Source organism: Pantoea sp., assembly GCF_032114055.1.
GTDB lineage: Bacteria > Pseudomonadota > Gammaproteobacteria > Enterobacterales > Enterobacteriaceae > Pantoea.
In genome coordinates this window covers 459,498-517,168 of record NZ_DAMCTB010000002.1, presented here as the reverse complement: position 1 = coordinate 517,168, position 57,671 = coordinate 459,498, and the positions used below count along the sequence as shown (strand labels likewise).

Below are 57,671 nucleotides of genomic sequence, written 5' to 3'. Positions count from 1 at the left end.
CGACGAGGTTTCCCACACCACGGACCACGCAACACGATAATAAATAACACAATGATTAAACTAGAAAATATCACCAAGGTCTTCCAGCAGGGCACGCGAACGATAGCGGCGTTAAATGACGTCAGCCTGCATGTGCCTGCAGGACAAATTTATGGCGTCATCGGGGCTTCCGGTGCCGGCAAAAGTACGCTGATTCGTTGCGTCAATCTGCTGGAGCGTCCGACCTCGGGCCGCGTACTGGTTGACGGTACCGATCTGACAGCGCTGAATGAGCGTCAGCTCACCCAGGCGCGTCGTCAGATTGGCATGATCTTCCAGCACTTCAACCTGATGAACTCCCGTACCGTTGCGGGTAACGTGTCTCTGCCCCTGGAACTCGGCAATCTCTCACGCGCGCAGATCAATGCCCGCGTCGCTGAGCTACTGGAACTGGTGGGATTATCAGATAAGCATGATGCCTGGCCCGCTAACCTGTCGGGCGGACAGAAGCAGCGTGTCGCCATTGCCCGTGCGCTGGCAAGCAACCCTAAAGTTCTGCTGTGTGATGAAGCCACCAGCGCACTGGACCCGGCAACCACCCGTTCTATCCTTGAGCTATTGAAAGACATTAACCGTCGTCTGGGGCTGACCATTCTGCTGATCACCCATGAGATGGATGTGGTGAAACGCATCTGCGATCAGGTTGCCGTCATCAGCCAGGGTGAGCTGATTGAGAAAGATAGCGTCAGCGAGGTCTTCTCTCATCCTAAAACGCCACTGGCACAGCAGTTTATTCAGTCCACACTGCATCTGGATATCCCGGACGATTATCAGCAGCGTTTATCGGCCACCGCTGCTGAGGGTACCGTACCGTTGCTGCGACTGGAGTTCACTGGCAAATCGGTTGATGCGCCCCTGCTTTCCGAAGCGGCGCGTCGTTACAATGTTAATAACAATATTATCAGTGCCCAGATGGATTATGCCGGTGGCGTGAAGTTCGGCATCATGCTGGCCGAAATGCACGGTACAGCAAGCGATATCAGCGTGGCCATCGCCTGGCTGCAGGAGAATCATGTGAAAGTAGAGGTGTTAGGTTATGTCTGAAGCGATGATCTGGTTGCTGGGACGGGGCGTGTGGGAAACGCTGATGATGACCTTCGTCTCAGGCTTTTTCGGTTTCGTGCTGGGTCTGCCGGTCGGGGTTCTGCTCTATGTCACCCGTCCGGGACAGATTCTGCAGAATCAGGGGCTTTACCGCGTGCTTTCCGCGCTGGTGAATATCTTCCGCTCCATTCCTTTCATTATCTTACTGGTCTGGATGATCCCCTTTACGCGCGTCATTGTGGGCACCTCAATCGGACTGCAGGCGGCCATCGTGCCATTAACCGTCGGTGCCGCGCCCTTTATCGCCCGTATGGTGGAGAATGCCCTGCTGGAACTGCCTACCGGCCTGATTGAAGCGTCACGTGCCATGGGTGCCACGCCGATTCAGATTATCCGTAAAGTCCTGCTGCCCGAAGCGATGCCGGGCCTGGTGAATGCGGCGACCATTACTCTGATTACTCTGGTCGGTTACTCAGCCATGGGTGGCGCAGTCGGTGCCGGTGGTCTGGGCCAGATTGGTTATCAGTATGGTTATATCGGATACAACGCGACCGTGATGAATACAGTATTGGTGTTGTTAGTGATTTTGGTGTATCTCATTCAATTCTGTGGCGACCGCATTGTGCGTGCTGTGTCCCATAAGTAAGCCAGCAATATCACATTATTAAGGAAAGGATATGTCTTTCAGATTCAAGAAAATTGCCGCTGTGGGTGCACTGATTGGCGCGATTGCGCTGGCAGGATGCGATCAAAAAGAGAAAGATCCTAATCATATTAAAGTCGGCGTGATTGTCGGCGCTGAGCAGCAGGTTGCTGAAGCCGCGCAGAAAGTCGCTAAAGATAAGTATGGTCTGGACGTTGAGCTGGTGACCTTCAACGACTATGTCCTGCCGAATGAAGCGCTGAGCAAAGGCGACATCGACGTCAACGCCTTCCAGCATAAGCCTTATCTGGATCAGCAGATCAAGGATCGTGGCTACAAGCTGGTGTCCGTGGGTAACTCCTTCGTTTACCCTATCGCGGGCTACTCGAAGAAGATCAAATCCCTGGACGAGCTGCAGGATGGCGCACAGATCGCCATTCCCAACGATCCGACCAACCTGGGCCGCACCCTGCTGCTGCTGCAGAAAGTGGGTCTGATCAAACTGAAAGAGGGTACTGGCCTGCTGCCGACCGTGCTCGACATCACCGAGAATCCAAAGCATCTGAAAATTGTTGAGCTGGAAGCGCCTCAGCTGCCACGCTCACTGGATGACCAGCAAATCGCGCTGGCGGTGATCAACACCACTTACGCCAGCCAGATCGGCCTGACGCCTGCCAAAGATGGTATCTTCGTTGAAGATAAAGATTCACCTTACGTGAACCTGATCGTGGCGCGCGAAGATAACAAAGATGCGGAAAACGTGAAGAAATTCGTTCAGGCTTATCAGTCTGACGAAGTCAACGAAGCCGCTAACAAAGTCTTCAACGGCGGCGCCGTGAAAGGCTGGTAATTCAGCGATTCATCTCCCTGAGGGCGGCACTGTGCCGCCCTTTCTGTTACTGGCGCCCCTGCCCGACTTGTTATTTATTCTTGTCCTTGTTTCAATAACGCCACTTTTTGAAACCTGAGGATGTTGCCATGCGTTTTTTACCGCTCTGCTTGTTAGCATTGATGCTGACAGGGTGCGTTCATGAGTATCACCCGATAAGCAGCGCACCGTCCCGGCCGCAGCAGTCCAGTGAACCGGCCCGCAAACCTGCGGCACGTCCGGCCCCGGTTAAGCTCTATACCGACGCCGCCGATCTGGTCAGCAAACCCTTCCGCGATCTCGGTGAAGTCTCCGCTGAAGATTGCCAGCTCAGCAACCAGAACTCGCCAGCTAATATCGCCACTGCCCGTAAACGCCTGCAGATCAAAGCATCACAGATGAAAGCGAATGCGGTGCTGCTCCATAAATGTGAAATCGTGACCGGCACGCCAGGCTGCTATCGTCAGGCGGTATGTCAGGGGTCTGCACTTAAAGTCAGCAATCAATGAGTGAATTTGCCTTCGCGCAAGTCGGGGTGATCCGTTCCCCCTGGAAGGAGAAGTTTGCCGTTCCGCGTCAGCCCGGCCTGGTGCAGGATGGCGTTGGCGAACTCCATCTGCAGGCGCCCTACAATCAGCCGGAGGCGGTGCGCGGACTGGAAGATTTCAGCCATCTCTGGCTGCTGTTTGTCTTCCATCAGACGATGGCGGGAGGCTGGCGCCCGACCGTTCGCCCTCCCCGGCTGGGCGGCAATGTGCGTATGGGGGTATTTGCCACCCGTTCAACGTTCCGTCCCAATCCCATTGGCATGTCGCTGGTCGAGCTGAGGGGCATCAGAACGGAAAAACAGCAGGTGATCCTGCAGCTGGGCAGTCTGGATCTGGTCGATGGCACGCCAGTGGTGGATATCAAGCCCTATCTGCCCTTTGCCGAAGCCGTGCCCGATGCTCGTTCAGGTTTTGCCCCGACTGCCCCGGCGGCGGATATGCCGGTTCGCTTTTCAGCACTGGCGCAGCAGCAGCTTCAGCAGCAGTCGCGCTATCCCCATCTGGCCCGTTTTATCCATGAGGTGCTGGCCCAGGATCCCCGTCCCGCTTATCGCAAGGGCGAAACACTGGATCGCGAATACGCAGCCTGGCTGATGGATTTCAATGTCCGCTGGCGTGTTGATGACGCCGGTACGGAAGTGATCGCTATCGACCCGCGTTAAAACCCGCTTTTGAGCCAGTGATCTCGCTGGTACACTAGCCGCCAGCAAAATTCGTCTGTGACTTTCCGATTAACTGGAACCGTAATCAATGCGCACTACTCAATATCTGCTCTCTACTCAGAAAGAGACGCCTTCCGACGCTGAAGTGATTAGCCACCAGCTGATGCTGCGCGCCGGTATGATCCGCAAACTGGCTTCCGGCCTCTACACCTGGTTACCGACCGGGGTTCGCGTGCTGAAAAAAGTTGAAAACATCGTTCGCGAAGAGATGAACAACGCGGGCGCGGTTGAGATTTTAATGCCGGTTGTACAGCCCGCCGACCTGTGGCAGGAAAGCGGTCGCTGGGAGGAGTATGGCCCGGAACTGCTGCGTATTGCGGATCGCCATGAGCGTCCGTTCGTGCTGGGCCCGACGCATGAAGAGGTGGTCACTGACCTGATCCGCAATGAGCTGAGCTCCTATAAGCAGTTGCCACTCAATCTGTATCAGATTCAGACTAAGTTCCGTGACGAAGTACGTCCGCGTTTCGGTGTAATGCGCTCACGCGAATTCACTATGAAAGACGCCTACTCCTTCCACGTTTCGCAGGAATCGCTGCAGGAAACTTACGATGCGATGTATCGCGCTTACAGCCAGATCTTCAGCCGTATGGGGCTGGATTTCCGCGCCGTCCAGGCCGACACCGGTTCAATCGGCGGCAGTGCTTCGCATGAGTTTCAGGTTCTGGCCCAGAGCGGTGAAGACGATGTCATCTTCTCTACCGAGTCGGATTACGCTGCCAATATTGAGCTGGCCGAGGCGGTTGAACCGGCCGGTGAACGTGCAGCGCCTTCGCAGACAATGCAGCTGATTGAGACACCAGACGCAAAAACCATTGCAGAACTGGTTGAGCAGTTCAGTGTGCCAGTGGAAAAAACCGTGAAGACGCTGATTGTGAAAGGCGCCGAAGAGAGCGGTCATGCGCTGGTTGCCCTGCTGGTCCGCGGCGATCATCAGCTTAACGAAATCAAAGCGGAGAAGTCGACTATCGTCGCGTCACCGCTGGTGTTCGCCACGGAAGAGGAGATCCGCGCCGCCGTAGGTGCCGGACCGGGTTCTATCGGCCCTGTAGGCCTGCAGATGCCGATCATCGCTGACCGTACCGTCGCGAAGATGAGTGACTTCAGCGCCGGTGCTAACGTCGATGGTAAGCACTACTTTGGCATTAACTGGGAGCGCGATCTGCCGCTGGCCAGCGTGGCCGATATCCGTAACGTGGTTGAAGGCGATTTGAGCCCGGATGGCAAAGGTACGCTGCAGATCAAACGCGGCATCGAAGTGGGTCACATTTTCCAGCTCGGTACCAAATATTCTGACGCGCTGAAAGCCTCTGTGCAGGGCGAAGATGGCCGTAACCAGGTAATGAGCATGGGCTGCTACGGTATCGGCATCACCCGCGTGGTGGCGGCTGCGATTGAGCAGAACCACGACGAGCGCGGCATCATCTGGCCAGATGCGCTGGCACCTTTCGAAGTCGCCATTCTGCCGATGAATATGCAGAAATCGTTCCGCGTGAAAGAGCTGGCGGAAGAGCTGTATGCCACTCTGCGCGCTAAAGGTGTTGAGGTGATTCTGGATGACCGTAAAGAGCGTCCGGGCGTGATGTTCGCAGATATGGAACTGATCGGTGTGCCGCACACCATCGTCATTGGCGATCGCAATCTCGACAACCAGGAGATTGAATATAAATCCCGGCGTGGCGGCGACAAGCAGATGATCAAGCAGGATGAAATCGTGGCGTTCCTGCTGAAAGCGCTGAATAAGTAAGACGCCAGTGTTACTCAGAGGCCCCGCTTGCGGGGCCTTTTACTATAGGGCACTGACCTGACCGCCATGAGTCATTCTGCGACGTGGCGATCTGCCTCCGTTCCCTCAGCCGTCGTGTGCGCTTCGCCACGACTGTTATCAGCATCGCCCCATCTGCGGACCGTTTTTTATTGTACTTTGCCGCGCATCGCTTTCGTTGTGCTGCGACGCGCTTTGCCTTCCAGACGCCGCTCTTTCGACGCGCGGGTTGGCCGCGTGGCGCGACGCGCTTTTTCGACCGTACTCAGTTCGCGGATCAGATTCACCAGGCGCTGCAGCGCCGCTTCGCGATTCATCTCCTGACTGCGATACTCCTGCGCCTTGATCACCACCACCCCCTCACCGGTAATCAGATGATGGCTGGCGGAGAGCAGCCGCTCTTTATAGAAGGCGGGCAGCGAAGAGGCAGCAATGTCAAAACGCAGATGGATAGCCGTGCTGGCTTTATTAACATGTTGTCCACCCGCGCCCTGAGCGCGTATCGCCGTCAGCTCAATCTCACTGTCCGGGATCTCAACCAGACGGGACAGCATTACCATCACTCCCCTCCCCACTGCTTCATAACATTGACCTCTGATAACCTGTTCATCAACTTAACCTTTTGTGCTTCCACGCTCTCCACATGAACCCGCGGAATCTGTCACTTTAGCAGTGATTCGCATACGCTTCCTGCTTTACACGGGCTGATTTCCTCCGAATGGCTATGGTATAGTCGCCAGTTAACCAGGGTATTAACACTCTGATGAGGAGGGCCATGTGCACAATTATTGTGAGTTAGTTCGCCGGAAATATGCCGAAATCGGCAGCGGGGATTTAGGTTACATACCGGATGCGATTGGCTGCGCATTGAAGGCGCTTAATGATATTGCCGCAAATAGTGAGCTAAACTCTTCTGTCAGGGAACAGGCGGCCTGGGCCGCTGCTAACTTATTGGTGAGCGACTATGTTGATAAATGAAGCGTACCAACCCATCAATTGCGATGATTACGATAACCTGGAACTCGCCTGTCAGAACCACTGGATGCTGTCGCTGGAAATGAAAGATGGTGAGCAGCTCAGGGCGAAGGCCAGAGAGATCTTTTCACGCAAAAACGTCGAATATCTCTCTATCGATCTGGCCAGTGAACATCGCGACTTACGTCTTGATCATATCGCCAGCTTCACCCACCCCGAGCTGGGAACGGTGGTTGTCAGCGCAGAGTAATTCACGTTATCCGGGCGGGACTTCCCCGCCCTGTCACACTCAGGGCTGCAACGAACTGTAATACGCCGCCAGATCTGCCATGTCGCTGTCGCTTAATCCCGCCACAAATGCTTTCATCACCTCGGCCTGACCGCCACTGCGTTCGCCCTTTTTGTAAGCCTGCAGAGCCAGTTCCAGATACGCAGCATTCTGCCCGGCCAGATTCGGATAGATCGGTGCCGCAGCTTTTCCTTGTGCGCCATGACAGGCCAGACAACTGCCTGCTTTCTCTGCGCCACGCTGAGCCTCACCCGTCGCCCACACCGGTAAAGCAGTCGCGACCAGGCAGACAACAAACCACTGTTTCATCATTACTCTCCTGAACCGGATGTCCGATCCCACACGACCTGCCAGCCCGGTGCATCGACGGCGGCGCCATCCCGGGTGATAAAGAGGTCTGGCGAGGAGACCAGCGTCTGGTTGTAAAAAATTAACGGCAGCCGTTCCCGCTGCCACGGCGGTATCTGTAACGCCTGCCACACCTTTTTGATCTCCCTGCCGCCATTGCGTCCTGCCAGATGGACGCGGCCCTGAGCATGAAACCGTACGCTGACCTGCTCATCCGGACGCGGATAGCGCAACTGGCACGCTGCCCGACTGGCGTGCAGCGTGCCGAGGTGCTGCGGTAACGTCAGCGGCTGGCTGAGATCGGCCCATGCCAGCACGCGGTCGCGCAGTGAATCCTGCAACGGCAGCCAGTAGAGTTGCTGTCGGTAACGCCGCACTTCAGCCTCACCCAGTCGCAACCGCGGCTGCGCATCTTCCCGGCTCGCCATCACTTCCTGCCGGAGACGTTTCAGCGCATCGCGGGACGGCATTACCCCACCCTGCCCGGCGATCCAGCGGCGTAATAACGCATTCGCCCGCGGCTCACTCATGCGCAGCAGCGGCGTAAAACAGAGGCTGCCGTCTGGCTGGATCAGCCCGGAAAGCGCGTCGGCCAGCAGCTCATCCAGTAACTGCTCCTGCTCGCTGCACAACGCCGCACTTCGGGCAGTCGCCTCAGCAAAATGCGGCCAGCGCTGATGGAGTTCAGGCAGCAGTTGCTGCCGCAGGAAGTTACGGTCGTAGCGGAGATCCTGATTGCTCTCATCCTCAATCCAGCGCAGCTGATGCCGGTCGGCGTAGGCTTCGAGCGCCTGTCGCGACTGATTGAGCAGCGGACGGACCAGCAGATGAGCACCCAGCGTGCGCACCGCGGGCATCGCCGCCAGTCCGGCAGGCCCGCTGCCACGCTTCAGCGCCAGCAGAAAAGTTTCGCACTGGTCATTAAGATGCTGCGCGGTGAGTAACATCTCGCCCGGCCGCAGGGCCGCACTCAGCGCCTCATAACGTGCTGTGCGGGCCGCCGCTTCAATGCCGCTGTCGCGTCCATCCACACTGACGCGCAGCACCTCACACGGCAGTTGCCACTCTGCACAGCGCGCCTGACAGTGTGCCGCCCAGCGATCGGCATTCGGGCTTAACCCATGATGCACATGCAGTGCCCGCAGAGATGACTGAGGATGCTGCTGCTGCCAGGCAAGAAGCTGGTGCAGCAGCACGGTGGAGTCGAGTCCACCGCTGAATGCCACCACCAGCGCGGCATCGGATGGCAACAGGACATCAAAAGCGGGAGCAGGCATGCGAGAATCCGGTCGATCGGGCCACCGGATGTGGCCCGCTGAGCGCGCTATTTTACGCCTGATAAAGCTCCAGCGGCAAACCGTCCGGATCGGCGAAGAAGGTGCACGCTTTACCCGTCAGTTCGTCGATGCGGACCGGCTCGCAGATCACCCCTTTGTCGGCCAGGGCCGCCACGGCAGCGGCAACATCCGGCACGGTAAAGGCCAGGTGCCGCAGCCCGCACGCCTCAGGATGCGAGACGCGGGCCGGTGGTTCGGGAAACGAGAACAGCTCAATGGTATAGCGACCCTGCAGGGCCAGATCGCCCTTCCAGGAGTCGCGCGCCTCGCGGTAATATTCGCCCATCAGACGAAAACCCAGCACGTCACAATAGAAGGCTTTGCTGCGTGCGTAGTCGGAGGCGATGATGGCGATATGGTGAATCGCGTTTAACTGCAACATGGTTACTGTCCTGATTCGGGCAGGCGATCCGCAGATCCCCTGCTACTGAGCGTCAGCTGACGGTTAGTCAGCGGTGTTTTTCAGCACACGGACGCGATACTCACCCTCTTCCGTCAGGGTCGCGCCGTGAATATCGGTTTCAAAGCCCGGATAGTGCCGGCCGATACTGCACAGCATCAGCAGGAAATCGAGCACTACCCGGCTTTTTTCGGTGATCATCTCTCCCGGCATCACCAGCGGCACGCCTGGCGGATAAGGCAGAATCATATTGGCCGACACCCGGCCCACCAGCTCGCTGAGATCCACCGTTTCGACATTGCCTCTGACCTGCTGCTGGAAGGCCTGGTGAGGCGTCATCTTCATCTCGGGCAGCACATCAAACGCCTGCAGCATCAGCCGTGGCAGATCGTGATGCCGGATCAGCTGATGGATCCCCTGCGCCAGCGTCTGAATCCGCATGTTGCGATAGAAGTCGGGATCTTCCGCGTAGAGATCCGGCAGCATGTTTTTGACCCGCAGATTGAGATCGTAGGCGCGCTTAAACTCAGTCAGGCCACGCAGCACGCTCATCGCTTTGGTTTTATCGATGCCGATGCTGAACAGGAACAGCAGGTTATAGGGGCCGGTTTTCTCTACCACGATACCGCGCTCGTCGAGGAACTTCGCTACCAGCGCCGCCGGAATCCCCTCTTCCGCCATCTCACCCAGTTCGCTCATGCCCGGCGTCAGGATCGTTACCTTAATGGGATCGAGGTACAGATGATCGCGATCGGCATGTGTGAAGCCGTGCCACGCCTCATCTCCCGGCTGGATCGGCCAGCACTGTGCTTCATCGATCTCTTCCGGCTGCCAGATATCGAAGAACCAGCTATCGGACTCTTCGCGCAGGCGCTGGATCTCTCGACGGAAGTGCAGCGCCCGCTCGACCGAACGATTGATCAGTCGCTTACCGGGATTACCCCGCAGCATTGCGGCGGCCGTTTCAATCGACGAGACAATCGCGTAATTCGGCGAGGTGGTGGTGTGCATCATATAGGCTTCGTTAAAGGTCTGTTCGTCGTAGTCGCCTTTAATATGAATCAGTGAAGCCTGCGAAAACGCAGCCAGCAGTTTATGGGTCGACTGCGTTTCATAGACCACCTTGCCCGGAATACGCTCGCCGCTCATACCGCTTTTACCGGCATAGATCGGGTGAAAATTGGTGTACGGCACCCAGGCCGAATCAAAATGAATCGACGGCACATCGAGCGTCTCTTTGATGTACTGCGTGTTATAGAGCAGCCCATCATAGGTCGAGTTGGTGATCACCGCATGCACCGGCCAGCTGGCGCGGTCAATAGCCGCCACTTTTTCTGCAATGCTGTCGCGGGTGAACTCCTGTTTCGGAATGCCACCCAGGATCCCCAGCGCATTGCGGGTCGGCTTCAGCCAGACAGGGATCAGATCGCTCATCATCAGCAGATGAGTCAGCGACTTATGGCAGTTACGGTCGATCAGCACCGTGCTGCCGGCAGAGGCGGCATACATCCCGACGATCTTATTCGACGTGGAGGTGCCGTTGGTCACCATATAGCTCTGCTCGGCGCCAAAGGTGCGAGCGATATACTCTTCGGCTTCCAGATGCGGGCCAGTGTGATCCAGCAGCGACCCCAGCTCGGTGACGGAAATGGAGATATCCGACTTCAGGGTATTCGCCCCGAAGAAATCGTAGAACAGACAGCCAACAGGGCTCTTCTGAAAGGCCGTGCCCGCCATGTGCCCCGGCGTGCAGAAGGTATACTTTCCCTCCTTCACATAGGTGAACAGCGCCCGGGTCAGCGGTGGCGTGATGTGCTCAATATAATCATCCGTATACTGCCGGATATGCAGCGCGATATCGTCGGCGGCATTCAGCGCATACTCGAAGAAGTGCAGTGGCATGCGGATCTCATTGATACTGATGTCCATCTGCGAGTGGGTGTTGATAAATGCATAGAGTGGCAGGTATTCGTTGAGCTGATTGATCTCGCCGCACAGTTCCGGACTGTTGTGCGCATCCCAGTCGAAGATGACGCCACTGATGCGCGGATTGTGCTCGATCAGTTTTAGCAGGTCATCACTGTTCCTGGGGTAAAGCAGCTGGAAGCCTTGCAGATTTAACGCCGCGTCGAGTTCGCGTAACGGTTCATCTTTATAAAACACGCCGTGCGCGCCCATGATCGCCAGAATATTCAAAGCCCTCTCCCTGATTGTGATGGAACCGATCAAGCATAACCGCTAACCCGCGGAAGGTGTAGCCACGGGGCGATCGGATGGCGCTGAAAAAGGCGGTTCGGGCGTGAAGGTAAACCGGGGGCATAAAAAAAGCGGACCGGAGTCCGCTTTTATAGAGAAGGATGAATCAGGCGTAGCCGTAGCTCATCAGGCGCTGATAACGACGATCCAGCAGCTCTTCTGTGCTGAGTTCGTCGAGCTCGGCCAGATCCGCCAGCAGCTGCTGTTTCAGCGACTGCGCCATATCAACCGGATGACGATGCGCACCACCCAGAGGCTCAGGGATCACTGCGTCAATCAGCTTCAACTCTTTCAGACGGTTAGCGGTGATACCCATCGCTTCTGCGGCCAGCGGGGCTTTATCCGCGCTTTTCCACAGAATGGAGGCACAGCCTTCCGGCGAGATAACGGAATAGGTGCTGTACTGCAGCATATTCACTTTATCGCCCACGCCGATTGCCAGCGCACCACCTGAACCGCCCTCACCGATGACCGTACAGATCACCGGCACTTTCAGGCCAGACATTTCACGCAGGTTGCGGGCAATCGCTTCAGACTGTCCGCGCTCTTCCGCACCCACACCCGGATAGGCGCCTGGGGTGTCGATGAAGGTGATGACCGGCATGTTAAAACGCTCAGCCATCTCCATCAGGCGCAGGGCTTTGCGATAGCCTTCCGGTGCAGGCATACCGAAGTTGCGGCGAATTTTCTCTTTGGTTTCGCGCCCTTTCTGGTGGCCGATGATCATCACCGGACGGCCATCAAGACGCGCAATGCCGCCCACAATCGCTTTGTCATCCGCATAAGCGCGGTCGCCCGCCAGCTCATCGAAATCGTCAAACGCATTGCGAACGTAGTCAAAGGTATAAGGACGCAGAGGATGGCGCGCCAGTTGCGCGATTTGCCATGCGCCTAAATCGGCGAAGATTTTACGGGTCAGCTCAACGCTTTTCTCGCGCAGACGCTGAACTTCTTCATCCAGATTAATGTGTTTATCATCCTGACGACCAATCGACGTCAGCGAATCGATCTTCGCTTCCAGTTCTGCAATTGGCTGTTCAAAATCCAGGTAATTAAGACTCATAATGTTCCTGTTCTAGTCAAACTCCAGTTCCACCTGCTCCGATCCAATCAGCGAGCGCAGATCGTTAAGTAAACGATCGCTGGGCGAAATTCGCCACGCTGCACCAAAGCGCAGCTTCGCTCGCGCGTCGGCTCTCTGATAATAGAGATGTACCGGAATAGTCCCTGATCGATGAGGTTCCAGGGACTGACGGAGTCGGTTTAATAGCTGGTCATCAATTTGCCTGTCCGTCAGCGAGATAGCAAGTCCGCGCGCGTATTTTTCGCGAGCTTCGTCAATGTCCATGACTTCACGGGCGGTCATTTTAAGGCCACCACTGAAGTCATCAAAGCTGACCTGTCCGCTGACGATCAGGATCCGGTCTTTCTCCAGCAGCTGCTGGTATTTATCTAACGCATCGGTAAATAACATCACCTCGAGACGACCGGAACGATCGTCGAGAGTACAGATACCAATTCGGTTGCCGCGTTTGGTCACCATTACCCGCGCCGCGATCACCAGACCGGCCGCCACGGTAATCTTACCCCGATCGGTAGGATGCATATCTTTCAGGCGCACCCCGCCAACGTAACGCTCAATTTCTTTCAGATACTGGTTGATTGGGTGACCGGTAAGATAGAGCCCCAGCGTTTCCCGTTCACCATCCAGCTGCACCTGCTCAGGCCACGGCGTCACGCTGGCGTAGGATTTCTCGATCTGCTCCGGCTCGTCGGCCAGCACGCCAAACATGTCGGCCTGACCGATCGCTTCCGCTTTCGCGTGCTGATCGGCCGCCTTCAATGCGTCGCCGAGTGAGCTCATCAGCGCCGCACGGTGCGGTCCAAGGCGGTCGAAGGCCCCGGACATAATCAGTTTTTCCATCACCCGGCGGTTAATCTTTTTGGTATCGGTGCGGGCGCAGAGATCAAACAGCTCCCGGAAGTAACCGCCTTCATTTCGTGCGTCGATGATCGCTTCGATCGGGCCTTCACCCACGCCTTTAATCGCGCCGATGCCGTAAACGATTTCGCCCGCGTCGTTGACATGGAAAGGATAAAGGCCGGAGTTGATATCGGGCGGCAGGACTTTCAGCCCCATACGCCAGCACTCATCCACCAGCCCCACCACTTTCTCGGTGTTATCCATATCCGCGGTCATCACGGCGGCCATAAATTCGGCCGGATAGTGCGCCTTCAGCCACAATGTCTGATAGGAGACCAGGGCGTAAGCCGCAGAGTGTGACTTGTTAAAGCCGTAGCCTGCAAATTTTTCTACCAGATCGAAGATCTTCATCGACAGCTCGCCGTCGATGCCCATGCTTTCGGCACCGTCGCGGAATACCGATCGCTGCTTGGCCATCTCCTCAGGTTTCTTTTTACCCATGGCGCGACGCAGCATATCCGCGCCACCCAGGGTATACCCGGAGAGCACCTGCGCAATCTGCATCACCTGTTCCTGATAGAGGATGATGCCATAGGTCGGTTCCAGAACCGGTTTCAGGCTTTCATGCTGCCACTGGATATCGGGATAAGAGATTGCTTCCCGGCCATGCTTACGGTCGATGAAGTTATCGACCATGCCGGACTGCAGCGGGCCCGGACGGAACAGCGCCACCAGTGCGATCATATCTTCGAAGCAGTCGGGCTTCAGACGTTTGATCAGATCTTTCATGCCGCGTGATTCAAGCTGGAATACCGCCGTGGTTTCCGAACGCTGCAGCATATCGAAGCTTTTCTTATCGTCCAGCGGGATAGAGGCGATGTCGATCGGCTCCAGCCCCTGCTTTTCCCGGCGCGGGTTAATCATCTTCAGCGCCCAGTCGATAATGGTCAGCGTACGCAGTCCCAGGAAGTCGAACTTCACCAGGCCAGCATATTCCACATCGTTTTTATCGAACTGCGTGACCGGGAACTGGCCGTGCTCATCGCAGTAGAGCGGCGCAAAATCAGTAATCTTTGTAGGTGCGATTACCACGCCGCCCGCATGTTTACCGGCGTTACGCGTCACCCCTTCAAGCTTACGCGCCATGTCAATCAGCGCCTTCACCTCTTCGTCTGCGTCATACATCGCAGGCAGTTGCGGTTCCGCAATAAAGGCTTTTTCCAGCGTCATGCCGGGATCCGGCGGGATCAGTTTTGAGATGCGATCCACAAAGCCGTAGGGGTGTCCCAGCACGCGGCCGACGTCGCGGATGACCGCTTTCGCCGCCATGGTGCCGAAGGTGATAATCTGAGAAACCGCTTCACGTCCGTACATATCGGCGACGTGCTCAATGACCTGGTCGCGCTTCTCCATACAGAAGTCGACGTCGAAATCGGGCATCGACACACGTTCCGGGTTCAGGAAACGTTCGAACAGCAGATCAAATTCCAGCGGATCGATATCGGTGATTTTCAGCGCATAGGCCACCAGTGAACCAGCACCGGAACCACGACCCGGCCCGACCGGAACACCGTTATCCTTCGACCACTGGATAAACTCCATCACGATCAGGAAGTAGCCGGGGAACCCCATCTGGTTGATAACGTTAAGCTCAACCTCCAGACGTTCGTCATATTCAGGCCGTTTTGCCGCTCGCACCTCTTCATCCGGGAACAGAAACACCAGACGCTCTTCCAGCCCCTCGCGGGATTTCACCACCAGATAATCTTCAGTCGTCATGTCGCCGGTCGGGAACTGTGGCAGGAAATACTCGCCCAGCCGGACCGTTACATTACAACGCTTAGCAATCTCTACGCTGTTTTCCAGCGCCTCCGGGATGTCCGAGAAAAGCTCGCACATCTCCGCTTCGCTGCGCATATATTGCTGAGGACTGTAGTTGCGCGGACGCTTGGGATCGTCCAGCGTATAGCCGTCATGGATGGCGACACGGATCTCATGCGCATCAAAATCTTCGGCGTTGATAAAGCAGACTTCGTTGGTGGCGACCACCGGGATGCCTTCGGCAATCGCCAGCTCCACCGCCGCGTGCAGATAGCTCTCTTCGTCTGGACGGCCAGTGCGGATCAGTTCCAGGTAGTAGCGATCGGGAAAGTGCTGCTGATAAAACGCCAGGCACTGAGAAACCAGCGCGCTGTTGCCCCGCAGCAGGCTGCGGCCCACATCGCCACGCCGGCCACCCGACAGCAGAATCAGCCCTTCCTGCAGCTCAATCAGCCAGTCGCGGTCAATGACCGGCCCGTCCACGCCGTAGCCGCGCTGATAGGCGCGGGAGATCAGCAGCGTCAGATTCTGATAGCCGGTATTGTTCGCTGCCAGTACGGTGAGCTGGGTAAGCTCATCCCCCATCAGCTCGCTGGCCACGTTGAAGTCGGCACCGATAACCGGTTTTATCCCTGCGCCGTGTGCGCCACCGTAAAATTTTACCAGGCCACACAGGTTGGTGAAGTCGGTAATGGCGATAGCGGGCATGCCGAGTGCAGCCGCCTTCTTGATCAGCGGCCCGGTTTTCGCCAGGCCATCAACCATCGAATAGTCACTGTGGACACGCAGATGTATAAAACGGGGTTCAGCCATATCAGTTTCCGGTTAAAACAGTGTCAGGCTATTACAGCGTCAGGGGCTGGCGCGCAGCCAGGACTTCAGCATCGAGCAGCGCATTGCGAACGGGCGCAAAACTGCGACGGTGATGCGGCGTGGCGCCATGTTGCGTCAGTTTTTCCATGTGCAGCGCGGTCGGATAACCTTTGTGCTGCGCAAAGCCATACTCCGGGAACAGCCGATCCAGATCGGCCATTTCGCGGTCACGCGACACTTTGGCGATGATCGACGCCGCACTGATTTCGGCAACCAGACTATCCCCTTTCACCACCGCCTGGGAAGGCATTGGCAGCGCGGGGCAGCGATTGCCATCTATCAGCACATAGTCGGGCTGGATGTGCAGACCCGCCACGGCGCGCTGCATCGCCAGCATGGTAGCATGCAGAATATTGAGCTGGTCGATCTCTTCAGGCTCTGCACGTCCCAGGCTCCAGGCCAGGGCCTTCTCTTTGATCTCGTCATACAGCGCCAGGCGGCGCTTTTCCGACAGTTTTTTCGAGTCGGCCAGGCCGGTAATCGGATTCGCCGGATCGAGGATGACCGCTGCGGTGACGACCGCACCGACCAGCGGCCCACGCCCCACTTCGTCCACACCCGCAATCAGGCTGGCGACAGGGTAGATAAAATCAGGCATTCACCAGCTCCAGTACCGCATCCGCTGCCTGCTCATCGGCGTTCCAGCGGATCTGTTGATGTAATTCATGAAACGTCTGCAGCAGCGTTTCGCGTTCAGGCCCGGCGTGCAGCAGCGGATCTAACGCCGCGGCCAGCGCTTCAGGCTGACACGCATCCTGCAGTAACTCTTTGACCAGCTCACGCCCGGCCAGCAGATTCGGCAGCGAGACGTAAGGGGTTTTGACCAGCCGTTTAGCCAGCCAGAATGTGGCAGGCTTCATGCGATATCCCACCACCATCGGACATTTTGCCAGCATGCACTCCAGCGCGGCAGTGCCGGATGCCAGCAGTGCGGCATCGCTCGCGATCATCGCCTCGCGGCCCTGCCCATCCAGCAGATGCATTGGCAGCTCCGGCGCCGTCTCGGCTTTAATCTTCTCAAACTGTTCGCGGCGACGGGCATTCACCAGCGGCACCACGATCTCCAGCGCCGGATAGTGACGACGCAGCAGGCGGGCCGTTTTCAGGAAGTCCGCGCTGAGCATCTCTACTTCCGCGCCGCGACTGCCCGGCAGCAGGGCCAGACAGAGCGCATCGTCGGCGATCCCCAGATGACGCCGGGCAGCCAGCTTATCGGGCTGCAGCGGCATCGCATCCGCCATCGTATGGCCAATAAAGCGGCAGGGAACGTTAAAACGATCGTAAAAGGCTTTTTCAAACGGCAGGAACGCCAGCACCAGATCGGTGTTACGGCCGATCTTGAAGACGCGCTTTTGCCGCCATGCCCAGACAGAAGGACTGACATAGTGGATAGTGCGGATGCCCGCGCGTTTGAGGTTGCCTTCCAGCGTGATATTAAAATCGGGCGCATCAATGCCGACAAAGACGTCGGGCCGCAGTGCGGTGAAACGCTGCGTCAGATCGCGGCGAATTTTCAGCAGGCGCCGCAGGCGGCCCAGCACCTCCACGATCCCCATTACCGCCAGCTCTTCCATCTCATACCAGGCTTCGCACCCTTCCGCCTGCATCAGCGGCCCCGCCACCCCCACAAAGCGTGCATCCGGATGACGGGCTTTCAGAGCACGGATCAGACCGGCACCAAGAATATCGCCGGAGGTTTCTCCGGCGACCAGGGCAATCGTTAAAGGACGCGCTGACATGGGTTAACGGATTAATCCACGGGTAGAGCGGCTGAAGAAGTCGTAGAAAGGCTGCACTTCGCTGTGCTGCTGCGCGATGGCTTCAATCTCTGGCTTCACTTCCTCCAGCGTTCTGCCGCTACGGTAGAGCAACTTGTAGGCGTTGCGGATAGCGTGCAGCGACTCTTTGCTGAAGCCACGGCGTTTGAGACCTTCGATATTGATCCCGAACGGCGTCGCGTGGTTGCCCTGCGCAATGACGTAAGGAGGGACATCCTGTGCCACGCCGGAACAGCCGCCAACCATCACATGCGCCCCGATGGTGCACCACTGATGGACCGCTGTCATGCCGCCAATAATGGCGAAATCATCGACCGTGACGTGACCACCCAGAGTGGCGTTGTTGGCGAAGATGCAGCGGTTGCCAATCACGCAGTCATGCGCGATATGAACGTTTACCATCAGCAGATTATCGCTGCCCACCGTGGTGACATGGCCACCCTGGGTGGTGCCACGATGAATCGTCACGCTTTCACGGATGCGGTTGCGATCGCCGATCTCAACCCGTGTTGGCTCACCGGCATATTTCAGATCCTGATTCACTTCTCCGATTGAGGCGAACTGATAGATCTGGTTATCTTTACCGATACGCGTGTGGCCGTTCACCACAACGTGTGACTTCAGTACCGTTCCTTCACCGATCTCAACATTCGCGCCAATAAAGCAAAACGGGCCAATGTGAACACGGGCGCCAATGACAGCGCCCTCTTCGATAACAGAACTGGGATGGATAGTGGCGGTTGGATCAATCACGAATTATGCCTCCCGGCTGCGGGCACACATCATGGTCGCTTCACAAACGATTTTACCGTCGACAGTCGCCACGCCTTTAAAGCGGGTCAGACCACGGCGGGTTTTCTCGAAAGTCACTTCCATGATCATTTGGTCGCCTGGTACGACAGGACGTTTGAAACGGGCACTGTCGATACCGGCAAAGTAATAGAGTTCGCCTGGCTCCAGTTTACCCACGCTTTTAAACGCCAGAATACCAGTAGCCTGCGCCATCGCTTCCAGGATCAGAACGCCAGGAAAAATCGGTTTACCAGGGAAGTGCCCCTGGAAAAACGGTTCATTAACAGAAACGTTCTTCACTGCACGCAGGTATTTGTGCTCTTCAAATTCAAGCACACGGTCTACCAGCAGAAACGGATAGCGGTGCGGCAGCAGCTCTAAAATCTCTTCAATTTTCAGAGTATGAGTTTCAGTAGTCAAAATACTCTTCCTGTCCTAAAAATCTGATGACATCAATAACACGGCCTGCACAGATCAAGTGATCTTCCGCAGGCCGCAAATAGGTTCTGTGGCGCCGGGCTTCCCTGCTTAACATTTTTGTTATGAAAGCCGGTCAGTTTGGGGATGGCGGTTAGTCGTCTTTGCCGACCTTGCGCTCGATGGCTTTTAAGCGTTTGCTCATGTCATCGATGTTCATCACCAGCGCTGCAGTTTTGCGCCAGGTTTTGTTGGGTTGCAGCGGAATGCCGGATGAGTAAACACCAGGCTCTGTGATAGGACGCATGACCATGCCCATACCGGTCACCGTTACTTTGTCACAGATTTCCATGTGGCCGTTAATGACGCTGGCACCGCCAATCATACAGTAACGCCCAATCTTCAGACTACCCGCCATGATCACACCGCCTGCAACCGCAGTATTGTCGCCAATAACTACGTTGTGGGCGATCTGGCACTGGTTGTCTATGATAACACCATTGCCGATCAGAGTGTTATCCAGCGCACCGCGATCAATGGTTGTACAGGCACCTATTTCCACGCGATCGCCGATAATCACCGCGCCTAACTGCGGGATTTTCACCCAGTTACCGCGATCGTTGGCATAACCAAAACCATCCGAACCGATGACCGTGCCTGACTGAATCAGACAATCCTGGCCGATAACGATCTCGTGATACACAGAAACGTTGGCCCAGAGTCGGGTTCCGCTGCCAATACGGGTTTTTTTGCCGATAAAGCAGCCTGCACCAATCACCACGTTATCACCCAGCTCCACGTCCGCTTCAATCACGGCGTTTGCGCCAATCGCGACATGGCTGCCGAGACGAGCTGAAGGGTCAATCACCGCGCTGGGCGCAATGTTCTGCGCAGGCTGAGGGGTGGTGTCGAGTATCTGTGCCATACGCGCGTAGGTCAGGTAGGGATTTTTCACTACCAGCGCCGCAGTATTGCACCACTCCAGATCCGCTTCCGTCAGCACCACGGCTGAGGCCTTAATCAGGGCGAGTTGCTCGCGGTAACGGCTGTTTGCAAGAAAAGTGATTTGGCCAGTTGTGGCGGATTGCATAGAAGCAATGCCGGAGATGACGATATCGCCATCTCCGTGCAATTCTGCATCCAACTGCTGGGCTAAATCAGCCAGTCGAATAGATGACATGAATTATTTAACCTGTTTCAGCACGTCAGCAGTGATGTCTTTTGCGTTTGATGCATAAGCCACCGCGTTCGCGTCGATAACGACGTCATAGCCATCGCTGTCAGCGACTTTCTTCACGGCATCCTGAATACGGCTCAGCAGCTTGTTACGCTCTTCCATCTGACGACGGCGGTTATCCTGCTCAAACGCCTGTGCTTTTGAAGAGAAGGCTTCACGCTGTGACATGACATCTTTCTCCATGCGGCTGCGCTCACTGGCCTTCATGGTCGAACCGTCACGCTGCAGACGCTGCATTTTGGTTTGCAGATCGCGCTCCTGGCTCTGCAGCTCAGTTGCACGGCCTTTGAACTCATTTTCCAGCTGTTTAGCAACAGTCGCACGTTGCGGTAACTGTTGGAAAATGCTGGACACGTTTACCACTGCAATTTTGTCAGCAGCCTGAACACCAGCGGAAACCGCTAAAGCAAGACCCAGACCTGCGGCACACAACAACTTTTTCACTATAAACTCCTTACCATCAACGTTTGTGTCAGCGACACAGTGTTTGCACCGGAACAGCAGCGGGTGCTGTCCGGCAGCAAGACTTCAGCTTGCATCCATGCTCAGAACATTACCAGGTTTTACCAATGTTAAACTGGAACTGCTCTGATTTGTCTCCTTCGACTTTCTTCATCGGCTGGGCGTAAGAGAATACCAGCGGGCCAAGCGGTGACATCCACTGCAGCGCCACACCGCTTGAAACACGGATGTTGTTTGGATCGCTGTAGTCAGGAATGCCCGCAGCACGTGTTTCGGCGGTATTTTCCCAATGGGTATCCCACGCGGTACCGGCGTCGACAAATACCGACGTACGCACCGAGTTAGCATACTTCTCGCTCAGGAACGGCGTTGGCGTAATCAGCTCAAGGCTGGCGATCGCCATCGCGTTACCCCCGACCGCATCGTCAGACTTACAGACGCCATTGGGATCGGCAATCCGGCAGTTTGACGAGTTGTTATTGAAGTAGGCGGCTTTAGGACCAATGGTGTTGGACTGGAAGCCACGCACGGTGCTTGAACCACCAGCGTAGAAGTTCTCATAGAACGGCATCTCTTTGCCGCCGAGTCCATCGCCATAGCCCACGCGACCACGGCCCAGCAGCACCCAGGTACGATCCTGGTTAATCGGCATATATTGCTGGGTATCCAGCGTCGCCTTATAGAAGCTGTTGTCTGAGCCTGGAATCGTCACCTTACCGTTCAGGTTGGTGCGGTTACCCGACGTCGGGAAGAAGCCGCGGTCCAGGGTGTTGTACGTCCAGCCGTAGTTAAAGGTGAAGTCATCCGCGGAGAACTCACCTTTGTCGTTAAGCTGCTGGGGCTTGCCAACCGAGTCGAGATAACGCCACATCGCCACCTGCGGCTGCATGTTGGAGAGGTCATTATGGACATAGCCCAGACCGACACGCAGGGTGTTGTTTTCGTTAACCGGGAAGCCGAGCGTGCCATCCAGACCATAACTTTTGTTGGTATAGTCAGAGAGGTCCGCGTTATCCGCTTTAAAGTCGTTGTAGAACAGACGGCCGCCCAGACTCACACCGTCAACGGTGAAGTACGGGTCAGTCAGCGAGAATTCTGCGTAGGTCTGGTAGTCGTTTTTAGTACCGCTGATGCCGACGGTGTTACCGGTACCCAGCCAGTTATCCTGCGTCACGCCGACCTGGAAACTCACGCCACTTTCGGTGCCGTAGCCGACGCCGAAGTTAAAGGTCCCGGTGTTACGCTCTTTAACCTTGTAGACCACATCTACCTGGTCCGGCGAGCCCGGTACGCGCTGCGTATCCACATCTACGGTTTCAAAGTAACCGGTGCGGTTCAGACGCTCTTTGCCCTGCTCAACCAGATCGCTGCCCAGCCATGCGCCTTCCATCTGGCGCATTTCACGGCGTAACACCGAATCTTTCGACGTGTCGTTGCCTTCAAAGCGGACGTTACGCACGTAGTAGCGGTTCCCCGCATCCACGTTGATATGCAGTTTTACAGTCTTATCGGCGTCGTTGATTTCTGGCTGTGTCGCCACGCGCGGATAGGCATAGCCATAGCGGCCCAGCAGTTTCTTGATGTCATCTTCCATCTTCGTCACTTTGGCGCCGTTATAGAGCTCGCCAGACGGAATTTTTGTCAGATGTTCAATTTCTGCTGAGTGGCCTGCCATGCTGCCATTAACGATCACACCCGCGATTTTATACTGGTCGCCTTCGGTGATGTTCACCGTAATGTAAATGCCTTTTTTATCGGGCGTCAGGCTGACCTGGGTTGAGTCGATGTTAAAGCGTGCATAGCCGCGATCCAGGTAGAAGCTGCGCAGGGTTTCGAGGTCGCCCGCCAGTTTCTGTTTCTGGTATTTACGGTCACCCACCACGTTCCACCACGGCACTTCGTCGCGCAGCTGGAAGCGCGAGATCAGCTCGTCGGAGCTAAAGGCTTTGTTACCGACGATGTTGATCTGCTGAATCTTAGCAGAGACACCTTCGGTAAAGACCAGCTTCAGGTCTACACGGTTACGTGGCAGCGGTGTGACCACGGCTTTCACGTTAGCGGTATATTTCCCGACGCTGTAATAGAAATCCTCAAGGCCCTTCTCAATAGAGGAGATGGTGGTGCGATCCAGCGCTTCGCCGACACGTACGCCTGAGGCTTCCAGATTCTGTTTGAGCTGGTCCTCTTTCACCGCTTTGTTACCGGTGAAGGTAATGCTGGCAATGGTAGGACGTTCTTTAACCTGCACAATCAGTGTTGTACCGTCTCGCAGGACCTGAACATCCTCAAAGTTGCCAGTAGCAAACAGCGAGCGAATGGTGTTTCTGACATCATCGTCATTCACCGTATCACCAACCCGTACTGGCATGCTCAGCAGAGCCGCGCCGACGGCGACTCGCTGCAGCCCTTCGAAATGAATATCCTTCACCACGAAATCGTCTGCACCGTAAACGGTGGCGCTGCTAAACAGCAGCGACGCTATGAGCAACTTTTTCATCGCCATCGTTGTTATGCGTTTTCCTAACACATCCCCCGAATGTTCGCGTTCCAGCGGTTACAAACGTGAGAAATCATTGAAAAGTGCAAGCCCCATTAACAGCACCAGCAAAATTGAGCCGATGCGATAACTAAAGTCCTGAACTCGCTCGGACACCGGTCCACCTTTGATCTTTTCGATCGCCAGGAAGAGCAGATGACCACCATCTAAAACCGGCAGAGGGAACAGGTTGATGATGCCCAGGTTGACGCTAATCAGCGCCAGGAACATCAGGTAATAAATCAACCCGTACTCTGCTGACAACCCTGCGCCCTGCGCAATCGAAATTGGCCCGCTCAGGTTGTTCAGCTTCACATCGCCGGTTATTAACTTGCCCAGCATGGACACAGTGAGCTTCATCAGCTGCCAGGTTTTTACACTAGCCTCGCCGATAGCGGCAAACGCGCCATACTGCCTTACCGTTTTGTACTCTTCTGGCAGCGGGATAACGCGCGGAATGACTCCCGCAAATCCCGCTTTGCTGCCCGCTTTCGCTTCCGGCGTCATCGTCAGCGCAATCGAGTCGCCGCCGCGATCCACCTCAAGCGCCATGCTTTTGCCCGGATTATCCCGGACCTGGGTGACAAAGGACTGCCACTGCGATAACGGCTGACCATCGACTTTAACGATCCTGTCGCCCGCTTGCAAACCGGCTTCACTGGCTGGCGAGTTCGCCTGCACTTCTGCCAGCGTGGTCTCAATCTGCGGACCGCGCGGCTGAATCCCCAGCGCCACAACCGGATCCTGCTTATCCGGCTCAAACTGCCAGTTACGCAAATCCAGCTGCTTCTGCTGTGTCGCCTCCTCGCCAAATCGGGCCACGGTCAGCGTGGTAGTGCTGTCCCCGATTTTACCGACCAGCGCCATACGCACAGCATCCCAGTCAGGCGTTTCGATACCGTCAACCGCCTTAAGTTCCATGCCGGGCGTAATTTGGGCTTCCGCAGCCACCGAACCGTTTAAAATTTCACCGATTACCGGGCGCACACCGGGCACGCCGTGAATGAACACAACCCAGTAGGCGAAGATGGCGAAGATGAAGTTCGCGACGGGACCCGCCGCAATGATGGAGGCGCGTTGCCAGACGGCTTTGTTGTTAAAAGCCTGATGACGCAGCTCGGCCGGTACGCTTTCAACGCGTTCGTCGAGCATTTTGACATAGCCGCCGAGCGGAATCAGCGCGATGACATATTCGGTGCCGTGGCGGTCACGGCGCTGCCAGAGCGCCTTGCCAAAGCCAATGGAAAAGCGCTCAACCTTAACGCCACAGCGCCGAGCGACCCAGAAGTGGCCAAACTCATGAACTGTAATCAGTACGCCCAGCGCAACGATAAAGGCGACAAAACTCCAGAGTATGCTCAACATCTTTGCCTGTCCTTAGAGAGTGCGGAACACCAGCAGCAGTAAACAGGCAAACACCGGTACCGCCGCAGTCAGGCTATCGATGCGGTCAAGCATGCCACCGTGACCCGGAATCAGATTGCCACTGTCCTTAATGCCCGCTTCACGTTTGAACATGCTCTCCGTGAGGTCGCCCAGCACCGAGGCCAGCGTTGAAATGACCGCGCAGACCACCAGCGTACCGGCAGAAACGGTGAGCGGTGCCAGCGAGGCAAACAGCAGCGCAATCAGCGCCGAGCAGGCCAGGCCACCCAGAAACCCTTCCCAGGTTTTTCCTGGTGAAACCTTTGGCGCCAGCTTGTGCTTGCCGAACATTTTGCCAAACATGTAGGCACCGGAATCCGCGCCCCACACCAGCAGCAGCACAAACAGCAGCCACCAGGCACCGGCAAAGTGGTCAGTTTCATAATGATACTGACGCAGCGCCACCATGCCCCAGAAAAAAGGCACCAGGGTTAATATGCCAAACAGTAAGCGGAGCGGGCGCGAATGGCGCCAGAAAGCCGCCGAAGCGGGATAGGAGAGCACCAGCAGCAGCGCCACGATCCACCAGACGAGCGACGCCCAAAGCGATGTCGCGATCTGTGGCAGATGGACTGCGTGTTGATAGGGTGGCAGCGTAAACTGCATCAGTGCCAGCAGCAGACCACAAAGTACAGCCAGCCAGACGCGCTGCTGGCGTGATGCCATTCCTGCAAACTGACCCCACTCCCAGGCAGCCAGCATACAGATAACAATCGTTGTCAGTGCGAAACCCACAGGCGGTAACCAGAACAGTGCAGCTATTACCAGCGGAATTAAAATCAACGCGGTAATCAGACGAGACTTCAGCAAAGGTTACCCCCAGATTGCTCAGGCGCCGCCTGGTGCAGCGCCGCCAAAACGACGCTCCCGCAGAGAGAATGCATTCAGTGCACCTTCAAAAACGTGTTCATCGAAATCCGGCCAGAGCACATCGGTAAAATAGAATTCAGCATAGGCAATCTGCCACAGCAGGAAGTTGCTAATCCGATGCTCTCCCCCGGTCCTTATCACTAAATCCACTGGCGCCAGCTCCTGCATACAGAGCTGCGACGTCAGGCTCTCTTCGGTAATCTGGTCAGGTCTCAGTAATCCTTCCTGAACCTGTTCAGCCAGTTTTTTCACGCCTTCGATAATATCCCAACGGCCGCCATAGTTGGCAGCAATGTTGAGCGTCAGGCCACTATTATTTGCAGTCAGTGTCTCAGAACGGCGAATACGTTCCTGAATACGCGGACTGAAACGGCTGGTATCGCCAATGACGCGCAGACGAACATTATGTTTATGCAGGCTTTTGACTTCGCTATCCAGCGCCCAGACAAACAGTTCCATCAACGCGGTGACTTCCTGCGCTGGACGACTCCAGTTTTCACTGCTGAAGGCGTAAAGCGTCAGGGCTTCGAGATTGTTGCTGACCGCAAAGCTGACGGCACGGCGTACCGATTTAACGCCCGCTCTGTGACCGGAAATCCGCAATTTTCCCTGATTTTTGGCCCAGCGACCATTGCCATCCATGATGATAGCGACGTGACGCGGACCGTTTCCCTGCTGGTCATCAGTGTTGTTGTGATTGTTAGACGACATAACGCTTAACCAATTCCTTTCATCAGAAATGCTGTGGTTTCTGAATACATTGCGCCCGATTCAAATCCCGACACTCCCCGAGTGCCGGGCCACACCGAATTCGGTGACAGACCGTGAAACGCGAGCCAGCGACTATACCATTTTCACCTGAAGCGAACAAATGGCCTCATAGCGATCGCTATCACGACGTAAAACGCGGCAACATTTCTGTTGCCAGCGCGCGCGCGATGCGATCAATTTCGAGGACAGCGTCCACCGAATCGGGTTCCGGACACGCCTGTGCCGCCATCACTGCACTGTTCAGAGCGGCAATGTCGGTGAAGCGGATCTGGTGATTCAGGAAAGCCGCGACGGCAACCTCGTTGGCGGCATTAAGCGTGGTGGTCGCCGCCTGTCCTGCGTCACAGGCATCAATGGCCAGTTTCAGGCAGGGATAGCGGCTGAAGTCAGGTTCTGCAAAGGTCAGCGCCGACATGCGGGTAAAATCCAGCGGTGTCACGCCAGCATGAATACGCGACGGCCAGGCCATGCTGTGAGCAATCGGCGTACGCATATCAGGAGAACCTAACTGAGCCAGCACGCTGCCATCGCAGTATCGCACCATGGAATGAATCACCGACTGAGGGTGAAGGATCACTTCCATCTGCGCTGCGCTGGCATTAAACAACCAACGGGCTTCAATGTACTCGAGACCTTTATTCATCATGGTGGCCGAATCGACAGAGATTTTTCTCCCCATCGACCAGTTCGGATGTGCACAGGCCTGATCCGGCGACATGGCACTGAGATCCGTTAACGCTGTGTCACGAAAAGGACCACCCGATCCCGTAAGGATAATCGACTCAATGCCATTATCCTGCAGGTCAGCGTAACCTAACTGATGCTGGATGGTAGCGGGTAAACTCTGAAAAATGGCGTTATGCTCGCTGTCGACCGGTAGTAACTGTGCGTGATGATGACGTACCGCCTCCATAAACAAACGGCCGCAGGTGACAAGTGATTCTTTGTTGGCCAGCAGGACGGTTTTACCTGCGCGAATAGCCGCCAGTGTCGGCAGCAGACCTGAGGCGCCCACAATCGCCGCCATGACCTGATCCACCTCGTCCAGCGCAGCCAGTTCACAGGCTGCCTGAACGCCGGAGAGCACTTCAGTATCAACCCTGATTGCTCTCAGTCGCTCACGCAGTGCCGCCGCAGAGGCGTCGTCTGCCATGCAGGCGTAGCGCGGGGTAAAGGCTGCACACTGCTCAGCCATCAGCGCCACGTTGTGGCCGGCGACCAGTGCCGTAATCTGATAGAGCTCTGGGTTGGCGCGCACCACCGCCAGCGTGCTGGTGCCGATCGAGCCGGTTGATCCCAGCAGAGTTAATCGCTTCATGAGGCTATCCGTGTGAAGTCAGCGTGCGCAGAGGCACAATGTAAAACGCCGCCAGATGTCGCATTCATACGAATACCTCTCTGTACGGCGTTTTGTCGGGCAGCGACAGGATTAGAAATCCATCAGCTCCGTCTCTTTTTCTGACAGTGCAGCATCGACTTTCTTGATGTAAGCATCCGTCATTTTCTGAATTTCGTCCTGCGCACGACGTTCATCGTCTTCGCTGATCTCTTTATCTTTCAGCAGCGCTTTGATTTTATCGTTGGCATCGCGACGGACGTTACGTACCGACACACGGCCCTGCTCGGCTTCGCCGCGCACGATTTTAATCAGATCTTTACGACGCTCTTCGGTCAGCGCAGGCAGCGGAACACGGATGTCGCTACCGGCTGAACTTGGGTTCAGACCGAGATCGGACTTCATGATCGCCTTTTCAACTGCCGCACTCAGTGTGCGATCAAACACGTTGATTTTCAGCGTGCGTGAATCTTCCACTGTGACGGAAGCCAGCTGACGCAGTGGCGTCGGCGTGCCGTAATATTCGACGACGATGCCGTCAAGCAGCGAAGGGGAAGCACGACCCGTGCGCACTTTGCTGATGGTATTTTTGAATGCTTCAACGCATTTTTCCATGCGCGTGTCAGCATCTTTTTTGATGTCGTTAATCACGTTGAAACCCTTGGATTCGGTTTGACCTGGCCAGTTCCGGCATCACCGGAAGCGGGATCGATAATTATCGATAATCCTGACTGGTGCGCGATGCATTGTCATCGCGCTGACAGAATATACCTTATTTTATCTCGCCTCGGGTATTAATGCGTAATCAGGGTGCCTTCTTTTTCACCCATGACGACGCGACGCAGCGCGCCAGGCTTGTTCATGTTGAAAACACGGATAGGTAATTTGTGGTCGCGCGCCAGGGTAAAGGCCGCGAGATCCATCACTTTCAGCTCCTGATCCAGCACTTCGGCATAGGTCAGCTGCTCATAGAGGGTTGCGTCCGGGTTTTTCACCGGGTCAGCAGAGTAAACGCCATCGACCTTGGTCGCTTTCAGCACCACGTCCGCCTCAATCTCGATGCCGCGCAGACACGCCGCCGAGTCCGTGGTGAAGAACGGGTTGCCGGTACCGGCGGAGAAAATCACCACGCGGTTATTGCGCAGCAGGCTGATCGCCTCTGCCCAGCTGTAGTTGTCACAGACGCCATTCAGTGGAATCGCTGACATCAGGCGTGCATTCACATAGGCGCGGTGCAGCGCATCACGCATCGCCAGACCGTTCATAACGGTTGCCAGCATACCCATGTGGTCGCCCACGACGCGATTCATTCCCGCCTGTGCCAGGCCTGCGCCACGGAACAGGTTACCCCCGCCAATCACAACACCAACCTGGATGCCCAGTTCAACCAGCTCCTTTACCTCTTGTGCCATACGGTCAAGCACACTCGCGTCGATACCAAAACCTTCAGCGCCTTGCAGGGCTTCACCGCTGAGTTTAAGCAGGATACGTTGATAAACAGGTTTTGCGTTGGTCGCCATGGTCAGTTCTTCCTGGAAGATTGGGTGTAAAAGAGAAGTAAATTCTGATCGATCATCCGCTTACCGCGATGAAATTGCTATTGGGATGAAACTGAAAACGAGCCTGTTGCGGTGCACAGACAAAAAAGAACCGCCATCTGGCGGTTCTTTCAGAGCATTAAGACTGTTTGGACATGGCTGCAACTTCTGCAGCAAAGTCAGACTCAACTTTCTCGATGCCTTCACCCACTTCGAAGCGGATGAAGTTGATGACGTCAGCGCCCTGCTCTTTCAGCGCCTGGCCAACGGTTTTGCTTGGGTCGATAACGAAAGCCTGACCGGTCAGAGAGACTTCGCCGGTGAATTTCTTCATACGGCCTTCAACCATCTTCTCAGCGATCTCTTTTGGCTTGCCAGACTGCATCGCGATGTCCAGCTGAACCTGGTACTCTTTCTCAACCACGTCAGCAGAAACGTCTTCTGGCTTAACGAATTCAGGCTTGCTTGCTGCAACGTGCATCGCGATCTGCTTGATCAGATCTTCGTTTGCGCCGGTTGCTGAAACCAGAACGCCGATACGTGCGCCGTGCAGGTAGCTGCCCAGCTCTGCGCCTTCCAGGATTGCAACGCGACGGATGTTGATGTTCTCACCGATTTTAGCAACCAGTGCAACGCGCTCTTCTTCGAACTGCGCTTTCAGGACTTCAACGTCGGTCACGCGATCGGCAGCAGCTGCATCCAGAACTTTGTCTGCGAAGGCCTGGAAACCGCCATCTTTTGCAACGAAGTCAGTCTGGCAGTTTACTTCCAGAATCACGCCGTAGTCGCCAACGATCTTGGTTTTGATTACGCCATCAGCAGCAACGTTACCTGCTTTTTTCGCTGCTTTGATTGCGCCAGACTTACGCATGTTCTCAATCGCCAGCTCAATGTCGCCGTTCGCTTCAGTCAGCGCTTTTTTGCAATCCATCATGCCAGCGCCAGTACGCTCACGCAGTTCTTTTACCAATGCAGCGGTAATGTCAGCCATTCCAGAATCCTCGGTTCGTGCCTGTGTGCGTATGCACCAGCAGACACTTATTTGCGGAAAATTTTTCTGTCCCGCCGTCCGGTAGGGAGCGTGACAGACTTAGATAAAATAAAGGGGCCAGTATCGGCCCCTTACAGATCACATCTGAATGCTAAGGGCTCTTATGCAGAGCAAACCTTATTAAGCGTTTTCTAAAGACGCTTCTTCAGCTTGCTCAGCCAGGTCCTGAGAGCGACCTTCGCGAACGGTAGTCGCAACGGCATTCAGGTACAGGCTTACAGCACGGATCGCATCGTCGTTACCTGGGATAACGAAATCAACGCCATCTGGATCAGAGTTGGTATCAACGATAGCAAATACCGGGATACCCAGGTTGTTTGCTTCTTTGATTGCGATGTGTTCGTGATCGGCATCAACAACAAACAGCGCGTCTGGCAGACCGCCCATGTCTTTGATACCGCCCAGGCTGTTTTCCAGCTTGGCCAGCTCACGCGCACGCATCAGCGCTTCTTTTTTGGTCAGCTTATCGAAAGTACCATCCTGAGACTGAGTCTCCAGATCTTTCAGACGCTTGATTGACTGACGAACAGTTTTCCAGTTAGTCAGCATGCCACCTAACCAGCGGTGGTTAACGAAGAACTGGTCGCAGCTCAGTGCAGACTCTTTTACCGCTTCAGCAGCAGCGCGTTTGGTACCTACGATCAGGATCTTACCTTTACGGGAAGCGATCTTGTTCAGCTCAGCCAGCGCTTCGTTGAACATAGGGACAGTTTTCTCAAGGTTGATGATGTGAACCTTGTTGCGCGCACCAAAGATGAATGGCTTCATTTTTGGGTTCCAGTAACGGGTCTGGTGACCGAAGTGAACACCCGCCTGGAGCATGTCGCGCATGGAAACAGTTGCCATGATTACCTCTGAATTTTGATTGGGGTTGGGCCTCCATGTATCCCATACGACCGACCTCTTTCAAGGCACCCCGGCGTATGTGTCGATACATGTGTGTTTTATTACACATAATGAGAGTTATGCGTTTCCTGCTGACCGAAACGGTCATACAGAGAATCGTCGGCGCGCTTTATACCACAACCAGCCCGGGGACGCCAATAAATGATCGCGGGCCGGGGCCAGTGCGTTCTCTATTTGGCAGCCCATTTACGGGCTGCTAACATGACAGCACAGAGTTCATTATTGTCGAAATTTTCGACAAATGCGGATTAATTTAATGGCAATTTCAATCAAAACCCCTGAAGAAATCGAAAAAATGCGCGTTGCCGGCCGACTGGCCGCCGAAGTGCTGGAGATGATCGAACCCCACGTTCAGCCGGGTGTGACAACCGGTGAGCTGGACCGCATCTGCCACGAGCACATCACGCAAAAGCAGCAGGCGGTTTCTGCCTGTCTCGGCTATCACGGCTTTCCAAAATCAGTCTGCATTTCGGTGAATGAAGTGGTGTGCCACGGCATCCCGAGCGACGATCGCCCGTTAAAAGATGGCGATATCGTTAATATCGATGTCACGGTTATCAAAGATGAGTACCACGGCGACACCTCTAAGATGTTTATCGTGGGTAAGCCGACGATCCAGGGCGAGCGCCTGTGCCGCATTACTCAGGAGAGCCTCTATCTTTCCCTGCGTCTGATTAAGCCCGGCATCCGCCTGCGCGAGCTGGGCCGCGCGATTCAGAAGTTTGTGGAAGCGAACGACTTCTCCGTGGTGCGGGAATATTGCGGCCACGGCATTGGCAAGGGGTTCCATGAAGAGCCTCAGGTGCTGCATTACGATGCCGATGACAGCGGCGTGGTGCTGCAGGCGGGCATGACCTTTACGGTCGAGCCGATGGTCAACGCCGGCGATTACCGCATCCGCACCATGAAAGATGGCTGGACGGTAAAAACCAAAGATCGCAGCTTGTCCGCGCAGTATGAGCATACTATTGTGGTGACGGAAAACGGCTGTGAGATTTTAACCCTGCGTAAAGATGACACGCTGCCTGCTGTGCTCGTCGCCGAAGGGTAATTCCCCGATTACAGATCAAGCCGGCGCTGAGCCGGCTTTTTTTTGGCTAAAAAAGAGAAGAGCTGCATGAGCGTGAGTCTGTCGGAAGATGTGAAGAGCGGTCTGGCCAATTCCCCGGCCGGATGGAGTGACGACCAGCTGACCCGCGACAGTCTGAAGCTGCGGCTGGAACAGTTTCAGCAGCATCTGGCTGCCGCCTTTGATGCGGGTGAAGCGGTGGAGTCGCTGATTGATGCACGCACGCTGTTTATCGATCGGCTGCTGTGCCGCCTGTGGCGCTTTTTTGGCTTTGCGGAGATGCCAGCGATCGCGCTGGTTGCCGTAGGCGGCTATGGCCGCGCCGAACTGCATCCGCTTTCAGATATTGATGTCCTGATCCTCAGCCGCCAGCCGCTGGATGAACAGGCTGCGCAGCGTACCAGCGCGCTGCTGACGCTGATGTGGGATCTGCGGCTGGAAGTGGGCCACAGCGTCCGCACGCTGGAAGAGTGCCTGCTGGAGGGGCTCTCTGATCTCACCGTTGCCACCAACCTGATTGAGTCCAGGATGCTTACCGGCGATGTGGCGCTGTTCCTTGAGTTACAGAAGAATATCTTCAGCGACGGCTTCTGGCCCTCCTCCTCCTTTTTTGCGGCCAAAACGGAGGAGCAGCAGGAGCGCCATAAGCGTTATCACGGCACCAGCTATAATCTGGAGCCGGACATCAAGAGCAGCCCCGGCGGCCTGCGGGATATTCATACGCTGCAGTGGGTCGCCCGACGTCATTTCGGTGCCACCACGCTGGATGAGATGGTCGGCTTCGGTTTTCTCACCGATGCGGAGCGCAGCGAACTCAATGAGTGTCAGGCGTTTCTCTGGCGCATCCGCTTTGCCCTGCACCTCTCCCTGCCACGCTACGACAACCGCCTGCTGTTCGATCGCCAGCTCAGTGTGGCACAGCGCCTGAACTACCAGGGTGAAGGCAATGAGCCGGTTGAGCGAATGATGAAGGACTTTTATCGCGTCACACGGCGCATCGGCGAACTGAATCAGATGCTGCTGCAACTGTTTGATGAGGCGATTCTGGCGCTCTCTACCAGTGAAAAGCCCCGCCCTGTCGATGACGATTTCCAGCTGCGCGGCGACTTAATCGACCTGCGCGACGAAACGCTGTTCAGACGCGAGCCGCAGGCTATTCTGCGCATGTTCTACGTCATGGTGCGCAACGACAGCATTAAAGGTATCTACTCCACCACCCTGCGCCATCTGCGCCATGCGCGTCGTCATCTCAGTCAGCCGCTGTGTCAGATCCCGGAGGCACGCCGCACTTTCATGTCGATTCTGCGTCATCCCGGCGCGGTCAGCCGGGCGCTGGTGCCGATGCATCGCCACAGCGTATTGTGGGCCTATACGCCGCTGTGGGGCCAGATTGTCGGACAGATGCAGTTCGATCTGTTTCACGCCTACACCGTTGATGAGCACACCATTCGGGTATTGCAGAAGCTGGAAAGCTTTGCCAGTGAAGGGACCCGGCCACAGCATCCGCTGTGCGTTGAGCTCTGGCCGCGTCTGCCTCAGCAGGAGCTGCTGCTGATGGCCGCCCTGCTGCATGACATTGCCAAAGGGCGCAACGGCGACCACTCTGTTCTCGGCGCGCAGGATGCGCTCGACTTTGCAGAAATGCACGGTCTGAATTCGCGGGAAACGCAGCTGGTGGCCTGGCTGGTCCGTCACCACCTGCTGATGTCGGTGACGGCGCAGCGGCGCGATATTCAGGATCCGACGGTGATCCAGCAGTTCGCCGAGGTGATGCAGAATGAGAACCGGCTGCGCTATCTGGTCTGTCTGACCGTCGCCGACATCTGCGCCACTAACGAAAGCCTCTGGAACAGCTGGAAGCAGAGCTTGCTGCGTGAACTGTTTTTCGCCACCGAGAAGCAGCTGCGGCGTGGCATGGAAAACAGTCCGGATTTGCGCGAGCGGGTACGTCATCATCGCCTGCAGGCGCTGGCACTGTTGCGTATGGATAATATCAATGAAGAGCGGCTGCATCAGATCTGGAATCGCTGCCGCGCCGACTATTTCCTGCGCCATACCCCGAATCAGATCGCCTGGCATGCCCGCCACCTGCTGGGTCACGATCTGAAAAAACCGCTGGTGCTGGTCAGCCCGCATGCCACTCGTGGCGGAACGGAAATTTTTATCTGGAGTCCTGACAGGCCGCATCTGTTTGCTGCCGTCGCCGGTGAGCTGGACCGCCGCAACCTTAGTGTGCACGACGCCCAAATCTTTACCAGCCGCGATGGCATGGCGATGGATACCTTTATTGTGCTGGAGCCGGATGGCAGTCCGCTTTCGCCTGATCGTCACCCGATGATTATTCAGGCGCTGGAACAGGCAATAACCCAGTCCGAGTGGGTGCCGCCACGCACCCGCCGTCCGTCGGCCCGGCTTAAACATTTCAGCGTGGATACCGAAGTCAATTTCCTGCCAACGCACACCGACCGGCGCAGCTATCTGGAGCTGGTGGCGCTGGATCAGCCCGGCCTGCTGGCACGGGTCGGAGAAGTCTTTGCCGATCTGGGTGTCTCACTGCATGGCGCGCGCATCAGCACCATTGGCGAGCGGGTCGAAGATTTGTTTATTCTGGCCAACAGCGAACGGCAGGCGCTGAACGAAGAAATGCGCAAAGCGTTGCAACAACGGTTGACAGAGGCCCTTAATCCAAACGATAAAGTGTGACCCGACCCGACCGGTAAACATTTATCTTTTTACTTGTGCCGGGGTCTTGCCCGGCATCGTACATGACAGATCAGGAAAAAAATATGCAACAGTTACAGAGCGTTATTGAATCCGCCTTCGAACGTCGCGCTGACATCACCCCGACCAGCGTTGACAGCGAAACCCGTGATGCCATCAACCAGGTGATCTCTCTGCTGGACAGCGGTGCACTGCGCGTTTCTGAGAAGATCGACGGCGAGTGGGTAACGCATCAGTGGCTGAAGAAAGCAGTACTGCTCTCTTTCCGCATCAATGACAACCAGGTGATGGAAGGCGCTGAAACCCGTTTTTATGACAAGGTGCCGATGAAGTTTGCGGGCTGGGACGAGGCGCGCTTCAAAGAGGCCGGTTTCCGCGTGGTGCCGCCTGCGGCAGTGCGTCAGGGCGCGTTCATCGCCCGCAACACCGTACTGATGCCTTCTTACGTTAACATCGGCGCGTTCGTGGATGAAGGCACCATGGTGGACACCTGGGCGACCGTGGGCTCCTGTGCGCAGATCGGTAAAAACGTTCACCTCTCTGGCGGTGTCGGTATCGGCGGCGTACTGGAGCCGCTACAGGCTAACCCGACCATCATTGAAGACAACTGCTTCATCGGCGCACGCTCTGAAATCGTCGAAGGCGTGATTGTTGAAGAAGGCTCAGTGATCTCAATGGGCGTCTATATCGGTCAGAGCACCAAAATCTACGATCGTGAAACCGGCGAAGTACATTATGGCCGCGTTCCTGCCGGTTCAGTGGTGGTTTCCGGTAACCTGCCCTCCAAAGATGGCAGCTACAGCCTCTACTGTGCCGTGATTGTGAAGAAGGTGGATGCGAAAACCCTCAGCAAAACCGGCATCAACGAACTGCTGCGCACCATCGACTAATCTTCGTGACGGGCTGGAAACCAGCCCGTCATCTTTTCTTTACAATCCCTCCGTAACAGCCTGCTTCGCGTCGCGAATGATCGGGTGCGTTTAGTTTTCATCCAGGTCATAATCCGCGCCAGTTAAATCCTGTCGCGCAATGTTCATCCCGCTGCTTTATGTCTACAGTTGTCTGACGTCATGAACAAAACTGCGCGCTTCTCACTTTTGATGGAAACAACGCTATGTATGACAATCTGAAAAGCTTAGGAATCAGTAATCCGGACGATATCGACCGCTACAGCCTGCGTCAGGAAGCCAGCAACGACATTCTGAAAATTTACTTCCGCAAAGACAAAGGCGAGTTTTTCGCGAAGAGCGTTAAATTCAAATATCCGCGCCAGCGCAAAACGGTTGTGGCCGATCACGCGACGCAGGGCTACAAAGAAGTGCAGGAGATCAGCCCGAACCTGCGTTATGTCATCGATGAACTGGACCAGATTTGCCAGCGCGATCAGGTTGAAGTCGATCTGAAACGCAAAATCCTGGATGACCTGCGTCACCTGGAGAGCGTGGTCTCCCACAAAATCACTGAAATCGAATCGGACCTGGAAAAATTAACCCGCAACGGTCGTTAATTTTCGCGCCGACAGACAGGGCCAGCATTGCTGGCCTTTTTTATGACTGTGCCTCTTCCCTATCCCTGCTCATCCAGCTGCAACGCCACATAGAGCAGCAGCCGATCGTCGAACTGGCCAAGATTAAGCCCGGTCAGCTCAGAAATCCGGTTCAGCCGGTATTCCAGCGTATTACGATGAATAAAGAGCGCGCGCGCCGTGGCACCCGGCTGAACATTATGAGTGAACCAGGCGATCAACGTACGGCGCAGCAGGCCGTTGTTATCCATGCTTTTAAGTTTCGCCAGCGGCCGGGCGAGTTCGTTTGCCTGCCAGCCGCCGCGCAGGCTATCGAGCAGCACCGGCAGCATCAGGTCCTGATAAAAGTAGCTGCGCACGTCAGGCATCCGCTGCTTGCCAACCATCATCGTCGTGTGGGCCGTCCGGTAGGAGCGCGCAATACCGCCCGGGCCGCTGAAAAAGTTACCCAGCGCAATGCGCATCCGCAGGTGCCCGCTCTCTTTCATTCTCTGCAGTAACTGTTCGACGCGACGGCGATGGTCCTCCTGATCGTAACGGCCATGGGCATTCAGGGCGGGTTTCAGCACCACCATCTCCGTCAGCGATACGATAGCGATCAGGTTATCGCGCTCGGGTGTCGTCAGCAGGGTCTGCAGCTGCTGTAATTCCGACATCGCACTGTCGACGCCAAGCTGACCGCTGTCAATCTCCAGCACCGCGACCACGCGCGGCTGATTGAGATCGATGCCGAGCCGCTGCGCCCATTCGGTCAGCTGCGGTGACAGGGTATCGCTGCGGATCAGGTTCAGCACCAGCTCCTCACGCAGACGGCTATCCTGCGCCAGCAGATGCAACAGCCGCGCCTGTTCCAGCATCATCTCCGCCGTCATACAGACCAGCTCGCCGTAGTGACGTAATGCTACCGGCTCCCCCGTCAGGCCAATCACGCCGACGATGTCGCCATCGATCCGCAGCGGCAGGTTAATGCCAGGCCGCACACCATGAAGATGTTTAGCCACCGCCTCATCGATATCGACTATCCGCCCCTGCGAAAGCACCAGCAGCGCACCTTCGTGCAACTCTCCAATCCGTTCCCGGTCACCGCTGCCGATGATCCGGCCACGCGCATCCATCACGTTGACGTTGCTGTCAATAATCTTCATGGTGCGTGCCACGATATCCTGTGCCAGCCGGGCATCAAGGTGATAGGTTGCCATCCATTACTCCTGATAAAGAGGGGGAGAAACAGAATACGCATGCGCCCGGCGCAGAGCATTGTGCAGTTGCACAGAGCCGGGGAGGCATTTACTGAAAGTGCGGTCAGTATCACACTCTGGCAGGGTAAGGCGCAGACATAAAAAAGGCGGACCGCCGTCCGCCTGTTAGTGAGAGATGTACCGTTACTGCATCAGCAGATAGATACTGCTGTTACCACGTTTCACGTTCAGCGCCAGCACGGAAGGTTTGGTATCCAGCACTTTGCGCAGTTCACCCAGGTTTGTGACAACCTGCTGGTTAACGCCCTGGATCACATCGCCCTTTTTCAGGCCGATGCGTGCTGCGGCGCTGCCTGGTTTCACGTTATCCACGCGGACCCCTTTATCGCCGGTTTCCACATTGCTGAGGTCAGCCCCTTCAATGCCGGTATAAATGGTGGCGGACTGTACTTTCGCCTGGCTGCTCTGCTGCAGCTGGACGGAGACATCGACCGGCTTGCCGTCGCGCAGCAGACCCAGTTTCAGCGTGGTGCCTACCGGCAGTGAACCCACTTCGGCGCGCAGTGACGCGAAGCTGTTCAGCGGTTTGCCGTTCATTGAGACGATGACGTCACCCGCTTTAATCCCCGCTTTTGCCGCCGCCGAATCTGGCAGTACCTGGCTGACAAAGGCGCCGCGCTGCGCATCCACTTTCATTGCTTTGGCCAGTTCGGAGTTCAGCTCTGTCCCCTGCACACCCAGTTCGCCGCGTTTCACCTGACCAAACTCGACCATCTGAGCCGTCAGGTTTTTCACCATGTTGCTCGGAATAGCGAAGCCGATACCAATGTTACCGCCGTCCGGCGCCAGAATGGCGGTGTTGATGCCGATCAGCTCACCGTTAAGGTTAACCAGTGCACCACCGGAGTTCCCGCGGTTGATCGCCGCATCCGTCTGGATAAAGTTTTCGTAGTTTTCCACATTCAGGCCGCTGCGGCCCAGTGCCGAGACGATACCTGACGTCACGGTTTCGCCCAGTCCGTAAGGGTTGCCGATCGCCACGGTGTAGTCACCCACGCGCAGATTATCGGAGTCAGCGATTTTCACTGCGGTCAGGTTTTTCGCATCTTTCAGCTGGATCAGCGCGATGTCTGAGCTGGGATCTTTACCAATCACTTTAGCGTCGTAACGGCGACCGTCGCTGAGCTGCACCTGAATTTTGGTCGCATTGTTGACCACATGGTTGTTCGTCACCACATAGCCTTTTTCGGCATTAATGATAACGCCCGATCCCAGCGCACGGAATTTTTCCTGCTGCGTATCAGGTGCGGGCGCACCGCCCCCCTCGCCGCTCTGGCACATAGGGGAACTCTGGAACGGAGAACCGTCCTGACAGAAAGGCGAGTTATCGCCAAAGAATTGCTGAAACTGTTGTGGCATACGCGGGGTTTTTACCGTGGTAGTTCCCTCGACGCTGATACTGACCACAGAAGGCATCACCTTCTCCAGCATAGGTGCCAGGCTTGGCTGCTGCTGGCTATCAGATGAGGCCGTTTGTGCAGCAGAAACAGTAACAGGGGCGAGTGCCATGCTCAGGCTCAGGGCCAGCGCACTTAACATTAAGTTCTTTGTTTTCATTTTTCATTTCTCAATAAGATTACTGTTCAGACCATTGCTGTGGTCGAAAGGTGAGATAAATGTTTTAGCGCGAAGTTCCTTTAAAAGTTTTAGCCAAAGGTAAAAATTTATTCGCGCTCTTTACAATCGGCGGCTTATTCTACGGCCATCAGTCGCCGGTACTCATCCCAGGCATAGAGATCGGTCATGCCGCTGATATAGTCCTGAATAAGCCGGAAACGATAATAACGCTCCCACAACAGCCGTTGATATTTATGTTCCACGACCAGGTTACGCATTTTATGCAGATAGGCTTTGCGATGTTTGCCGGAGAGCTTATGGAAAAGCCGGGTTTCAATAGGGTGCTGGCGCAGGAAATCTTCATTTATCAGCGTGGTAAAGGCTTCATAATTCAGGCGCATCAGTGGCGCATAGATCTCCAGTAAGCCCTTAATCACCCGATAGCCCTGCAGCTCCAGCTGCTCGACTTCGGAGTGATTAAACACCTGCTGGCGCGCGACGGTCTTGAACAGTTGCAGCAGTCGTCCCTCTTCTCCCTCATCTTCCAGCAGCGCATGATTGAAACTTCCCGCGAATATCGCTGGCAGATTATCGACAAAACGTTTTACTGCGTAGCTTACCAGCACGCTCTGAACATTTACGCGTAATGACATAAAAAATTGATCGCTGCGGCTGCGGCGTTTTTTACTGCAGGCTTCACGCCAGGCTTCACCAATCGTCCGGCTGAAGGCATCATTATTTTTAACCGGGCCCCAGGCTTTATTCAGAAACTCATACAAACTTTCAACATTAAAGATATCTTTTTCTACAGCATCGTCCAAATCGGCAATACAGTAGGAGATATCATCGGCGGCTTCCATTATATAGGTCAGCGGAAAACGGTGATGTTCTTCCATATTGGTGGCGGCGCGCAGGTCAGCAATATAATCCTGCTCGGAGAGATAAAACCCCGGCTTTTTCATTAATACACTAAATTCGGCGGGCTTTTCACCCTGCCACCAGGCGGGCGCGGTATATTTCAGGATACAGGCGACCTGAGAATAGCTAAGATTGAGTTGCAGCAGCGTGTGCACCATACGGATAGCCTGTGCGTTGCCCTCAAAATGACAGAGGTCCTGACGAATCATGGCGTTGAGTTGATCAAATGCTCTGCGCTGCGCCTCCCCTTCCACGCCCGCCACCAGCGGGTCCACCAGTTCGGCGGCAAGATTCTCTTCAAACCAGTCGTTAATGGCCGCCTCGCCGAAATGGCCAAACGGCGGATTGCCGACGTCATGCAGCAGACACGCCATCTCGATCAGGCTTTCAAATGCCCCTTCCAGTTCATCCAGCCCATACTGCGCCAGTCCGCCCTGCATCTTCAGCGTCTGCAGAATCTCTTTGGTGATATATCGCCCGGTCTGCTGTACCTCCAGCGAGTGCGTCAGGCGGGAGCGGACGGCAGCGTTGCGTTCCAGTGGAAAGACCTGAGTTTTCTGCTGCAGGCGGCGGATAGCCGCTGAGTTGATAATGCGTCCGCGGTCGCTCTCAAAATGACGCGTAATGTAATATTCGCCTTCCGGATCTTTTCGACTGGTATAAGGGCGCGAGAAGCTGATCTTCTTCCTGAAATTGATCGCCGACATAAATTACCCCTGACTTTTTCGTGAATTAATCCCCGGATTGCCATGCTAGACTATGCCCTAAATTTTGACTCTTTACATTAGCGGAACTCATTATGAAAGCAGGCATCATTGGCGCGATGGAGCAGGAAGTCACCCTGCTGCGCGACAAAATTGAAAACCGTCAAACGCTGTCGCTGGCGGGTTGTGAAATTTATACCGGCACCCTGCAGGGCGTTGAGGTGGCACTGCTGAAATCGGGCATTGGTAAAACCTCTGCCGCGCTGGGTACCACGCTGCTGCTGCAGCTCTGCAAACCCGACGTGGTGATCAACACCGGTTCGGCGGGCGGTTTAGCCTCTTCACTCAGCGTCGGCGATATCGTGGTATCCGAAGAGGTACGCTATCACGATGCTGACGTCACCGCGTTTGGCTATGAGCCGGGTCAGATGGCGGGTTGTCCGGCCGCGTTTGTTGCCGACAGTACGCTGGTCGCCGCGGCAGAAGCCTGCATCACGCAGCTGAACCTGAATGCCGTGCGCGGTCTGGTGGTCAGTGGTGATGCCTTTATTAACGGTGCGGAGCCGCTGGCGCGTATTCGTCATCAGTTCCCGCAGGCCATTGCCGTTGAAATGGAAGCAACCGCAATCGGCCACGTCTGCCATCAGTTCCAGGTGCCTTTCGTGGTCGTGCGCGCGATCTCCGATGTCGCCGATCAGGAATCTCACCTCAGCTTCGATGAGTTCTTAAGCGTTGCGGCGAAGCAATCTTCGCTGATGGTGGAGAACCTGCTGGCGCATCTGGCGCGTGGCTAAAACGTGGCTCTTCTGCTGGCTGCTGCTATTCAGCGGCAGCCTGCTGGCTTCCCCGCCCCGTGTTATCACCCTCGCGCCTCACCTGACCGAACTCGCCTTTGCAGCCGGGATCACCCCGATTGCAGTCAGCGCCTGGTCCGACTATCCGCCGCAGGCGAAACAGATTGAACAGGTTGCTGACTGGCAGGGTATCCGGGCCGAACGTATTCTGCAGCTAAAGCCCGATCTGGTGCTGGCCTGGCGCGGAGGCAATCCGCAGCGTCAGATTGATCAGCTACAACAGCTCGGCGTGACCGTGAAATGGATCGATCCGCAGACGCTGGATGAGATGTTCACGGCGCTGGCCGGGCTGGGCCGCTGGAGTCCTGATCCGGCGCAGGCCGTCCATGCTGCACAGCAGCTGCGTGAGCAGGCAACTGCGCTGCGGCAGCGCTATGGCCATCTCACCGTCATTCCGCTTTTTCTGCAGTTTGGTCAGCAGCCGCTGTTTACGGCCTCGGGTGCCACGCTGCAGAATGCGGTCATCCGGTTATGCAGTGGCAGCAATATCTTTGCAAAAAGTCGCGTCAGCTGGCCGCAGGTCAGCCGCGAACAGGTACTGATGCGCCATCCGCAGGCGATTGTGATCGCGGGCAGCGCCCGGCAGGCGGAGAACATCCGCGCCTTCTGGCGGCCACAGCTCAGCATCCCGGTGATCGCCATTAACGAAGACTGGATCAGCCGGCCAGGCCCGCGCCTGCTGCTGGCGGCCCGGCAGCTCTGTGCGGCCCTGCATCCTGACCCGTAAATTCTGGAATTAACTAAAGTCCCTGTGGTGTTTGCCGTTAATTAACAGCAGAGACGGATGCGCCACGTATGCTCGCCGTCCTTTCAGCGCTTATGCGCCTTTACGACACCAGGAACTGATTATGACCAGAGCACTGCTGCTGGCCATAGGGCTATCGTTCGCCGGTACGGCGATTGCGGGATCGATAAATGGCTCTATCGGTGCCAGACTTGTTATCTATTCACGCTGTGAAATCAGCACGACTCCGCGCCAGTCCGCGCCGCAGATCGCCTGTGGCAGACAGCCGCAGGCACTGCCGCGCGTGACGGAGAGTCAGCTTCAGGGAAGCGTGACGCAGCGTCAGCGGTTGATTACGGTCGAGTGGTAAGTGAGGCCGTCAGGATGACGGCCTGCATCATCAGATACTGAAAGAGGAACCACACCCGCAGGTGGTTTTGGCATTGGGGTTAGTCACGATAAAACGCGAACCTTCCAGACCTTCCGTGTAGTCCACCGAACCGCCCACCAGATACTGCAGGCTCATCGGGTCAACGACCAGGGAGACGCCCTGCTTTTCAATCGTCATATCGCCATCGTTCAGCTGGTCATCAAAGGTGAAGCCATACTGGAAACCGCTGCAACCGCCACCGGTGATATAGACGCGCAGTTTCAGCGCCGGGTTCTCTTCGTCGGCAATCAGGTTCTTCACCTTGGTGGCTGCGGCGTCGGTAAACTGCAACGGCAGTGCTGCTACTTCATCACTCATGTTTTACTCCGGTAAACGCCCAGGTCAGAAAACGACCTCAATTACGCTATTATCAGTCAGCACCTCAGCGCAATCAAGCTCTGCCCTTCGCACTCTGTGCCGCTTTCCGCCTGCTTAAGGGCGCTGCGGGTGAATCCGCCTTTCGTCTGCTGCCCCTCTTCCGTAGAATAGGGCAATATTTTTCTGAACCGCTGGAGCCGAAAATGAGTAAGTCCGAACAACTGTTTGCCGAGGCACAACGCCTGATCCCGGGTGGGGTAAACTCGCCAGTACGCGCATTTACCGGTGTGGGTGGTGCTCCGCTGTTTATTGAACATGCTGACGGCGCTTACCTTTATGACGCCGATGGTAAAGCCTATATCGACTATGTCGGATCCTGGGGACCGATGGTGCTGGGCCATAACAACAGCACAATCCGCGATGCGGTGATTGAAGCCGCTCAGCGCGGGCTGAGCTTTGGCGCACCGACCGAAATGGAAGTGACGATGGCGCAGCTGGTGTGCGAACTGGTGCCCAGCATGGAGATGGTGCGCATGGTGAACTCCGGCACCGAAGCGACCATGAGCGCCATCCGCCTGGCGCGTGGCTTTACCGGCCGCGATAAAATCATTAAGTTTGAAGGCTGCTACCACGGCCACGCCGATCACCTGCTGGTGAAGGCCGGCTCCGGCGCCCTGACGCTGGGTCAGCCAAACTCGCCGGGCGTTCCGGCCGATTTCGCGAAGCATACTCTGACCTGCACCTTTAACGATCTCGACTCAGTGCGCAGCGCCTTTGCGCAATATCCTGATGATATCGCGGCCATTATTGTGGAGCCGGTTGCCGGCAACATGAACTGCATTCCGCCTCAGCCCGACTTCCTGCCGGGTCTGCGTGCGATCTGTGATGAGTTCGGTGCGCTGCTGATAATCGATGAGGTGATGACCGGTTTCCGCGTCGCGCTGGGCGGTGCCCAGGCGCATTACAACGTGCGTCCCGATCTGACCTGCCTTGGAAAGATCATCGGTGGCGGAATGCCGGTCGGCGCCTTCGGTGGCCGTCGCGACGTCATGGCCGCGCTGGCCCCGACCGGGCCGGTTTATCAGGCGGGCACGCTCTCCGGTAACCCCATCGCGATGGCTGCGGGCTACGCCTGCCTGTCGCAGATTGCGCAGCCGGGCACCCATGAGAAACTGGATGCCCTGACCCGCCAGCTGGCAGAAGGTCTGCGCGAGGCCGCACAACAGCAGAACATCCCGCTGGTGATTAACCACGTTGGCGGCATGTTCGGCCTCTTCTTCACCGAAGCTGACAGCGTGACCTGTTACGCGGATGTGACACGCTGCGACGTGGAGCGTTTTAAAACCTTCTTCCACCTGATGCTGGAAGAAGGCGTTTACTTTGCGCCCTCAGCCTATGAAGCGGGCTTTATGTCGCTGGCCCACAGCGAAGCAGATATTCAGCACACCGTGGACGCCGCGCGTCGTTGCTTCGCGAAGCTGTAATATCGACAACGTTAAAGACAAAGACCGGCAGCAGCCGGTCTTTTGTTATTGATAAGGTTAGCCCCGCTCTGGTGTGAGAGAGTGCAGGCACAGGAAACAGGGTCAGACCGGGATGCCACGAAAGCCGTCGTCCATGACTTGCCTGGCCCGCGCGATTACGCACCTCATCCATCAAATGCACCCGTAAACGAGCCAGCGTTTTGCGTTGTTTATAAACGCGCCTGGCGTTTTTCCGGGCGGCGGGACGCTTCAGACCCGATTCCCTGCGCATTGCGCTTCTTCGTTGTTGTCAGATTCCCCCTGCTCTGGATCGGGCCGCTCTCTTAAACCAGCCTGCGTTTTCCTCTTAACCCGAGCGCCTGAGCAGCCAGATAAAGTACGGCGCACCTAAAAATGTCGCCATCAGCCCGGCCGGAATCTGATCCGGGAACGCCAGCATCCGCCCGCACCAGTCAGCCAGCACCATCAATCCAGCCCCCAGCAGCCCCGACAGTAGCAGCTGCGGTAAAGCTCGCCGGAAACCCAGCATCCGCGCCAGATGCGGCGCCATCAGGCCGACGAAACTCAGCGGGCCGATAGTCAGGGTTGCGCTTGCAGTGAGCGCGGCAGCCAGCAGCAGCAGACTCAACCGTGCCGGCGTTAACGCCAGACCAGCCGACCGCGCAGTCGCACTGCCCAACGGTAGCAGCGTCAGCCAGCGCGTGGCCAGCGGTGCCAGCCCCACCAGCAGCAGAGCACAGAGTGCGCTCTGTATCGCCTGCGTCCCGCTGATGTTATAGGTCGACCCCGAAATCCAGGTCAGCAGCCCGCCCATCCGCGGATCGCCGCTGGCCAGCAGCAGCATCAGCAGGGTCACAAAGGTACTGTTGAGCGCCATGCCCGCCAGCAGCAACCGCTCCGGCGTAAAGCCTCCCCGGCTGGCTACCGTCATGATCACCAGCAGCGTCAGCGCCGCCCCCAGCGCACCGGCGGGCAACAGCCAGACCACCGCATCACCAGGTACAAAAAACATCATGACAACCACGCCGCAGGCGGCTCCGGAGCTGATGCCCAGCACTTCCGGACTGGCCATTGGGTTGCCGGTCAGCCGCTGGATCAGGCTCCCGGCCACGCCCAGCATCAGACCGGTCACCAGCGCGGCCAGCACCCGAGGAGCACGCCACGGCAGCAAGGAGTGCAGCATCTCACCGGCTGCGACACGCCAGCCCAGCGCATCGCGCCCGAACGCCAGACCGGCCCATATCAGCAGGCCCAGGACAATAAGCGCGATCAGCAGCCAGCGCAGCAGGTTCTGCCGTTCGGCGGGCACCCTGTCGCCCTGATTCAGCGCGGGTGGCACAGAGCCGGTGCGCAGGCGCGGCAGCAGCCACAGGAGGATCGGCACACCGAGCAGCGCCGTGGCCGTACCAGTCGGAATATCGCGCCCATGCTGGCTGAGCCACATCACGCAACTGTCCGCCAGCCAGAGCAGCAGCGCACCCGTCAGCGGGGCCAGCACCATCCGGCTGATGAGCCGCCGCCCCCCCAGCAGCTTCGCCAGCAGCGGCGCAAACAGCCCGATAAAACCAATGATGCCGGCGACATTTACCAGCTGTGCGCTGAGCAGAATCGCCAGCCCCAGCCCGCCAATCCGGGCGACAGAGAGGGCCAGACCCAGGTTTTTCGCCACAGTGTCATCCAGCCCCATCAGCGTCAGCGGACGCAGCAGCGCCAGCGCCACGACAAACGCCAGCAGCAGACGCGGCCAGAGCTGTTGCACATTCTCCCAGCCCATCTGATTCAGCGCACCGCTGCTCCAGAGAAACATGTTCTGCAGCTGGTCATGGTTAAAAATCGCAAAAATTTGATTGACCGCGCCGCTGTAAAGGCTCAGCACCAGCCCGGCCAGGATCAGCGTGACCGGCGACAGCCGCCTGTTCCAGGCCACGCCAAAGACCAGGGCGCCCACCAGCAGCGCGCCGCTCAGCGCCGCAAACTGCTGCGCCAGCATGCCGCCCGGCAGATGCCACAGCGTGGCAACGGTAATGCCCAGCTGGGCGCCGGAAGAGACGCCCAGCGTGGTCGGCTCCGCCAGCGGATTGCGCAGGATCTGCTGAAACAGCAGACCGGCCAGGCCCAGCCCGGCGCCCACCAGCAGCGCCAGCACCGTACGCGGCAGCAGACTGTAGTGAAACACCATCTGCGGCAGGTTATCGACGGCCGGTGACCAGAGCGCCTGCCACCATTCCGCCTGCGGCAGCGCCCCATGCAGCGTTGTCAGCGTGAGGCTCAGCGCCAGCACGAACAGCAGGCTGAGCAGGCCCGCAGGAAAGAGAGCGTCACGCATCAGGGTTTCTCCAGCGCGTGTTCCAGCACGCGAACAAAGTGCAGCGCCGAGAGTGTGGCACCGTAATACCAGACGGCTGGTACACGCTGAAAGCGTCCGCTGCGCACAAACGGCATCGCCTGCCACAGCGGGCTGCGCATCAGTTGCTGCATCTCCATATCGTTGTCGTGATCGAAACAGATCGCCTCAACGTCGCCCAGCTGTGCCAGCTGTTCGATACCGATCACCGCACTGCCCCAGAAACTGGTTTCGCCATGCCAGCCATTTTTCAGGCCCAGCAGGCTCATCACCTCCAGAAACAGGCTGTTTTTGCCAAAGGTGATAGCGTGACGGCTGTCGAGCAGCGTCATCAGCAGGATCGTGCGGCCGGCATAGGGCGCCAGACGCTGACGCGCCGCCGCCAGCTGCGCATCAACTTCGCGCAGATGCTGCTCCGCCCGTTCGCTTATGCCCAGACGCGCCGCCAGCTGACGTAGCGAGGCCCGGGCGGCGGTAAAGGGTTTACCGTCGCCGCTGTGGAGGTCAAACCCCATGGCTGGCGCAATACGCTGCAGCTTATCTTTTGCGGGGCCATAGCCGTTGGAGCAGAGGATCAGGGAGGGCTGCATCTGCGCCATCAGCTCAAGATTAGGCTCGGTACGCAGACCCACGTCGATGACGCCAGCGGGAAGCGGTGGCTGGCCAACCCAGATGTTGTAGTTGTGCAGATCGGCTACCCCATAAGGCGTAATACCCAACGCCAGCAGAAGTTCGGTGGGTAACCACTCCAGCGCGATAATGCGGCCAGCCTGGGGCGTAGCGGCACGCAGGGGAATGGAACAAAACAGCGGCGAGGCCGCCAGCGCCAGCATCAGCCTGCGGCGATAAAGATCGGGCATCATACTTCCTTAACAGACAAAACTGACCGGCGCGCCGCCCTGCGGATGCGGCAGAATGCCCATCGGGATGCCATAAATCGCCGCCAGCACGTCAGCCTGCATAATGGCGTCTGCGTCACCGTCGGCAATCATCGCTCCCTGACGCAGTGCCACCAGATGATCGCAGTAGCGCGCGGCCATATTGATATCGTGCAGTACGGCAATCACCGTTAAACCCCGTTGCTGACTCAGCGTTTTTATCAGTGCCAGCACCTCGACCTGATGAGCGATATCCAGCGCCGATGTCGGTTCATCCAGCAGCAGACAGCGGCTGTTCTGCGCCACCATCATCGCCAGCCAGGCACGCTGGCGCTCGCCGCCGGACAGGCTATCCACCAGCCGTCCGGCAAAAGGCTTCAGCCCGACCTGGGCAATCGCTTCTTCCACCCTGTCGCGATCCTCCTGCCCAAAGCGTCCCAGTGCGCCATGCCAGGGATAGCGGCCTATAGCCACCAGTTCGCGAACCGTCATCCCTTCCGCTGCCGGTAACTGCTGCGGCAGATAGGCGACCTCGCGGGCAAAGGCTTTGCTGCTCCAGGCTTCTGTCGGCTGCTGATTCAGCAGAACCTTGCCATGGCTGGCGGTATGATGGCGGCCCAGCATTTTCAGCAACGTCGACTTGCCCGAGCCGTTATGACCAATCAGCGCCGTCATTTTGCCCGGCGGAAAGGTCAGCGACAGTGGCTGAAGCAGCGTACGGCCTGGCACGTCAAAACCGGCGTTTTTCAGGGTAAAGGTCGACGCTTCTGCGTGAGGATACAGCATGGTTATTCCTGTGAACGAACGGGCGCCTGCGCGCCCGGTTAAATCAGAATCTGAAGGTTGCGGTGCCGACAATCTGGCGCTCCGCCCCCCAGTAGCAGGCGTATTCACGGTAGCAGCTGGCGACATACTCACGATTGAACAGATTGTTGACGTTAACGCCAACGGATGAGCCCGGCAGACCCAAACGGCCCAGATCATATTTCAGCGCCGCATCCACCGTGGTGTAACCGGCCACCTTAAAATTCTGGTTCTGCTGCGCGCCTGCGTTGTAAAGCCCCTGGCTCTCGCCGACATAACGCACACCCGCGCCCACCGTCACGCCCGATAACGCAGTTTCGTGGAAGGTGTAATCACTCCACAGAGAAGCCATCTGTTTTGGCACCTGTACCGGCGTTTTGCCTTTCAGCTGCGTGTCTTCCGTGTATTCGGCATCGGTGTAGGTGTAAGCGGCCGTCAGGTTTACATTGGCATTCAGCGCGGCTTTCGCTTCCAGCTCTACGCCACGCGATCGGATCTCGCCACTCTGCACGCTGGCATTGGGATGACTAACCGTATCCGGATCGGCCGTCAGATTTTTGGTTTTGGTGAGCTGATAAAGCGCGGCGGTAAGGACAACCGGACGATCTTTCGGCACATACTTCACCCCCGCTTCATACTGCTTCGCGCGTGACGGATCGAACGCCTGACCGTCATAGGTCCCACCCGCATTGGGAATAAAGGCTTCGCTGTAGCTGAAATAAGGTGCGATACCGTTATCAAACACATAGTTCAGACCACCCCGCCAGGTAAAGGCCTGATCGTTCTGACGGTCAACGCTATTTTCCACCCGATCGTAAACCGAGGTCATGGCGTAGTCGTAACGTCCACCGAGTGTCAGCACCCAGCGGTTCCACTCCATCTGATCCTGCGTATAAAGGCCGGTCTGACGCTGCTTATTGAGATGCTGATAAGGGCCGTAGGATGCCACGCTGTCATTGCCATACTGCGGATTAACGGCATTCAGGCTGGATGCCGCACCATACTGAGCGTCGATATCATTGCGGGTACGCTGGAAGTCCACGCCCAGCAACAGCGTATGATCCACCTGGCCGGTAGCAAATTTTGCCTGCGCCTGGTTATCCACCGCGAACTGATTCAGCTTCTCATGGGAAAGCGCAGAGCCACGGAATATCTCCTGTGTTCCCGGGATAAGACCATTGCCGTAGATGCTGCGATAGTCGGTGCGGAGATCGGCGTAACGCAGATTCTGACGCACCGTCCAGGTGTCGTTGAAGCTGTGCTCAGCGTTATAGCCCACCATCTTGGTGGTGCGTGAAATTTTATTGCTCTGCTCACCTTCATCAAAGTCAGTCGGCAGTTTGTACTCGCTGCCGTCGGCGCGGGTGATCGGCACGACGGTGCCCTGCCGCGGCAGCCAGCCGTAATAGCCGGTTTCCGGCTCGTTCTGGAAATAGGTCAGCAGATCGATACGGGTGCGATCGTCGGGACGCCAGCTGAATGCCGGAGCGAGGGTGTAACGCTTCTCTTTGTTCATCGCCTGCTGCGCATCCTGACTGCGCGCCTGGCCGGTCAGCCGATAGCTGTAAACGCCGTCATCATCCAGCGCCCCACCGAAATCAAAGCCGGTCGAGAAGAGATTGTCGTTGCCCATCTGGAACTGCACTTCACGCAGGGTTTCCTGCGTTGGCCGCTTGCTTACCAGCGCAACCACACCGCCGGGATTGCTTTTGCCATACAGCACCGACACCGGCCCGCGCAGCAGTTCGGCACGCTCCAGGAAGTAGGGATCGATGGCAAACTCGGAGAAGCTATCCCCCTGTAGTTTCAGACCATCGAGATACTGATTAGTACTGGTTTCGCTAAAGCCGCGAATCGACAGGGCATCAATCACACCTGAACTGCCACGGTTTCCGGTCAGCACGCCAGGCGTATAGTTAAACGCCTCTTTCACACGGGTGACGTTGTGCATCGCCATCTCTTCACGGGTGACCACCGACACAGACTGCGGATTTTTTTCAATGGGTGTATCGGTTTTGGTACCCGTGGCGCTGCGTTTCGCCGCGACCGTTGGCGCCGGGCCCCAGGGATTTTCCGCTTCGACGCCGCTGCCGCCATCGGCCGAGACGACCAGCGTTTCCGTCTGCGCCGCATGAAGGCTGGCGCTGAGGCTGAGGGTAATCAGGATGCCCAGAAGAGGACGGGAAAAGGTTTTTTGGGTGTTGTCAGAAAAAGTCGTTCGCACGTTCATAAAAGTGTCTCTGGACAGTAGGCGCAATCAGGCGAATCGAAACGATAATGATTATTATAACGTTTCGATAATATGCGAAAGGTCTCAGGTACTGCAAGCGGAAATCCCCGCCGTAACAGCCTGTGCAGACCCGCATGCGCAGGATCGACCGGCATAAAAAAGGGCGCCGAAGCGCCCTTTTTAACCGGTAAGACCGGTTTATTTGCCAAACATATCTTTTATCCAGCCTGCTACGCCGTCGCTATCCTTCTGCTCCTGCGGTTGCTGCTGCTGCTGCTGATCGAACAGCTGTTGCTGCTGCTGAATCTGTTGCTGCTGCTGCTGACACAGCGCATTCGGATCCAGCGCCCACACCGGCAGCGAACGCCAGGTGCTGCTGCCCGTGCCGCAGACAAAGTTTCCGGCAGAATCCACATTCATCATCGACACATCTTCCGGTGGCGTCAGCTGCAACGGCATCGGCGCCTGGATGTCGAGGTAGCGACGATAGAGCTGCATCGCCCCGCTGGCACCATAGAGTTTGGTCGGCTGGTTGTTATCGCGTCCCACCCAGGTGATCGCCACTTCTTTGCCATCGATACCGGCAAACCAGCTGTCGACCAGGTCGTTGGTGGTCCCGGTTTTCCCGGCCAGATGCGCATTCGGGAAACGTGCGCCCAGCGCACGGGCGGTACCGTGATCGGCGACCTGCTGCATCGTGTAGAGCGTCAGATAAGCGGCCTGCGCCGGTTCAACACGCTGCGCCTGCGGATAACTCTGATAGAGCACGCTGCCATCTTCCGCAATCACCGAACGCACGGCGGACAGCGACGCGCGGTTGCCGCCGCTGGCGATCGACTGGAACGCCTGCGCCACTTCAATCGGCGTCAGGTTCAGGGCGCCCAGCAGCATCGCCGGCACCGGATGCAGCTGATCTTTCGGCACGCCCAGTTTGTTCCATGTCTCCACCACTGCATCCAGACCCAGCGTCATGCCGAGGTTAACCGTCGGAACGTTCATGGAGTTGGTCAGTGCATCCACCAGCATCACTTTACCGCTGAAGCGACGGTCATCGTTCATCGGCTTCCAGATGCTGCCGTTGGGCTGCTTCAGCGCAATCGGCTCATCCGCAATCCAGCTATTCAGTCGATAGCTGTTGGGCTGGCTCAGCGCGGTGAGATAGGTCGCCGGTTTTGCCAGTGAACCGATAGAGCGACGCGCCTGCAGCGCACGGTTATAACCGGCATACTGCGGATCTGCCCCGCCGACCATCGCACGGACTTCGCCGCTGAAGCGGTCGACCACCACCATCGCCGTTTCCAGATCTTTCAGGCCACGCTGTTTTTTCAGCGTCGGAATGCCATCAATCACCGCTTTTTCGGCTGCATCCTGCGACACCGGATCCAGCGTGGTGAAGATTTTCACCCCGGAGAGATCCTTGATTTTGTCGCCCAGCTTCGCCTGCAGTTCATTCCGTACCATCTGCATAAAGGCAGGCTGTGGCGTGATAACGCCGCCCTTCGGCTGCACGCCCAGCGGACGCGCCGACAGCATGTCATACAGCTCCTGGTCGATGACTTTCTGCTGCTGCAGCAGACGCAGTACCAGGTTGCGACGCTCCAGCGCCAGTTTCGGATTACGCCACGGATTATAGAGTGACGCCCCCTTCACCATGCCGACCAGCATCGCCTGCTGATCCAGACTCAGTTCATCAACCGGACGGCCAAAGTAGTAGAGGCTCGCCAGCGGGAAACCGCGGATCTGATCGCTGCCCGCCTGACCGAGATAGACCTCGTTCAGGTAGAGTTCCAGAATGCGATCTTTGCTGTAGCGCGCATCCATGATCACTGCCATATAGGCTTCACGCGCTTTACGCCACAGCGAACGCTCGTTGGTGAGGAACAGGTTCTTCACCAGCTGCTGCGTCAGGGTACTGCCGCCCTGCACCGCTTTACCGGCTGTAATGTTTGCCAGGAAGGCACGTCCGATTGAGTACGGGCTGATGCCATCATGCTCGTAAAAGTGACGATCTTCGGTGGCGATCAGCGTATCGACCAGCAGATCCGGGAAGCCGGTGCGCGGAACGAAGAGTCGCTGTTCACCGTTCGGTGACTGCAGCATGGTGATCAGGCGCGGATCGAGGCGGAAAAAGCCAAAATCGCGGCCGGTTTCGAGGTTTTTAATCTCGCTCAGCTCATTCTTCGTGAAGCTCATGCGCGCGTGGATCTGCCCCTCTTTACTGTCGGGGAAATCAAACGGACGGCGCAGCAGTTCAATCGTGTTGCCCTTAACCGAAAACTCGCCAGGGCGGGTGATCCGGGAGACTTCGCGATACTGGGTTCCTTCCAGCAGTGCCACCATTTCACTTTTGTTGTAGGCCATGCCCGGTTCCAGGCTGACCATGCGGCCATAGACGGTGGCGGGCAGTTGCCACACTTTACCGTCGATCCGGCTGCGAATTTCCGAGTCGAGGTAGATGCCCCACGCGGCCATCACCACCACAAACACCAGGAACAGTTTGATTACCCATCCCAGCCAACGGCGTTTGCCGCGCGGCGGTTTTCCACCTTTACCTTTACGTGGCACCGGCGCCTCCTCCTCGTCATCATTAAAATCGTCCTGGTCGATATCCTGTTCGATATCCCTGCGTCGCCCCCGGCCCGTACTGCTGCGCGGCGGCAACGCTTTACCTTTGCGCCCTATTGGTTCGCGATCGTTCCCAGACATTACTTTTCTTCTCCAGGCAGTGCTTACAGCAGCGCCGCTACTCTAACGGCTTTCTCGCGTGCCGCATGGCAGAACCCTCTGAATTCGATCCAGTGGACTCAACCCTGCGGGGACATTTTTTTGGTCCGCCTTGTGGGCAAGGCGGTGGCCGGATCCTCTGGCCAGAGATGTTTAGGATAGCGCCCTTTCATCTCTTTCCTGACCTCCGGCCAGGCCCCCCGCCAGAACGCCGCCAGATCGCGGGTGATCTGCAGCGGGCGCTGGGCGGGCGATAACAGCTCCAGCACCAGCGGGACGCGCCCATCGGCGACCGCCGGATTGTGCGCTTCGCCAAACATCTCCTGAATTCGCACCGCCAGGGCGGGCGGCTTATCCGCATCGTAGCGAATGGGCAGCCGGCTTCCGGTCGGCACAGTGTAATGAGTTGGCAGCGCACTATCCAGCCGCTGACGCTGTGACCATGTGAGTAAATGTAAGAGTGCGGTGGTCAGGTTCACCGCCTGCAGGCTGCGAAGATCGCGCACGGCGGCCATCTGCGGAAGCAGCCACTGCGGCAGGCTCTCAAGCAGCGTGCTGTCATCGGTAGCAGGCCAGCTCTCTTCCGGCAGCCACTGCGCCGCACACTGGATGCGCAGTCGCAACTGCTCCGCCTCTGGCGTCCAGCCCAGAACCGACAGCCCCTTTTCAGCGATCCAGCGTAGCATGGCCGCATGCAGCACCTCCGGCTCCGGCCGCGCCAGCGGCTGGGTTTTCAGCACCAGCGCGCCGATCTGCTCGCGCCTGAACGCGCGCAGCGTACCTTTCTCTTCGTCCCACTCCACTTCGGTCCGGCGTTCCACCAGTGCCGGCTGCTGCTGGCACAGAGCCTCAATGTCAACCGGCAGTGCCAGCAGCATTCGGGCATCCGGCGCGGCGCTGGTCTGCAGCAGCGCCGGGACAATCAGCCATTCACTGCGCGTCAGGCCATCCTGTTCATCAAGCCTGGCACCCAGCCCGTTGGCCAGCTGATAGCGGCCACTCAGGTCACGCCGTCGCGCCAGCCGATCGCCGAAGCCCGCCGCCAGCAGTCCGGCAAAACGCTCCTCATCGACCCGGCCGCCCCGGATCCGAAGCCGCTGTTGCCACTGCTGCGCCCGCCGCTGCCATTGAGGCTGAGGCCGATGCAGCGCATCACGCAGGTCGCCGCTGCCGCTGCGCGGCGGATCTTCCAGAATCGCCACCAGCAGGGCGGCACTGGCGACCGCATCCGGACCCTCGCCTGCCGCACAGAGCAGCGCCGCAAGGCGGGGATCGCAGCCCAGCTGCGCCATGCGCCGGCCCAGCGGGTTAAGCAGGCCGTGGCTGTCCAGCGCCCCCAGCCGGGTCAGCTGCTGTTGTGCCGCACCGAGATGGCGGGCAGGGGGTTCATCCAGCCACTGTAACTGCCCGGGCTGCGTACAGCCCCACTGCAGCAGATCCAGCCACAGCGAGGAGAGATCGCTATTGAGGATCTCCGGTTCACTCTGCGCTGCTGCACGTGCAGCCTGTTCCTGCGGCAGTAAATGCAGGCAGATCCCCGGCATCAGTCGACCGGCACGGCCCGCACGCTGGATCATGGAGGCCTGACTGATCCGCTGGGTCTGGAGACGCGTGACACCAGTGCGGGCGTCAAACAGGGCGCTGCGCTCAAGGGCGCTGTCGACCACCAGCCGGATCCCCTCAATGGTCAGGCTGGTTTCGGCAATATTGGTGGCGAGGACCACCTTACGGCGTCCGGCGGCGGCGGGCAGAATCGCCTGTCGCTGCGCCGCCAGCGGCAGCGCGCCATACAGCGGGGTCAGATCCACATCGTCCGCAATCCGGGATTCCAGTGCGCGCTTCACCCGCTCGATCTCCGCCACGCCGGGCAGAAACAGCAGCAGCGAGCCGCTCTCGTCCCGCAGCAGCTGGGCGACCTCCCGTGCGACCGCCTCTTCAAAGCGCACAGTCTGATTCAGTGACGCATAACGCCTTTCGACCGGAAAGCTGCGCCCTTCTGAGACGATCAGCGGCGCATCGGGCAGCCGTGCCGCCAGCCGGGCATTGTCCAGCGTGGCGGACATCAGCAGGATCCTCAGATCGTCGCGCAGCCCCTGCTGCACATCGAGCAGCAGCGCCAGCGCCAGATCGGCCTGCAGGCTGCGTTCATGAAATTCATCCAGGATCACCAGTGACACGCCCTCCAGCATCGGGTCGTGCTGCAGCATGCGTGTGAGCATCCCTTCGGTCACCACTTCCAGCCGGGTCTCGGGGCCGACGCAGCTTTCGCCGCGCATCCGGAACCCGACCGTGGCCCCCGGCTGCTCGCCCAGCTGCTCTGCCAGCCGCTGCGCCACGTTGCGTGCCGCCAGCCGACGCGGCTCCAGCATAATGATCCGCCCAGACAGCTCCGCCTGCTGTAACAACTGCAGCGGCAGCCAGGTCGATTTGCCCGCGCCCGTCGGTGCAGCCAGCAGGATTTGAGCAGCGTCTTTCAGCGCCGCCAGGAGGTCAGGCAGCACTGCGCTGACCGGTAAATTGCTCACAGCAAACTCCGCTTCTGCCTGTGCTAAGATGGCGCGCATTGTAGCACGTGATATTTGCCGGAGAGCGCCATGGCAACACAACGCTTATTTTTTGCCCTCAGCCTGCCTGAAGACATGCAGCAGCAGCTGGTGCGCTGGCGGGCCGACACCTTTCCGGCGGAGGCGGGCGTGCCGGTCGCCGCGGCGAATCTGCACCTGACGCTGGCGTTTCTGGGTGACGTGACAGCGGAAACCTCACAGCGTCTGCAGACGCTGGCTTCACGCATCATTCAGCCCGGTTTTGATCTCGATCTGGATGATGCCGGGCACTGGCCACGCCCCGGTGTGGTCTGGCTCGGCTGCCAGCGCGCGCCACGCGGATTGTTGCAGCTCGCCAGCCTGCTGCGGGCGCAGGCCGCCCGGCATGGCTGTCACCAGAGCCCACAACCGTTTCATCCGCACATTACGCTGTTACGTCACGCCACGCAGCCGGTGGCGTTACCGCCGCGCGGCTTTCACTGGCATTTCCGCGTCTCGCGTTTTTCACTGTTCGCCTCTGAGTACAGCCGGGGCCGGACCCGTTATCGCGCTCTGGCCAGCTGGCCACTCTCTTCTCAGGATCCGCATGCACTTCTCTCCGCCCCTTAAGCCCGCCCGTCTGATTGCACGCTATAAACGCTTTCTGGCTGATGTCATGACGCCCGATGGCGAGGTGCTGACGATCCACTGCGCCAACACGGGTGCCATGACCGGCTGCGCGACACCAGGTGATCGGGTCTGGTACTCCACCTCAGACAGCCTGACGCGCAAATATCCCCACAGTTGGGAGCTGACCGAGACACAGCAGGGGCACTGGATCTGCGTCAATACCCTGCGCGCTAACCAGCTGGTGGCCGAAGCGCTGGATCTGAACGGGCTGCCTGCACTGACCGGTTACACGCAGCGTCAGGCCGAAGTTAAATATGGTACTGAAAAGAGCAGAATTGATTTCCTGCTCAAAGCAGAGGGCCGGCGCAACTGCTATATTGAGGTCAAATCCGTCACTCTTTTACATGAAGGCAAAGGGTATTTTCCGGATGCGGTGACGATTCGAGGCCAAAAGCATCTGCGTGAACTGGCGACAGTGGCGGCAGAGGGCCATCGGGCCGTTTTGTTGTTTGCCGTTCTGCACACGGGGATTGAGGACGTTTCCCCGGCACGTCACATCGATGCGGCGTATGCAGAACAACTGGCTCAGGCGCAGCAGGAGGGTGTAGAGGTTTTAGCGTATCAGGCAGCGCTGTCGGCGCAGGGAATATTTCTTAAATCGTCGATCAGCGTAACCATGTAATATCTTTTGCAATTTTATGTGCTAAGAATGTTCCGTGCTCAACGCCGAATACGCTGTTCCTCACAGGCTTGTCAAGGTGTGTTCATGAAGAATTGCCAACCCTGACTGCTTCTGTTATTTATAGCGGCCTGTTTTTTTCCCCAATGGGGGATCGATGTACCCGGCAGAGGTCAAATGCAGGCTGGCAGTTACGCCCCTGCGAGACGTCAGTGAAAGGGTATAGTGCGTGTTATCCAGGAGAAGCAACATGCAAGAAGGTCAAAACCGTAAAACATCGTCCCTGAGTATTCTCGCTATCGCCGGAGTCGAACCTTATCAGGTGA

51 protein-coding genes (1 of these 51 only partly in view) are annotated in these 57,671 nt (G+C 57.2%); 19 read left to right on the top strand and 32 right to left on the bottom strand.

Annotated elements, in window-relative coordinates:
• Nucleotides 1–51 precede the first annotated feature (51 nt).
• The 6 genes from metN to proS all read left to right on the top strand — a co-directional run bounded on the left by metN (nucleotide 52) and on the right by proS (nucleotide 5,611).
• Entirely contained in the window at nucleotides 52–1,083 is a 1,032-nt protein-coding gene (gene metN, locus RT657_RS06510) for a methionine ABC transporter ATP-binding protein MetN (RefSeq protein ID WP_313653190.1), read from the top strand.
• Entirely contained in the window at nucleotides 1,076–1,729 is a 654-nt protein-coding gene (locus RT657_RS06505; protein WP_313653189.1) for a methionine ABC transporter permease MetI, read from the top strand. The genes metN and RT657_RS06505 overlap by 8 nt, the downstream gene beginning before the upstream one ends.
• Nucleotides 1,730–1,760: 31 nt before the next feature.
• Nucleotides 1,761–2,576, top strand: coding sequence for a MetQ/NlpA family lipoprotein (locus RT657_RS06500; protein ID WP_313653187.1), 816 nt, complete (start codon nucleotides 1,761–1,763; stop codon nucleotides 2,574–2,576).
• Nucleotides 2,577–2,704: 128 nt separating this feature from the next.
• The gene (gene rcsF / locus RT657_RS06495; RefSeq protein ID WP_313653185.1) at nucleotides 2,705–3,103 is read left to right on the top strand and encodes an Rcs stress response system protein RcsF; all 399 of its coding nucleotides are present in this window, start codon (nucleotides 2,705–2,707) and stop codon (nucleotides 3,101–3,103) included.
• Nucleotides 3,100–3,804, top strand: a complete 705-nt coding sequence (tsaA, locus tag RT657_RS06490) for a tRNA (N6-threonylcarbamoyladenosine(37)-N6)-methyltransferase TrmO (protein WP_313653184.1) — start codon at nucleotides 3,100–3,102, stop codon at nucleotides 3,802–3,804. The genes rcsF and tsaA overlap by 4 nt, the downstream gene beginning before the upstream one ends.
• 88 nt (nucleotides 3,805–3,892) lie before the next feature.
• Nucleotides 3,893–5,611 (top strand): proline--tRNA ligase, encoded by a 1,719-nt coding sequence (gene proS / locus RT657_RS06485; RefSeq protein WP_313653183.1) that lies wholly within the window; start codon nucleotides 3,893–3,895, stop codon nucleotides 5,609–5,611.
• A 167-nt stretch (nucleotides 5,612–5,778) separates the two neighbouring features.
• Here the strand turns inward: proS and arfB are convergent, their stop codons facing one another.
• On the bottom strand, nucleotides 5,779–6,189 hold the full coding sequence (arfB, locus tag RT657_RS06480; RefSeq protein WP_313653182.1) for an alternative ribosome rescue aminoacyl-tRNA hydrolase ArfB: 411 nt from the start codon (nucleotides 6,187–6,189) through the stop codon (nucleotides 5,779–5,781).
• A gap of 217 nt (nucleotides 6,190–6,406) precedes the next feature.
• On the opposite strand from arfB, the gene RT657_RS06475 reads away from it, so the two are divergent.
• The gene (locus RT657_RS06475; RefSeq protein WP_313653181.1) at nucleotides 6,407–6,607 is read left to right on the top strand and encodes a YaeP family protein; all 201 of its coding nucleotides are present in this window, start codon (nucleotides 6,407–6,409) and stop codon (nucleotides 6,605–6,607) included.
• Entirely contained in the window at nucleotides 6,594–6,854 is a 261-nt protein-coding gene (rof, locus tag RT657_RS06470) for a Rho-binding antiterminator (RefSeq protein WP_313653180.1), read from the top strand. The genes RT657_RS06475 and rof overlap by 14 nt, the downstream gene beginning before the upstream one ends.
• A 39-nt stretch (nucleotides 6,855–6,893) precedes the next feature.
• Here rof and RT657_RS06465 read toward each other — a convergent pair whose 3' ends face one another.
• From RT657_RS06465 to rpsB, 21 genes are all read right to left on the bottom strand, one after another.
• Nucleotides 6,894–7,202 carry a cytochrome c gene (locus tag RT657_RS06465; protein ID WP_313653219.1) on the bottom strand — a complete coding sequence of 103 codons (309 nt, stop codon included), beginning with the start codon at nucleotides 7,200–7,202 and terminating at the stop codon, nucleotides 6,894–6,896.
• A gap of 2 nt (nucleotides 7,203–7,204) precedes the next feature.
• Nucleotides 7,205–8,518, bottom strand: coding sequence for a tRNA lysidine(34) synthetase TilS (tilS, locus tag RT657_RS06460; protein WP_313653178.1), 1,314 nt, complete (start codon nucleotides 8,516–8,518; stop codon nucleotides 7,205–7,207).
• 52 nt (nucleotides 8,519–8,570) lie between these two features.
• On the bottom strand, nucleotides 8,571–8,960 hold the full coding sequence (locus RT657_RS06455) for a VOC family protein (protein WP_313653177.1): 390 nt from the start codon (nucleotides 8,958–8,960) through the stop codon (nucleotides 8,571–8,573).
• Nucleotides 8,961–9,023: 63 nt separating this feature from the next.
• On the bottom strand, nucleotides 9,024–11,174 hold the full coding sequence (locus tag RT657_RS06450) for a lysine decarboxylase LdcC (RefSeq protein ID WP_313653175.1): 2,151 nt from the start codon (nucleotides 11,172–11,174) through the stop codon (nucleotides 9,024–9,026).
• 166 nt (nucleotides 11,175–11,340) lie between these two features.
• A complete protein-coding gene (accA, locus tag RT657_RS06445; protein ID WP_313653174.1) occupies nucleotides 11,341–12,297 on the bottom strand; it encodes an acetyl-CoA carboxylase carboxyl transferase subunit alpha in 957 nt (318 codons plus the stop codon).
• A gap of 12 nt (nucleotides 12,298–12,309) precedes the next feature.
• Nucleotides 12,310–15,792 carry a DNA polymerase III subunit alpha gene (gene dnaE / locus RT657_RS06440; RefSeq protein ID WP_313653173.1) on the bottom strand — a complete coding sequence of 1,161 codons (3,483 nt, stop codon included), beginning with the start codon at nucleotides 15,790–15,792 and terminating at the stop codon, nucleotides 12,310–12,312.
• 31 nt (nucleotides 15,793–15,823) lie between these two features.
• Nucleotides 15,824–16,450, bottom strand: a complete 627-nt coding sequence (rnhB, locus tag RT657_RS06435; RefSeq protein ID WP_313653171.1) for a ribonuclease HII — start codon at nucleotides 16,448–16,450, stop codon at nucleotides 15,824–15,826.
• On the bottom strand, nucleotides 16,443–17,591 hold the full coding sequence (lpxB, locus tag RT657_RS06430) for a lipid-A-disaccharide synthase (RefSeq protein WP_313653170.1): 1,149 nt from the start codon (nucleotides 17,589–17,591) through the stop codon (nucleotides 16,443–16,445). The genes rnhB and lpxB overlap by 8 nt, the downstream gene beginning before the upstream one ends.
• A 3-nt stretch (nucleotides 17,592–17,594) precedes the next feature.
• Nucleotides 17,595–18,383, bottom strand: coding sequence for an acyl-ACP--UDP-N-acetylglucosamine O-acyltransferase (gene lpxA / locus RT657_RS06425; protein WP_111140588.1), 789 nt, complete (start codon nucleotides 18,381–18,383; stop codon nucleotides 17,595–17,597).
• 3 nt (nucleotides 18,384–18,386) lie between these two features.
• The gene (gene fabZ, locus RT657_RS06420; protein WP_003852639.1) at nucleotides 18,387–18,842 is read right to left on the bottom strand and encodes a 3-hydroxyacyl-ACP dehydratase FabZ; all 456 of its coding nucleotides are present in this window, start codon (nucleotides 18,840–18,842) and stop codon (nucleotides 18,387–18,389) included.
• A 151-nt stretch (nucleotides 18,843–18,993) separates the two neighbouring features.
• The gene (lpxD, locus tag RT657_RS06415; RefSeq protein WP_313653167.1) at nucleotides 18,994–20,019 is read right to left on the bottom strand and encodes a UDP-3-O-(3-hydroxymyristoyl)glucosamine N-acyltransferase; all 1,026 of its coding nucleotides are present in this window, start codon (nucleotides 20,017–20,019) and stop codon (nucleotides 18,994–18,996) included.
• 3 nt (nucleotides 20,020–20,022) lie between these two features.
• Nucleotides 20,023–20,520: a molecular chaperone Skp gene (gene skp / locus RT657_RS06410; protein ID WP_003852644.1), complete on the bottom strand. Its 498-nt coding sequence runs from the start codon at nucleotides 20,518–20,520 to the stop codon at nucleotides 20,023–20,025.
• A 109-nt stretch (nucleotides 20,521–20,629) separates the two neighbouring features.
• Nucleotides 20,630–23,041 (bottom strand): outer membrane protein assembly factor BamA, encoded by a 2,412-nt coding sequence (gene bamA, locus RT657_RS06405; RefSeq protein WP_313653166.1) that lies wholly within the window; start codon nucleotides 23,039–23,041, stop codon nucleotides 20,630–20,632.
• Nucleotides 23,042–23,092: 51 nt separating this feature from the next.
• Nucleotides 23,093–24,439: a sigma E protease regulator RseP gene (rseP, locus tag RT657_RS06400; protein WP_128084922.1), complete on the bottom strand. Its 1,347-nt coding sequence runs from the start codon at nucleotides 24,437–24,439 to the stop codon at nucleotides 23,093–23,095.
• A 12-nt stretch (nucleotides 24,440–24,451) separates the two neighbouring features.
• Nucleotides 24,452–25,309: a phosphatidate cytidylyltransferase gene (gene cdsA / locus RT657_RS06395; RefSeq protein ID WP_313653165.1), complete on the bottom strand. Its 858-nt coding sequence runs from the start codon at nucleotides 25,307–25,309 to the stop codon at nucleotides 24,452–24,454.
• An 18-nt stretch (nucleotides 25,310–25,327) separates the two neighbouring features.
• Nucleotides 25,328–26,080 carry a (2E,6E)-farnesyl-diphosphate-specific ditrans,polycis-undecaprenyl-diphosphate synthase gene (gene ispU, locus RT657_RS06390; RefSeq protein WP_313653164.1) on the bottom strand — a complete coding sequence of 251 codons (753 nt, stop codon included), beginning with the start codon at nucleotides 26,078–26,080 and terminating at the stop codon, nucleotides 25,328–25,330.
• 181 nt (nucleotides 26,081–26,261) lie between these two features.
• Entirely contained in the window at nucleotides 26,262–27,458 is a 1,197-nt protein-coding gene (ispC, locus tag RT657_RS06385) for a 1-deoxy-D-xylulose-5-phosphate reductoisomerase (RefSeq protein WP_313653163.1), read from the bottom strand.
• A 111-nt stretch (nucleotides 27,459–27,569) separates the two neighbouring features.
• The gene (frr, locus tag RT657_RS06380; protein WP_009091992.1) at nucleotides 27,570–28,127 is read right to left on the bottom strand and encodes a ribosome recycling factor; all 558 of its coding nucleotides are present in this window, start codon (nucleotides 28,125–28,127) and stop codon (nucleotides 27,570–27,572) included.
• Between the two features lie 143 nt (nucleotides 28,128–28,270).
• Nucleotides 28,271–28,996 carry a UMP kinase gene (gene pyrH / locus RT657_RS06375; protein WP_128084920.1) on the bottom strand — a complete coding sequence of 242 codons (726 nt, stop codon included), beginning with the start codon at nucleotides 28,994–28,996 and terminating at the stop codon, nucleotides 28,271–28,273.
• A gap of 157 nt (nucleotides 28,997–29,153) precedes the next feature.
• The gene (gene tsf / locus RT657_RS06370) at nucleotides 29,154–30,005 is read right to left on the bottom strand and encodes a translation elongation factor Ts (RefSeq protein WP_313653159.1); all 852 of its coding nucleotides are present in this window, start codon (nucleotides 30,003–30,005) and stop codon (nucleotides 29,154–29,156) included.
• 180 nt (nucleotides 30,006–30,185) lie between these two features.
• Nucleotides 30,186–30,911 (bottom strand): 30S ribosomal protein S2, encoded by a 726-nt coding sequence (gene rpsB / locus RT657_RS06365; protein WP_009091997.1) that lies wholly within the window; start codon nucleotides 30,909–30,911, stop codon nucleotides 30,186–30,188.
• 316 nt (nucleotides 30,912–31,227) lie between these two features.
• On the opposite strand from rpsB, the gene map reads away from it, so the two are divergent.
• The 4 genes from map (at nucleotide 31,228) to RT657_RS06345 (ending at nucleotide 36,268) form a co-directional block, all read left to right on the top strand.
• Complete coding sequence (gene map, locus RT657_RS06360; RefSeq protein WP_313653157.1) at nucleotides 31,228–32,022, top strand: type I methionyl aminopeptidase; 795 nt, start codon at nucleotides 31,228–31,230, stop codon at nucleotides 32,020–32,022.
• A gap of 66 nt (nucleotides 32,023–32,088) precedes the next feature.
• A complete protein-coding gene (glnD, locus tag RT657_RS06355; RefSeq protein ID WP_313653156.1) occupies nucleotides 32,089–34,743 on the top strand; it encodes a bifunctional uridylyltransferase/uridylyl-removing protein GlnD in 2,655 nt (884 codons plus the stop codon).
• A gap of 83 nt (nucleotides 34,744–34,826) precedes the next feature.
• Nucleotides 34,827–35,651 carry a 2,3,4,5-tetrahydropyridine-2,6-dicarboxylate N-succinyltransferase gene (dapD, locus tag RT657_RS06350; protein WP_128084917.1) on the top strand — a complete coding sequence of 275 codons (825 nt, stop codon included), beginning with the start codon at nucleotides 34,827–34,829 and terminating at the stop codon, nucleotides 35,649–35,651.
• A gap of 224 nt (nucleotides 35,652–35,875) precedes the next feature.
• Entirely contained in the window at nucleotides 35,876–36,268 is a 393-nt protein-coding gene (locus tag RT657_RS06345) for a DUF3461 family protein (RefSeq protein WP_313653155.1), read from the top strand.
• A 59-nt stretch (nucleotides 36,269–36,327) separates the two neighbouring features.
• Here RT657_RS06345 and RT657_RS06340 read toward each other — a convergent pair whose 3' ends face one another.
• The 3 genes from RT657_RS06340 to dgt all read right to left on the bottom strand — a co-directional run bounded on the left by RT657_RS06340 (nucleotide 36,328) and on the right by dgt (nucleotide 40,727).
• Nucleotides 36,328–37,485, bottom strand: a complete 1,158-nt coding sequence (locus RT657_RS06340) for a CdaR family transcriptional regulator (RefSeq protein WP_313653154.1) — start codon at nucleotides 37,483–37,485, stop codon at nucleotides 36,328–36,330.
• Between the two features lie 183 nt (nucleotides 37,486–37,668).
• Complete coding sequence (gene degP / locus RT657_RS06335) at nucleotides 37,669–39,102, bottom strand: serine endoprotease DegP (protein ID WP_313653153.1); 1,434 nt, start codon at nucleotides 39,100–39,102, stop codon at nucleotides 37,669–37,671.
• Nucleotides 39,103–39,236: 134 nt separating this feature from the next.
• Nucleotides 39,237–40,727 carry a dGTPase gene (gene dgt / locus RT657_RS06330; protein WP_313653152.1) on the bottom strand — a complete coding sequence of 497 codons (1,491 nt, stop codon included), beginning with the start codon at nucleotides 40,725–40,727 and terminating at the stop codon, nucleotides 39,237–39,239.
• Nucleotides 40,728–40,819: 92 nt separating this feature from the next.
• On the opposite strand from dgt, the gene mtnN reads away from it, so the two are divergent.
• The 3 genes from mtnN to RT657_RS06315 all read left to right on the top strand — a co-directional run bounded on the left by mtnN (nucleotide 40,820) and on the right by RT657_RS06315 (nucleotide 42,672).
• Nucleotides 40,820–41,518, top strand: coding sequence for a 5'-methylthioadenosine/S-adenosylhomocysteine nucleosidase (gene mtnN, locus RT657_RS06325; protein ID WP_313653151.1), 699 nt, complete (start codon nucleotides 40,820–40,822; stop codon nucleotides 41,516–41,518).
• Nucleotides 41,511–42,305 (top strand): vitamin B12 ABC transporter substrate-binding protein BtuF, encoded by a 795-nt coding sequence (gene btuF / locus RT657_RS06320; protein ID WP_313653150.1) that lies wholly within the window; start codon nucleotides 41,511–41,513, stop codon nucleotides 42,303–42,305. The genes mtnN and btuF overlap by 8 nt, the downstream gene beginning before the upstream one ends.
• Nucleotides 42,306–42,426: 121 nt before the next feature.
• On the top strand, nucleotides 42,427–42,672 hold the full coding sequence (locus tag RT657_RS06315; RefSeq protein ID WP_313653148.1) for a hypothetical protein: 246 nt from the start codon (nucleotides 42,427–42,429) through the stop codon (nucleotides 42,670–42,672).
• Between the two features lie 30 nt (nucleotides 42,673–42,702).
• On the opposite strand, the gene erpA is transcribed toward RT657_RS06315, so the two are convergent.
• Nucleotides 42,703–43,050, bottom strand: a complete 348-nt coding sequence (gene erpA / locus RT657_RS06310) for an iron-sulfur cluster insertion protein ErpA (RefSeq protein ID WP_111140272.1) — start codon at nucleotides 43,048–43,050, stop codon at nucleotides 42,703–42,705.
• Between the two features lie 203 nt (nucleotides 43,051–43,253).
• On the opposite strand from erpA, the gene hemL reads away from it, so the two are divergent.
• Nucleotides 43,254–44,534: a glutamate-1-semialdehyde 2,1-aminomutase gene (hemL, locus tag RT657_RS06305; RefSeq protein ID WP_313653147.1), complete on the top strand. Its 1,281-nt coding sequence runs from the start codon at nucleotides 43,254–43,256 to the stop codon at nucleotides 44,532–44,534.
• A 346-nt stretch (nucleotides 44,535–44,880) separates the two neighbouring features.
• On the opposite strand, the gene fhuB is transcribed toward hemL, so the two are convergent.
• From fhuB to hrpB, 6 genes are all read right to left on the bottom strand, one after another.
• Nucleotides 44,881–46,860 (bottom strand): Fe(3+)-hydroxamate ABC transporter permease FhuB, encoded by a 1,980-nt coding sequence (gene fhuB, locus RT657_RS06300; RefSeq protein ID WP_313653146.1) that lies wholly within the window; start codon nucleotides 46,858–46,860, stop codon nucleotides 44,881–44,883.
• Nucleotides 46,860–47,738: a Fe(3+)-hydroxamate ABC transporter substrate-binding protein FhuD gene (gene fhuD / locus RT657_RS06295; RefSeq protein ID WP_313653218.1), complete on the bottom strand. Its 879-nt coding sequence runs from the start codon at nucleotides 47,736–47,738 to the stop codon at nucleotides 46,860–46,862. Before fhuD ends, fhuB begins: the two co-directional genes overlap by 1 nt.
• Nucleotides 47,739–47,747: 9 nt before the next feature.
• Nucleotides 47,748–48,542 (bottom strand): Fe3+-hydroxamate ABC transporter ATP-binding protein FhuC, encoded by a 795-nt coding sequence (gene fhuC, locus RT657_RS06290; RefSeq protein WP_313653145.1) that lies wholly within the window; start codon nucleotides 48,540–48,542, stop codon nucleotides 47,748–47,750.
• Between the two features lie 43 nt (nucleotides 48,543–48,585).
• Nucleotides 48,586–50,790, bottom strand: a complete 2,205-nt coding sequence (fhuA, locus tag RT657_RS06285; protein WP_313653143.1) for a ferrichrome porin FhuA — start codon at nucleotides 50,788–50,790, stop codon at nucleotides 48,586–48,588.
• 198 nt (nucleotides 50,791–50,988) lie between these two features.
• Entirely contained in the window at nucleotides 50,989–53,496 is a 2,508-nt protein-coding gene (gene mrcB / locus RT657_RS06280; protein WP_313653141.1) for a bifunctional glycosyl transferase/transpeptidase, read from the bottom strand.
• 98 nt (nucleotides 53,497–53,594) lie between these two features.
• Nucleotides 53,595–56,078, bottom strand: coding sequence for an ATP-dependent helicase HrpB (hrpB, locus tag RT657_RS06275; RefSeq protein WP_313653140.1), 2,484 nt, complete (start codon nucleotides 56,076–56,078; stop codon nucleotides 53,595–53,597).
• A gap of 30 nt (nucleotides 56,079–56,108) precedes the next feature.
• Here hrpB and thpR point away from each other — a divergent pair, with 30 nt between their 5' ends.
• The 3 genes from thpR to dksA form a co-directional block, all read left to right on the top strand.
• Nucleotides 56,109–56,666 carry an RNA 2',3'-cyclic phosphodiesterase gene (gene thpR / locus RT657_RS06270; protein ID WP_313653139.1) on the top strand — a complete coding sequence of 186 codons (558 nt, stop codon included), beginning with the start codon at nucleotides 56,109–56,111 and terminating at the stop codon, nucleotides 56,664–56,666.
• On the top strand, nucleotides 56,644–57,348 hold the full coding sequence (gene sfsA, locus RT657_RS06265; RefSeq protein WP_313653137.1) for a DNA/RNA nuclease SfsA: 705 nt from the start codon (nucleotides 56,644–56,646) through the stop codon (nucleotides 57,346–57,348). Before thpR ends, sfsA begins: the two co-directional genes overlap by 23 nt.
• Before the next feature lie 247 nt (nucleotides 57,349–57,595).
• A protein-coding gene (gene dksA / locus RT657_RS06260) for an RNA polymerase-binding protein DksA (RefSeq protein ID WP_111140281.1) crosses the window boundary here: on the top strand, nucleotides 57,596–57,671 show its 5' end (the start). 380 nt of this gene lie beyond the right edge of the window; 76 of the gene's 456 nt are visible here — the first part of the coding sequence; its start codon is at nucleotides 57,596–57,598; its stop codon lies off the right edge, out of view.

Excerpts from the sequence above, each read along its gene's own strand:
- lpxD (WP_313653167.1), bottom strand. The coding sequence starts at position 20,019 with ATGTCATCTATTCGACTGGCTGATTTAGCCCAGCAGTTGGATGCAGAA.
- ispU (WP_313653164.1), bottom strand. The coding sequence starts at position 26,080 with ATGTCGTCTAACAATCACAACAACACTGATGACCAGCAGGGAAACGGT.
- tsf (WP_313653159.1), bottom strand. The coding sequence starts at position 30,005 with ATGGCTGACATTACCGCTGCATTGGTAAAAGAACTGCGTGAGCGTACT.
- fhuB (WP_313653146.1), bottom strand. The coding sequence starts at position 46,860 with ATGCGTGACGCTCTCTTTCCTGCGGGCCTGCTCAGCCTGCTGTTCGTG.
- glnD (WP_313653156.1), top strand. The coding sequence starts at position 32,089 with ATGAGCGTGAGTCTGTCGGAAGATGTGAAGAGCGGTCTGGCCAATTCC.
- RT657_RS06315 (WP_313653148.1), top strand. The coding sequence starts at position 42,427 with ATGACCAGAGCACTGCTGCTGGCCATAGGGCTATCGTTCGCCGGTACG.
- ispC (WP_313653163.1), bottom strand. The coding sequence starts at position 27,458 with ATGAAGCGATTAACTCTGCTGGGATCAACCGGCTCGATCGGCACCAGC.
- mrcB (WP_313653141.1), bottom strand. The coding sequence starts at position 53,496 with ATGTCTGGGAACGATCGCGAACCAATAGGGCGCAAAGGTAAAGCGTTG.
- RT657_RS06465 (WP_313653219.1), bottom strand. The coding sequence starts at position 7,202 with ATGAAACAGTGGTTTGTTGTCTGCCTGGTCGCGACTGCTTTACCGGTG.
- tsaA (WP_313653184.1), top strand. The coding sequence starts at position 3,100 with ATGAGTGAATTTGCCTTCGCGCAAGTCGGGGTGATCCGTTCCCCCTGG.
- map (WP_313653157.1), top strand. The coding sequence starts at position 31,228 with ATGGCAATTTCAATCAAAACCCCTGAAGAAATCGAAAAAATGCGCGTT.
- rnhB (WP_313653171.1), bottom strand. The coding sequence starts at position 16,450 with ATGCCTGATTTTATCTACCCTGTCGCCAGCCTGATTGCGGGTGTGGAC.
- rpsB (WP_009091997.1), bottom strand. The coding sequence starts at position 30,911 with ATGGCAACTGTTTCCATGCGCGACATGCTCCAGGCGGGTGTTCACTTC.
- erpA (WP_111140272.1), bottom strand. The coding sequence starts at position 43,050 with ATGAGTGATGAAGTAGCAGCACTGCCGTTGCAGTTTACCGACGCCGCA.
- hemL (WP_313653147.1), top strand. The coding sequence starts at position 43,254 with ATGAGTAAGTCCGAACAACTGTTTGCCGAGGCACAACGCCTGATCCCG.
- rcsF (WP_313653185.1), top strand. The coding sequence starts at position 2,705 with ATGCGTTTTTTACCGCTCTGCTTGTTAGCATTGATGCTGACAGGGTGC.
- fhuD (WP_313653218.1), bottom strand. The coding sequence starts at position 47,738 with ATGCCCGATCTTTATCGCCGCAGGCTGATGCTGGCGCTGGCGGCCTCG.
- fhuA (WP_313653143.1), bottom strand. The coding sequence starts at position 50,790 with ATGAACGTGCGAACGACTTTTTCTGACAACACCCAAAAAACCTTTTCC.
- RT657_RS06505 (WP_313653189.1), top strand. The coding sequence starts at position 1,076 with ATGTCTGAAGCGATGATCTGGTTGCTGGGACGGGGCGTGTGGGAAACG.
- dapD (WP_128084917.1), top strand. The coding sequence starts at position 34,827 with ATGCAACAGTTACAGAGCGTTATTGAATCCGCCTTCGAACGTCGCGCT.
- pyrH (WP_128084920.1), bottom strand. The coding sequence starts at position 28,996 with ATGGCGACCAACGCAAAACCTGTTTATCAACGTATCCTGCTTAAACTC.
- RT657_RS06345 (WP_313653155.1), top strand. The coding sequence starts at position 35,876 with ATGTATGACAATCTGAAAAGCTTAGGAATCAGTAATCCGGACGATATC.
- tilS (WP_313653178.1), bottom strand. The coding sequence starts at position 8,518 with ATGCCTGCTCCCGCTTTTGATGTCCTGTTGCCATCCGATGCCGCGCTG.
- dnaE (WP_313653173.1), bottom strand. The coding sequence starts at position 15,792 with ATGGCTGAACCCCGTTTTATACATCTGCGTGTCCACAGTGACTATTCG.
- fhuC (WP_313653145.1), bottom strand. The coding sequence starts at position 48,542 with ATGCTGTATCCTCACGCAGAAGCGTCGACCTTTACCCTGAAAAACGCC.
- RT657_RS06340 (WP_313653154.1), bottom strand. The coding sequence starts at position 37,485 with ATGGCAACCTATCACCTTGATGCCCGGCTGGCACAGGATATCGTGGCA.
- thpR (WP_313653139.1), top strand. The coding sequence starts at position 56,109 with ATGGCAACACAACGCTTATTTTTTGCCCTCAGCCTGCCTGAAGACATG.
- metN (WP_313653190.1), top strand. The coding sequence starts at position 52 with ATGATTAAACTAGAAAATATCACCAAGGTCTTCCAGCAGGGCACGCGA.
- sfsA (WP_313653137.1), top strand. The coding sequence starts at position 56,644 with ATGCACTTCTCTCCGCCCCTTAAGCCCGCCCGTCTGATTGCACGCTAT.
- hrpB (WP_313653140.1), bottom strand. The coding sequence starts at position 56,078 with ATGCGCGCCATCTTAGCACAGGCAGAAGCGGAGTTTGCTGTGAGCAAT.
- dgt (WP_313653152.1), bottom strand. The coding sequence starts at position 40,727 with ATGTCGGCGATCAATTTCAGGAAGAAGATCAGCTTCTCGCGCCCTTAT.
- bamA (WP_313653166.1), bottom strand. The coding sequence starts at position 23,041 with ATGGCGATGAAAAAGTTGCTCATAGCGTCGCTGCTGTTTAGCAGCGCC.
- rseP (WP_128084922.1), bottom strand. The coding sequence starts at position 24,439 with ATGTTGAGCATACTCTGGAGTTTTGTCGCCTTTATCGTTGCGCTGGGC.
- mtnN (WP_313653151.1), top strand. The coding sequence starts at position 40,820 with ATGAAAGCAGGCATCATTGGCGCGATGGAGCAGGAAGTCACCCTGCTG.
- accA (WP_313653174.1), bottom strand. The coding sequence starts at position 12,297 with ATGAGTCTTAATTACCTGGATTTTGAACAGCCAATTGCAGAACTGGAA.
- RT657_RS06500 (WP_313653187.1), top strand. The coding sequence starts at position 1,761 with ATGTCTTTCAGATTCAAGAAAATTGCCGCTGTGGGTGCACTGATTGGC.
- degP (WP_313653153.1), bottom strand. The coding sequence starts at position 39,102 with ATGAAAACAAAGAACTTAATGTTAAGTGCGCTGGCCCTGAGCCTGAGC.
- proS (WP_313653183.1), top strand. The coding sequence starts at position 3,893 with ATGCGCACTACTCAATATCTGCTCTCTACTCAGAAAGAGACGCCTTCC.
- arfB (WP_313653182.1), bottom strand. The coding sequence starts at position 6,189 with ATGGTAATGCTGTCCCGTCTGGTTGAGATCCCGGACAGTGAGATTGAG.
- RT657_RS06455 (WP_313653177.1), bottom strand. The coding sequence starts at position 8,960 with ATGTTGCAGTTAAACGCGATTCACCATATCGCCATCATCGCCTCCGAC.
- rof (WP_313653180.1), top strand. The coding sequence starts at position 6,594 with ATGTTGATAAATGAAGCGTACCAACCCATCAATTGCGATGATTACGAT.
- lpxB (WP_313653170.1), bottom strand. The coding sequence starts at position 17,591 with ATGTCAGCGCGTCCTTTAACGATTGCCCTGGTCGCCGGAGAAACCTCC.